Source organism: Nocardia higoensis NBRC 100133, assembly GCF_000308595.1.
Lineage (GTDB): Bacteria > Actinomycetota > Actinomycetes > Mycobacteriales > Mycobacteriaceae > Nocardia > Nocardia higoensis.
This window is the reverse complement of the sequence record NZ_BAGA01000182.1, coordinates 1-56,124: the sequence shown is the minus strand read 5'-3', so window position 1 is coordinate 56,124 and position 56,124 is coordinate 1. Positions and strand designations below refer to the sequence as shown.

At 68.6% G+C, this 56,124-nt stretch carries 59 protein-coding genes (1 of these 59 only partly in view); 31 read left to right on the top strand and 28 right to left on the bottom strand.

What is annotated here, in order from left to right; translation table 11 throughout:
- A protein-coding gene (locus ON26_RS29985; RefSeq protein WP_040801469.1) for a CaiB/BaiF CoA transferase family protein crosses the window boundary here: on the top strand, positions 1-918 show its 3' portion. It extends 132 nt beyond the left edge of the window; the window shows 918 of its 1,050 coding nt (coding positions 133-1,050); its start codon lies off the left edge, out of view; it ends in the stop codon at positions 916-918.
- Positions 919-1,073: 155 nt separating this feature from the next.
- Here the strand turns inward: ON26_RS29985 and ON26_RS29980 are convergent, their stop codons facing one another.
- Positions 1,074-2,111 carry a ferredoxin--NADP reductase gene (locus ON26_RS29980; protein WP_245546121.1) on the bottom strand — a complete coding sequence of 346 codons (1,038 nt, stop codon included), beginning with the start codon at positions 2,109-2,111 and terminating at the stop codon, positions 1,074-1,076.
- A gap of 75 nt (positions 2,112-2,186) precedes the next feature.
- Here ON26_RS29980 and ON26_RS29975 point away from each other — a divergent pair, with 75 nt between their 5' ends.
- The 4 genes from ON26_RS29975 to ON26_RS29960 are packed head-to-tail and all read left to right on the top strand — an operon-like array spanning position 2,187 to position 6,351.
- Positions 2,187-3,599, top strand: a complete 1,413-nt coding sequence (locus ON26_RS29975; RefSeq protein WP_040801464.1) for a class I adenylate-forming enzyme family protein — start codon at positions 2,187-2,189, stop codon at positions 3,597-3,599.
- A complete protein-coding gene (locus tag ON26_RS29970) occupies positions 3,577-4,479 on the top strand; it encodes an acyl-CoA dehydrogenase family protein (protein ID WP_040801462.1) in 903 nt (300 codons plus the stop codon). Before ON26_RS29975 ends, ON26_RS29970 begins: the two co-directional genes overlap by 23 nt.
- Positions 4,466-5,554 (top strand): acyl-CoA dehydrogenase family protein, encoded by a 1,089-nt coding sequence (locus ON26_RS29965; protein WP_040801460.1) that lies wholly within the window; start codon positions 4,466-4,468, stop codon positions 5,552-5,554. Before ON26_RS29970 ends, ON26_RS29965 begins: the two co-directional genes overlap by 14 nt.
- A 29-nt stretch (positions 5,555-5,583) precedes the next feature.
- Positions 5,584-6,351 carry an enoyl-CoA hydratase/isomerase family protein gene (locus tag ON26_RS29960; RefSeq protein ID WP_040801457.1) on the top strand — a complete coding sequence of 256 codons (768 nt, stop codon included), beginning with the start codon at positions 5,584-5,586 and terminating at the stop codon, positions 6,349-6,351.
- Between the two features lie 215 nt (positions 6,352-6,566).
- On the opposite strand, the gene ON26_RS29955 is transcribed toward ON26_RS29960, so the two are convergent.
- Complete coding sequence (locus ON26_RS29955; RefSeq protein WP_040801455.1) at positions 6,567-6,884, bottom strand: hypothetical protein; 318 nt, start codon at positions 6,882-6,884, stop codon at positions 6,567-6,569.
- A 21-nt stretch (positions 6,885-6,905) separates the two neighbouring features.
- The gene (locus ON26_RS29950; RefSeq protein WP_040801453.1) at positions 6,906-7,670 is read right to left on the bottom strand and encodes an SDR family NAD(P)-dependent oxidoreductase; all 765 of its coding nucleotides are present in this window, start codon (positions 7,668-7,670) and stop codon (positions 6,906-6,908) included.
- A gap of 75 nt (positions 7,671-7,745) precedes the next feature.
- Between ON26_RS29950 and ON26_RS29945 the strand changes: the two genes are divergently transcribed.
- The 3 genes from ON26_RS29945 (at position 7,746) to ON26_RS29935 (ending at position 10,351) form a co-directional block, all read left to right on the top strand.
- Positions 7,746-8,891, top strand: a complete 1,146-nt coding sequence (locus ON26_RS29945) for a thiolase family protein (protein WP_040801451.1) — start codon at positions 7,746-7,748, stop codon at positions 8,889-8,891.
- Positions 8,888-9,820 (top strand): methylmalonyl Co-A mutase-associated GTPase MeaB, encoded by a 933-nt coding sequence (gene meaB, locus ON26_RS29940; RefSeq protein ID WP_040801448.1) that lies wholly within the window; start codon positions 8,888-8,890, stop codon positions 9,818-9,820. The genes ON26_RS29945 and meaB overlap by 4 nt, the downstream gene beginning before the upstream one ends.
- Before the next feature lie 99 nt (positions 9,821-9,919).
- Positions 9,920-10,351 carry a group III truncated hemoglobin gene (locus tag ON26_RS29935; RefSeq protein WP_051027917.1) on the top strand — a complete coding sequence of 144 codons (432 nt, stop codon included), beginning with the start codon at positions 9,920-9,922 and terminating at the stop codon, positions 10,349-10,351.
- 59 nt (positions 10,352-10,410) lie between these two features.
- Here ON26_RS29935 and ON26_RS29930 read toward each other — a convergent pair whose 3' ends face one another.
- On the bottom strand, positions 10,411-11,232 hold the full coding sequence (locus ON26_RS29930; RefSeq protein ID WP_040801516.1) for an acyl-CoA thioesterase: 822 nt from the start codon (positions 11,230-11,232) through the stop codon (positions 10,411-10,413).
- A gap of 40 nt (positions 11,233-11,272) precedes the next feature.
- Complete coding sequence (locus ON26_RS29925) at positions 11,273-11,929, bottom strand: TetR/AcrR family transcriptional regulator (RefSeq protein WP_040801446.1); 657 nt, start codon at positions 11,927-11,929, stop codon at positions 11,273-11,275.
- Positions 11,930-12,104: 175 nt separating this feature from the next.
- On the opposite strand from ON26_RS29925, the gene ON26_RS29920 reads away from it, so the two are divergent.
- The 5 genes from ON26_RS29920 to ON26_RS29900 all read left to right on the top strand — a co-directional run bounded on the left by ON26_RS29920 (position 12,105) and on the right by ON26_RS29900 (position 16,823).
- Entirely contained in the window at positions 12,105-13,103 is a 999-nt protein-coding gene (locus tag ON26_RS29920) for an acyl-CoA dehydrogenase family protein (RefSeq protein WP_040801444.1), read from the top strand.
- Positions 13,087-14,265 carry an acyl-CoA dehydrogenase family protein gene (locus ON26_RS29915; RefSeq protein ID WP_040801442.1) on the top strand — a complete coding sequence of 393 codons (1,179 nt, stop codon included), beginning with the start codon at positions 13,087-13,089 and terminating at the stop codon, positions 14,263-14,265. The genes ON26_RS29920 and ON26_RS29915 overlap by 17 nt, the downstream gene beginning before the upstream one ends.
- A gap of 69 nt (positions 14,266-14,334) precedes the next feature.
- Positions 14,335-15,120 (top strand): enoyl-CoA hydratase, encoded by a 786-nt coding sequence (locus tag ON26_RS29910; RefSeq protein ID WP_040801440.1) that lies wholly within the window; start codon positions 14,335-14,337, stop codon positions 15,118-15,120.
- 49 nt (positions 15,121-15,169) lie between these two features.
- Positions 15,170-15,667 carry an MTB12 C-terminal domain-containing protein gene (locus ON26_RS29905; RefSeq protein WP_040801438.1) on the top strand — a complete coding sequence of 166 codons (498 nt, stop codon included), beginning with the start codon at positions 15,170-15,172 and terminating at the stop codon, positions 15,665-15,667.
- 229 nt (positions 15,668-15,896) lie between these two features.
- Entirely contained in the window at positions 15,897-16,823 is a 927-nt protein-coding gene (locus tag ON26_RS29900; protein WP_051027920.1) for an alpha/beta hydrolase, read from the top strand.
- A gap of 31 nt (positions 16,824-16,854) precedes the next feature.
- Here the strand turns inward: ON26_RS29900 and ON26_RS29895 are convergent, their stop codons facing one another.
- Positions 16,855-17,880 (bottom strand): LacI family DNA-binding transcriptional regulator, encoded by a 1,026-nt coding sequence (locus tag ON26_RS29895; protein WP_051027913.1) that lies wholly within the window; start codon positions 17,878-17,880, stop codon positions 16,855-16,857.
- Positions 17,881-18,015: 135 nt separating this feature from the next.
- Here ON26_RS29895 and hisD point away from each other — a divergent pair, with 135 nt between their 5' ends.
- From hisD to ON26_RS29880, 3 genes are all read left to right on the top strand, one after another.
- The gene (gene hisD / locus ON26_RS29890; protein WP_083884481.1) at positions 18,016-19,353 is read left to right on the top strand and encodes a histidinol dehydrogenase; all 1,338 of its coding nucleotides are present in this window, start codon (positions 18,016-18,018) and stop codon (positions 19,351-19,353) included.
- 80 nt (positions 19,354-19,433) lie between these two features.
- Entirely contained in the window at positions 19,434-20,180 is a 747-nt protein-coding gene (locus ON26_RS29885) for an SDR family NAD(P)-dependent oxidoreductase (RefSeq protein ID WP_040801508.1), read from the top strand.
- Between the two features lie 97 nt (positions 20,181-20,277).
- The gene (locus tag ON26_RS29880) at positions 20,278-21,048 is read left to right on the top strand and encodes an IclR family transcriptional regulator (RefSeq protein WP_169333797.1); all 771 of its coding nucleotides are present in this window, start codon (positions 20,278-20,280) and stop codon (positions 21,046-21,048) included.
- On the opposite strand, the gene ON26_RS29875 is transcribed toward ON26_RS29880, so the two are convergent.
- From ON26_RS29875 to ON26_RS29810, 14 genes are all read right to left on the bottom strand, one after another.
- Positions 21,045-21,929: an isocitrate lyase/PEP mutase family protein gene (locus tag ON26_RS29875; protein ID WP_040801434.1), complete on the bottom strand. Its 885-nt coding sequence runs from the start codon at positions 21,927-21,929 to the stop codon at positions 21,045-21,047. The genes ON26_RS29880 and ON26_RS29875 overlap by 4 nt on opposite strands.
- Before the next feature lie 76 nt (positions 21,930-22,005).
- Positions 22,006-22,866 (bottom strand): alpha/beta fold hydrolase, encoded by an 861-nt coding sequence (locus tag ON26_RS29870; RefSeq protein WP_040801433.1) that lies wholly within the window; start codon positions 22,864-22,866, stop codon positions 22,006-22,008.
- 79 nt (positions 22,867-22,945) lie between these two features.
- Entirely contained in the window at positions 22,946-23,584 is a 639-nt protein-coding gene (locus tag ON26_RS29865) for an isochorismatase family protein (RefSeq protein ID WP_040801430.1), read from the bottom strand.
- Positions 23,581-23,892 carry a Dabb family protein gene (locus tag ON26_RS29860; protein ID WP_040801428.1) on the bottom strand — a complete coding sequence of 104 codons (312 nt, stop codon included), beginning with the start codon at positions 23,890-23,892 and terminating at the stop codon, positions 23,581-23,583. Before ON26_RS29860 ends, ON26_RS29865 begins: the two co-directional genes overlap by 4 nt.
- 35 nt (positions 23,893-23,927) lie before the next feature.
- Positions 23,928-24,674, bottom strand: a complete 747-nt coding sequence (locus tag ON26_RS29855) for a maleate cis-trans isomerase family protein (RefSeq protein WP_040801426.1) — start codon at positions 24,672-24,674, stop codon at positions 23,928-23,930.
- Positions 24,675-24,732: 58 nt separating this feature from the next.
- Complete coding sequence (locus tag ON26_RS29850; protein ID WP_245546120.1) at positions 24,733-26,508, bottom strand: FAD-dependent oxidoreductase; 1,776 nt, start codon at positions 26,506-26,508, stop codon at positions 24,733-24,735.
- Between the two features lie 34 nt (positions 26,509-26,542).
- Positions 26,543-27,328 carry an SDR family NAD(P)-dependent oxidoreductase gene (locus ON26_RS29845; RefSeq protein WP_051027911.1) on the bottom strand — a complete coding sequence of 262 codons (786 nt, stop codon included), beginning with the start codon at positions 27,326-27,328 and terminating at the stop codon, positions 26,543-26,545.
- Complete coding sequence (locus tag ON26_RS29840) at positions 27,328-28,161, bottom strand: SDR family NAD(P)-dependent oxidoreductase (RefSeq protein ID WP_051027909.1); 834 nt, start codon at positions 28,159-28,161, stop codon at positions 27,328-27,330. The genes ON26_RS29845 and ON26_RS29840 overlap by 1 nt, the downstream gene beginning before the upstream one ends.
- Positions 28,161-29,300, bottom strand: a complete 1,140-nt coding sequence (locus ON26_RS29835; RefSeq protein WP_083884477.1) for an ABC transporter substrate-binding protein — start codon at positions 29,298-29,300, stop codon at positions 28,161-28,163. The genes ON26_RS29840 and ON26_RS29835 overlap by 1 nt, the downstream gene beginning before the upstream one ends.
- A gap of 46 nt (positions 29,301-29,346) precedes the next feature.
- On the bottom strand, positions 29,347-30,066 hold the full coding sequence (locus ON26_RS29830; protein ID WP_085999109.1) for an ABC transporter ATP-binding protein: 720 nt from the start codon (positions 30,064-30,066) through the stop codon (positions 29,347-29,349).
- Positions 30,063-30,833, bottom strand: a complete 771-nt coding sequence (locus ON26_RS29825; RefSeq protein ID WP_040801422.1) for an ABC transporter ATP-binding protein — start codon at positions 30,831-30,833, stop codon at positions 30,063-30,065. The genes ON26_RS29830 and ON26_RS29825 overlap by 4 nt, the downstream gene beginning before the upstream one ends.
- On the bottom strand, positions 30,830-31,903 hold the full coding sequence (locus ON26_RS29820; RefSeq protein WP_051027907.1) for a branched-chain amino acid ABC transporter permease: 1,074 nt from the start codon (positions 31,901-31,903) through the stop codon (positions 30,830-30,832). The genes ON26_RS29825 and ON26_RS29820 overlap by 4 nt, the downstream gene beginning before the upstream one ends.
- Positions 31,900-32,769 (bottom strand): branched-chain amino acid ABC transporter permease, encoded by an 870-nt coding sequence (locus tag ON26_RS29815; protein ID WP_040801420.1) that lies wholly within the window; start codon positions 32,767-32,769, stop codon positions 31,900-31,902. The genes ON26_RS29820 and ON26_RS29815 overlap by 4 nt, the downstream gene beginning before the upstream one ends.
- A gap of 79 nt (positions 32,770-32,848) precedes the next feature.
- A complete protein-coding gene (locus ON26_RS29810; protein WP_040801418.1) occupies positions 32,849-34,537 on the bottom strand; it encodes a carbon-nitrogen hydrolase family protein in 1,689 nt (562 codons plus the stop codon).
- Between the two features lie 294 nt (positions 34,538-34,831).
- Here ON26_RS29810 and leuC point away from each other — a divergent pair, with 294 nt between their 5' ends.
- Positions 34,832-36,241 carry a 3-isopropylmalate dehydratase large subunit gene (gene leuC / locus ON26_RS29805; protein ID WP_040801416.1) on the top strand — a complete coding sequence of 470 codons (1,410 nt, stop codon included), beginning with the start codon at positions 34,832-34,834 and terminating at the stop codon, positions 36,239-36,241.
- Between the two features lie 173 nt (positions 36,242-36,414).
- Entirely contained in the window at positions 36,415-36,756 is a 342-nt protein-coding gene (locus ON26_RS29800) for a hypothetical protein (RefSeq protein WP_157172077.1), read from the top strand.
- Positions 36,757-36,762: 6 nt separating this feature from the next.
- Here ON26_RS29800 and ON26_RS29795 read toward each other — a convergent pair whose 3' ends face one another.
- From ON26_RS29795 to ON26_RS29760, 8 genes are all read right to left on the bottom strand, one after another.
- On the bottom strand, positions 36,763-37,020 hold the full coding sequence (locus ON26_RS29795) for a hypothetical protein (RefSeq protein ID WP_040801412.1): 258 nt from the start codon (positions 37,018-37,020) through the stop codon (positions 36,763-36,765).
- 237 nt (positions 37,021-37,257) lie between these two features.
- Positions 37,258-38,139: an acyl-CoA dehydrogenase family protein gene (locus ON26_RS29790; RefSeq protein ID WP_040801410.1), complete on the bottom strand. Its 882-nt coding sequence runs from the start codon at positions 38,137-38,139 to the stop codon at positions 37,258-37,260.
- A gap of 4 nt (positions 38,140-38,143) precedes the next feature.
- Positions 38,144-39,250, bottom strand: a complete 1,107-nt coding sequence (locus ON26_RS29785) for an acyl-CoA dehydrogenase family protein (RefSeq protein ID WP_040801408.1) — start codon at positions 39,248-39,250, stop codon at positions 38,144-38,146.
- 3 nt (positions 39,251-39,253) lie between these two features.
- On the bottom strand, positions 39,254-39,670 hold the full coding sequence (locus ON26_RS29780; RefSeq protein ID WP_040801406.1) for a nuclear transport factor 2 family protein: 417 nt from the start codon (positions 39,668-39,670) through the stop codon (positions 39,254-39,256).
- Positions 39,657-40,874: a metal-dependent hydrolase family protein gene (locus tag ON26_RS29775; protein ID WP_040801404.1), complete on the bottom strand. Its 1,218-nt coding sequence runs from the start codon at positions 40,872-40,874 to the stop codon at positions 39,657-39,659. Before ON26_RS29775 ends, ON26_RS29780 begins: the two co-directional genes overlap by 14 nt.
- Before the next feature lie 3 nt (positions 40,875-40,877).
- Positions 40,878-41,240 (bottom strand): hypothetical protein, encoded by a 363-nt coding sequence (locus ON26_RS29770; RefSeq protein WP_051027904.1) that lies wholly within the window; start codon positions 41,238-41,240, stop codon positions 40,878-40,880.
- Complete coding sequence (locus tag ON26_RS29765; RefSeq protein WP_040801400.1) at positions 41,227-42,492, bottom strand: aromatic ring-hydroxylating oxygenase subunit alpha; 1,266 nt, start codon at positions 42,490-42,492, stop codon at positions 41,227-41,229. Before ON26_RS29765 ends, ON26_RS29770 begins: the two co-directional genes overlap by 14 nt.
- Positions 42,493-42,524: 32 nt before the next feature.
- Positions 42,525-43,043, bottom strand: coding sequence for a carboxymuconolactone decarboxylase family protein (locus ON26_RS29760; RefSeq protein WP_040801497.1), 519 nt, complete (start codon positions 43,041-43,043; stop codon positions 42,525-42,527).
- A gap of 250 nt (positions 43,044-43,293) precedes the next feature.
- Here ON26_RS29760 and ON26_RS29755 point away from each other — a divergent pair, with 250 nt between their 5' ends.
- The 13 genes from ON26_RS29755 to ON26_RS29695 all read left to right on the top strand — a co-directional run.
- Complete coding sequence (locus tag ON26_RS29755) at positions 43,294-44,667, top strand: ABC transporter substrate-binding protein (protein WP_245546119.1); 1,374 nt, start codon at positions 43,294-43,296, stop codon at positions 44,665-44,667.
- 16 nt (positions 44,668-44,683) lie between these two features.
- Positions 44,684-46,819, top strand: coding sequence for a branched-chain amino acid ABC transporter permease (locus ON26_RS29750; RefSeq protein ID WP_040801396.1), 2,136 nt, complete (start codon positions 44,684-44,686; stop codon positions 46,817-46,819).
- Positions 46,797-47,510 carry an ABC transporter ATP-binding protein gene (locus ON26_RS29745; protein WP_040801394.1) on the top strand — a complete coding sequence of 238 codons (714 nt, stop codon included), beginning with the start codon at positions 46,797-46,799 and terminating at the stop codon, positions 47,508-47,510. The genes ON26_RS29750 and ON26_RS29745 overlap by 23 nt, the downstream gene beginning before the upstream one ends.
- Entirely contained in the window at positions 47,507-48,265 is a 759-nt protein-coding gene (locus tag ON26_RS29740) for an ABC transporter ATP-binding protein (RefSeq protein ID WP_051027902.1), read from the top strand. The genes ON26_RS29745 and ON26_RS29740 overlap by 4 nt, the downstream gene beginning before the upstream one ends.
- On the top strand, positions 48,262-48,609 hold the full coding sequence (locus ON26_RS29735) for a YidH family protein (RefSeq protein ID WP_040801392.1): 348 nt from the start codon (positions 48,262-48,264) through the stop codon (positions 48,607-48,609). The genes ON26_RS29740 and ON26_RS29735 overlap by 4 nt, the downstream gene beginning before the upstream one ends.
- The gene (locus ON26_RS29730; protein WP_040801389.1) at positions 48,606-48,914 is read left to right on the top strand and encodes a hypothetical protein; all 309 of its coding nucleotides are present in this window, start codon (positions 48,606-48,608) and stop codon (positions 48,912-48,914) included. Before ON26_RS29735 ends, ON26_RS29730 begins: the two co-directional genes overlap by 4 nt.
- Positions 48,915-49,107: 193 nt before the next feature.
- Positions 49,108-50,274, top strand: a complete 1,167-nt coding sequence (locus tag ON26_RS29725) for an acyl-CoA dehydrogenase family protein (RefSeq protein WP_040801387.1) — start codon at positions 49,108-49,110, stop codon at positions 50,272-50,274.
- Entirely contained in the window at positions 50,274-51,035 is a 762-nt protein-coding gene (locus tag ON26_RS29720) for an SDR family NAD(P)-dependent oxidoreductase (protein WP_040801385.1), read from the top strand. The genes ON26_RS29725 and ON26_RS29720 overlap by 1 nt, the downstream gene beginning before the upstream one ends.
- On the top strand, positions 51,035-52,348 hold the full coding sequence (locus ON26_RS29715) for a CaiB/BaiF CoA transferase family protein (RefSeq protein ID WP_083884475.1): 1,314 nt from the start codon (positions 51,035-51,037) through the stop codon (positions 52,346-52,348). Before ON26_RS29720 ends, ON26_RS29715 begins: the two co-directional genes overlap by 1 nt.
- 128 nt (positions 52,349-52,476) lie before the next feature.
- Positions 52,477-53,283 (top strand): enoyl-CoA hydratase/isomerase family protein, encoded by an 807-nt coding sequence (locus ON26_RS29710; protein WP_040801491.1) that lies wholly within the window; start codon positions 52,477-52,479, stop codon positions 53,281-53,283.
- A gap of 4 nt (positions 53,284-53,287) precedes the next feature.
- A complete protein-coding gene (locus ON26_RS29705) occupies positions 53,288-54,430 on the top strand; it encodes a thiolase family protein (protein WP_040801383.1) in 1,143 nt (380 codons plus the stop codon).
- A 24-nt stretch (positions 54,431-54,454) separates the two neighbouring features.
- Positions 54,455-55,606, top strand: coding sequence for an acyl-CoA dehydrogenase family protein (locus tag ON26_RS29700; RefSeq protein WP_040801381.1), 1,152 nt, complete (start codon positions 54,455-54,457; stop codon positions 55,604-55,606).
- 121 nt (positions 55,607-55,727) lie between these two features.
- Positions 55,728-56,124, top strand: a 397-nt coding sequence (locus ON26_RS29695; RefSeq protein WP_040801379.1) for a hypothetical protein, incomplete at its 3' end; no start/stop codon positions are given.

Here is a 56,124-nt window from a genome sequence, read left to right as displayed (position 1 = left end):
GGGGATATCTCCCGTCAGGTGAGCGACAGCTACTTCGCCAGCCTGAACCGGGGTAAACGGAGCATCCGCCTCGAACTCGGCACCGAACGCGGCCAGGCGGAACTCGCCGAGTTGGCCGCCGAATCCCATGCGCTGCTGGTCAATCTGAAACCCTCCGCGATCCACCGCCTCGGCCTCACCTACGACAGCCTGCGCCGCTACAACGACCGGATCGTCTGCGTGGCCATCACCGGCTACGGCCTGCACGGCGGCGACGATCCCGCCTTCGACTACGTCATCCAGGCCGCCACCGGCATCGCCGCACTCACCGGCGACCCGGACGGTCCGCCGACGCTGCCCGGCTACTCCTCGGCCGACAATTCGACCGGCCTCACGGCGGCGCTGGGACTGTTGGCACAAATCGTCTCCGGCCGGGGCGGACAGATCGACGTCTCGCTCTACGAGGTCATGCTGTCGCAGCTGAACTACCACGCGGCGGCCTACCTCGGATCGGGGACGCGGCCGCAGCGCCGACCGTTCGGCGCACATTCGTATTACGTTCCCGCGCAGATTTTCCCGACTTCCGAAGGCCACCTGGCGCTCTTCGTCACCCACGACGGGTTCTGGAAGGCCTTTGCCCGGGAGGCCGGAATCGATGGCTACCCGACGATGGCCGAGCGAGTGACGCGGCGGGAGGAAGTGCTGGAAGCGGTAGCCGCCGCCTTGTCGACCGACACCGCGAAGGGCTGGGAGGCCCGGCTACGCCCGCTCGGCATCCCGGCCGCTGCCGTGCGCGAACTCCCCGAAGCGCTCGATGCCAGTCCCGAAGTGGTCGTCCGGGCGGGGGAGCACCGGCTCGTCGGCAGCCCGATTCGGATCGAGGGCTACCGGCCTCGATACCGCCCGCCACCGAGGCTGGGGGAGCACGGGGCGGTGTGATCTGCCCAGGTCGGCAGCGAGCCGGGGCGATCGAGGCCGGTGTGCGGCGCGCGCCGGCCCGGCGAAGAAGCGGTCGAACTCCGTGACCCGGTCGGCTGTTCGGTCGGGGTGGGAGGGTGCAGGTGGGCGGCGAACATCTTCGCCGCCTGCCGGTCTCACTCGTAGTCGACGGTAATCGAGTCGGTGTCGGGGATCGCCTGGCAGGTCAGGACGTAGCCTTCCTCCAGTTCATCGTCGGTGAGCGCCTCGTTGACACGTAGCGTCGCGTGCCCGTCGGTGACCTTCGCGATGCAGGTCGCGCAGTTTCCGGCCTCGCAGGAGAACGGCGGGACCAGGCCCGCGCGCCGGGCGCTCTCCAGCAAGGTCTCGCCGTCCCTGCGGGGGACCGACTTCTTCTTGCGGTTGAGCAGGATCGTCACCGTGCCGGTCTCGGACTGTGCCGTAACGGTATTCGTTGCCGACTGGGCGTCCGGTGCGACAACCGGTGGTGCCGGGGTGCCGAACCGCTCGCTGTAGATCGCCCCCGGACCCGGCAGGGCGTTCTCGACCATCTCCATGAACGCTTCCGGCCCGCATACATAGGCCTCCCCGTGCCCGTCCGGGCCGACGAAAGCGCGGATGGCGGCGGCGTCCAGGAATCCGCCTGCGCTGTCGAGATGGCGGTGCACCTCGAGCCGGTCGGGGTAGCGGGCGGCCAGCGCTGTCAGCGCCTCGCCGAAGATCACCGAATCCGCGTCGCGGTCGGCGCACAGCAGCCGAACGCGACGGTCGGTGGTGGCCAGCGCGGACTTGGTCAGCGACAGGATCGGGGTGATCCCGCTGCCACCGCTGAACCCGAGCACCGGCGCCTCGCTTTCGCGCAGGCAGAACTTCCCCGCCGGGGGGCCGAGCTCCACCTCGTCGCCCTCGGCGAGATTGTCGTGCATCCAGTTCGACACCGCCCCGCCCGGAACGCGTTTGACGGTGGTCATCAGTTCGGAGTCGGTCTCGGGTGCGCTCGACATCGAGTACGACCGGTAGAGCGTCTGCCCTCCGACTTCGACACGGAAGGTGCAGAACTGGCCGGCGCGGTAGGTGATCGGCTGCTCGTGCGGGCGCAGCACGAAGGTTCGCGCGTCCACGCTCTCCTTCACGATCCGGGTCACGGTCGCCTTCTGGAACCCGGCCCGCTGGTACATCGAGGGACTCGCCATCGACCGCCTCCTTTGGTATGCATATTCTAGTAGAATGAGAATTACATTCTCACCCACGAGACGGGATCATCTCAAATGTCTGCTGGGAGCGAATCCATCGCCCTCGTCTTCGAGGAGCGGTCCTACACCCGCGGCCGACTCGACGAGCTGGCCGCGGGACTGGCCGCCGACCTCGCCGCTCGCGGCCTGCGATCCGGTGACCGGGTGGCGCTGATGTCGTCGAACCGGCCCGAGTTCGTCGTCGCCACGCTGGCGATCTGGCGGCTGGGCGCGGCGGTCGTGCTCATCAGTCCGGCCTGGAAGGCCGCCGAGGTCGAGCACGCGCTGGCGGTAACCGGTCCGGTCCACGGCGTCGGTGACAACCCGGTGCTGGCCGAGTTGCTGCCCACCCGCCACCTCGACGACCCGATCACTCCGCTGGAAGCGGCTGTCGCGCAGGCCGATCCGGAGGCGGAAGCGGTGCTCGTGTTCAGCTCCGGTACCACCGGTATGCCGAAGGCCGTGCGGCACACACACGGTTCGCTGGCCGTCGCGGTGCACCAGTGGCGCGAGGTCCTCGGCCTCACCGCCGCCGACCGCATCCAAGTCGCCACGCCACCGTCGCATATCCTCGGCCTGCTCAATATCGTCACCGCACTCGACGCCGGGGCGTGGATGCGCCTGCACCGCCGCTTCGATCTCGACACCATGCTGTCCTGTATCCAGGACGACCGGATCACCATCGAGATGGCGGTGGCGCCGATCGCGCTGGCCATCGCCTCGCATCCGAAGCTCGAATCCTTCGATCTGAGTTCGCTGCGCTACATCATGTGGGGGGCCACCCCGGTGACGGCCAGCGTCGCCGAAACCGTCACCCGACGGACCGGAGTCGCGTGGCTACCGGCCTACGGCGCCAGCGAGCTGCCGGTCATCGCCTGCAACCCGCTCGAGGGTGCGCGGCTGGACAGTGTCGGCAAAGCGGCGCCGGGTGTCGAGGTGCGAGTGGTCGATCTGGATTCCGGGCAGGTTCTCGAGATCGGCGAGATCGGGGAGATCCAGTGTCGCGCGGACTCGTTGATGTCCGGCTACCTGCCGGAAGAAGCCACCGCCGGTGCCTTCGACGAGGGGTGGTACCGGACCGGGGACGTCGGCTATGTCGACACGGACGGCTGGATCAGGCTCACCGACCGGGCCAAGGAGATGATCAAGGTCCGCGGCTTCCAGGTCGCGCCCGCCGAGATCGAAGCCGTGCTGCACGGGCACCCGGGGGTAGTCGACTGCGCGGTGTTCGGCGTCCCCGACGAGGCCGACGGCGAAGCCGTGATCGCCGCCGTGCACGCCGACGAGCCGGTCACCGAAACAGAGCTCGTCGAGCTGATCGGCAGCCGGCTCGCGACCTACAAGAAGCCGCGCCGGATCGTCTTCGTCCCCGAGATCCCGCGCCTGCCGTCGGGCAAGGTGCTGCGCCGAGTGCTCAAGGAGCGTCATGGATGTCCGTCTGACCGCTGAACAGCGTCAATTGCGCGACGCCGCCGCACGATTGGCCGACGAACTCGGCCCCGGCTCGGTGGCCGACCTCGACGACGAACAGCGGGTCGCCCGATTGGACAAGGCCGTCGAAACCGCGGGCTGGCGTTTGCTGCGCTCCGACGGTGCGTCCGGCGTGGAGGTGGCCCTGGTCGCCGAGGAGTTCGGCAGAGGACTGGTGGATGTCGCGTTCCTCGGCCCGGTCCTTGCCGATGACCTGCTCGGCGCGGGCGGTGAACCCGGCGACTGGACCATCGCCGTGGACGGTCGTGCCGTCGACTGTCGTGGCCGGGATCGCGCCCTGGAATCAGCCGACGGCCTGCTGCGCTGTGCGCCCGTCGGCGATCGGTTGCCGGGCGCCGATCTCACTCGCCGAAATGCCGAACCGGCCACAGGTTTCGAGATCCTCGGCGAGATATCGGCCGAGCGCGGCGCCCGCTGGTATGCCCTGGCGATCACCGCCACCGCGGCCGATCAGCTCGGTGCGGCGCGCGGTGCGCAACGCCTGGCGGTGGAGTACGCGAAAGTCCGCGAACAGTACGGCCGTGCGATCGGCGGCTATCAAGCGGTCGCGCACCTGCTGGCCGAGAACCAGGCTCTGATCGAAGGCTCGATCAGCGTCGTGCGGCATGCCGCCTGGTCCGTGGACGAACTGGAGCCGGCCGGCGCCCTGCGCGCCGCCCGCATCGCGCACCTCTACATCACCCGCGCCGCCCGCACCGTGTGCGAGAACGCCATCCAGGTGCACGGCGGCATCGGCAATACCTGGGAGTGCCTGGCCCATGTCTTCCTGCGCCGAGCGCTCGCCTCGGCCGGGTGGTTCCCCGTTCGCTTGGAGGAGATCGACCTTGGACTATCGTGATTCACCCCGCGAGGCGCAGTTCCGCGCCCGTCTGCGCGCCTGGCTCGCCGACAACGCCGCCGACTATCCGAGCAGCGGCGACGAATACTGGGCCCGGCAGGGTGACTGGCACCGTGCCCTCTACGCGGCGGGCTTCTTCGGCCTCTCGTGGCCGGTGAAGTTCGGCGGTCAGGACCTGCCACCGGTCTACGACGTGATCCTCGACGAAGAGCTCGCCCTTGCCGGCGCCCCGCCGCGCCCCAGCCTCGGCTATCTCGTGCACGGCTTGGGCAGGCACGGCAGCGAAGGACTGCAGCACCGATTCCTGCCCGGCATGATCGACGGAACCGAGCGCTGGTGCCAGGGATTCAGCGAACCGGGCGCGGGCTCGGACCTCGCCTCCCTGCGCACCACAGCTGTGCGCGACGGGGACGACTACGTGATCCACGGCCACAAGATCTGGACCAGCTACTCCGATGTCGCCGACTGGTGCCTGCTGCTGGCCCGCACCGACCCTCGTGCGGCCCGGCACAAGGGCATTTCCGCATTCGTCATCTCGATGAAGCAGCCAGGGGTGCAGCAGCGACCGCTGCAGATGATCAGCGGCGTCACCCGCGAATTCGGCCAGGTGCTCTTCGACGGCGCCCGCGTGCCCGCCGATCAGATGGTCGGAGCGCCGGGGGAGGGATGGCAGCTGGCCATGACCGTCGTCGGCCACGAACGCGAGCCCGGCACTCTGGGCTACGCCGCCCGCTACGGAAAGTTGGTGCGCCAGTTGGCGGCTCGCTCCGGCGACACGCCGCCGGAGGAACTGCGCTGGGCCGCCGTGCAGGCCGAGATGCTGCGCCTGCACGTGCGCCGACGCCTGTCCGAGCAACTCGACGGCCTCACCCACGGCCCCGACGGCTCCCTCGACAAACTTCTCATGACCTGGGTCGATCAATCCGTCGGGCACGCCGCCCTCGCCGTCGGCGGCACCGATGACGAGGAACTGCTCGGCGCCTACTTCTACAGCCGCGCGCAGAGCGTCATGGGCGGTACCTCGCAGATCCAGAAGAACATCATCGCCTCGCGCATCCTCGAACTCGGCGCTTGACCCGAGTTCCGCCAGTCAGGAGCCCCGCCATGTACGACCTTCCCGATGTCATCGACGTCCGCGCCGACGGCCCCATCCGCATCATCACCCTCAACCGACCCGACGCCCTCAATGCGGTGAACGACGAGCTGCACACCGCGCTGGCCCAGCTCTGGCCGCGCCTCGAAGAGGACCGTGAGGTGCGCGCGGCGGTGCTCACCGGGGCGGGCAAGGCATTCAGCGCGGGCGGCGACTTCGCCTATCTCGCCGAACTGGCAGGCGACGCGGAGCTGCGCGCCAAGACCATCGCCCACGGTCGTGCCATCGTGCTCGGTATGGCCCGCCTGCGGATTCCGGTGGTCGCGGCGGTGAACGGCCCGGCCGTCGGATTGGGTTGCAGCCTGGTCGCTCTCAGCGACATCGCCTACATCGCCGAGAGCGCCTACCTCAAGGATCCGCATGTCCAGGTCGGTCTGGTCGCCGCCGACGGCGGCCCCTTGACCTGGCCTCTGCACACCAGTCTCATGCTGGCCAAGGAATACGCCCTCACCGGCGCGAAGATCACCGCCGAACGTGCCCGCGAGATGGGCTTGGTCAACCACATCGTCGCCGATCCCCTCGCGGAGGCGCTGGCCTGCGCCAAACGGGTGGCGGAGTTGCCCCGCCAGGCCGTGGAGAGCACCAAACGTCTGCTGAACCTGCACCTCGAACGGGCGGTGCTCGCCACCCTGGACTACGCCAACACCGCGGAGGATCTGTCGTTCCGGACCGCCGATTTCCAGGCGACCATAGCCCGGCTCACGGCGAAGCGTGAATGAGCCGCAGCCCTGCCGAGCTGGACCAATCTCTTGCGGGCGAGACGATCGCACATGTATATCCCCTCTGGATGGAGCGATCGTCTCGGCGTCTGCGTGATAGATCTGTCCGGGGCAGTGCCCGCTGTGTCGGCAGGCGCCGGCCGGCCGCGCAAGTGGGCGCGGCCTGGACGGCATCGTGCATGACGATTCCGTGCGACTTCGGCGATGCGCCATGCTCAGCCGTCGACGTCGCATGATTTCCAGCGGCCCTCCGAACTGGTCATCTGCAGGAACTGACGCAGGGTCGCCTCGATCTGCGCCGCGTCGGACTCTCGCGTCCCACTGTCGGCCAGGCGTACCAGGGCGGTCGCCGAAACGGTGACCGCGACGGCCAGCGCGACGCCGGCCGCGATCGCACCGGCGATGAGGCCGGTCCGCTTCTTCGGCGGTGGCGGAGGATCGCCGGCGTGCTGCAGCGGAAGCTGCGGGAAGGAGGTCCAGCCGTCGATGTGTACCGGCTCGGGCTCTCGATCTGCCGTCTCGCGATTCTCCACGCACCGCCATTGGGGCGCAGTCTATTTCGGGCCGAAGCGCAGCGCGCCGTCGAGGCGGATCACCTCGCCGTTGAGGTAGTCGTTCTCGATGATCGACTGGGCGAGCTGGGCGTATTCGGTGGACCGGCCCATGCGCTTGGGGAAGGGCACCTGTGGTCCCCAGTACTGCTCGAGCTGATCGGCGGCCTTGCCGTAGGCGGGGGTGTTCACGGTGCCGGGCGCGATGGTGACCACGCGGATGCCCAGAGGCGACAGGTCGCGGGCGGCGACCAGGGTCATGCCGACCACGCCGCCCTTGGCCGCCGCGTAGGGCAGCTGGCCGATCTGGCCTTCGAAGGCGGCGATGGACGCGGTGTTGACGATGACTCCGCGGCCGCCTTCCTCGAGCGGCTCGGATTCGGCGATGGCGGCCGCCGACAGGCGCAGGACGTTGAAGACCGCGGTGAGGTAGTACTCGATGGTCGTCCGGAAACCCGCCAGCGCCAGCGGTTTTCCGTCCTTGCCGACCAGCCTGCCGCCCTGGGCGGGGCCGCCGTGGGTATCGACCGAGATGCGCAGCGGGCCGAGAACTCGTGCTTCGGCGATGGCGGCGTTCACCGAGTTCTCGTCGGTGGCGTCGGTGTGCACGTAGCGGATGCCGAGTTCTTTCTCCAACTCGCGGCCCTTCTCGTCGGCCACATCCGCGACCACGACCTTCGCGCCCGCGGCGACCAGCCTGCGCGTGGTGGCTTCGCCGAGGCCCCCCGTGCCGCCGACCACCAGGGCTGAACTTCCACTGATCTGCATGTCGCGACCCTCTCTCTTGAAACTGAACTCTCGTGTTGAGAGAATCATATTCTCATACGTGATTGGAGTGTCACCATGCCTGAGGCCGTCATCGTGTCCGCGACGCGGACCCCGATCGGAACCGCCAGGAAAGGAACGCTGCGCGATACCGACGCTTTCGAACTGGCCCGTCATATCGTGGGAGCCGCCGCCGATGGGCTCGATCCGGACCTGATCGACGATGTGGTGCTGGGCGAAGGCCGCTACGGCGGCGGCGTGCTCGCCCGCCACGGTGCGATCACCGCGGGACTGACCACCGTGCCCGGGCTGGCGCAGAACCGGCACTGCGCGGCGGGGATGTCGGCCGTGCAGACCGCGGCTGCCTCGATCCGCGCCGGTATGGACGAACTCGTCATCGCCGGTGGCGTGAACTCCGATTCGACCGCGCCTCGCGCTCGTTTCAAGACCGGTGAGGACACGTGGGCCGACCCGTGGGTCTCGCCGAGCCACCCGGACCGCCCGGACGCGCCCGCCATGGACATGTCGATCACTGTCGGCTGGAACGCCGCGGTCAAGGCGGGCATCTCCCGCGAGGAGATGGACGCCTGGGCGCTTCGCTCGCATCGCAATGCGATCGCCGCCATCGACGAGGGGCGCTTCAAGGAAGAGATCGTCCCGATCCGGACCCGGCACGGCCTGTTCGACACCGATGAGCATCCCCGGCGCGACACCAGCCTCGAGCGACTGGCCTCGCTGAAGGTGCTGCACCCCGAGATCGAAGGCTTTTCCATCACCGCGGGCAATGCCTCCGGCGCCAACGACGGCGCGGCGGCACTGGCTATCGCCAGTGACCGCCTCGGGTTGCCCGCCCTCGGCGTCATTCGCGGCTGGGCCAGTGTCGGCGTCGATCCGCACGACACCGGCCTGGCCCCGATCGAGGCCATCGCCAAAGCCGTTCGGAGAGCGGGGGTCTCGCTCTCGGATGTCTCGCTGATCGAGATCAACGAGGCGTTCGCGTCGGTCCCGCTGGCGACCGTCGCGGCGCTCGACCTCGACGCCGATCGGGTCAATGTCAGCGGCAGCGGGTGCTCGCTGGGCCATCCCGTCGCGGCCACCGGCGCCCGCATGATCGTCACCCTGGTGCACGAATTGCGCCGTCGCGGCGGCGGTTTGGGTGTCGCGGCGCTGTGCGCGGGCGGTGGCATGGGGTCGGCCACGGTCATCGAGGTCCCCGCGCCGTGAGCGAGCCGGACGGCGACGGAGTCGCTGATCTGCTTGCGCGGGCCAGGGCGGGATCGCCGCGTGCGCTGGGGCGGCTACTCACCGGGGTCGAAGGCCCGGCCAGGGCGTCGGTGCGCGCCGCGCTGCGCGGCGAGTCCGCCTCGGCGCTGGTCATCGGCGTCACGGGACCACCGGGAGCGGGAAAGTCGACCACCATCTCGGCATTGGTGAGCGCATACCGGGAACAGGCTCTGCGCGTGGCCGTGCTGGCCGTTGACCCGTCCTCGCCCTACAGTGGGGGCGCCCTGCTGGGGGACCGCATCAGGATGGATCGGCACATCGACGATCCGGGCGTCTTCATCCGTTCTCTGGCCGCCCGCGGTCACCTCGGTGGACTTTCCGAAGCGGTGCCCGCGGCCCTCGATCTGCTCGCCGCGGTGGGCTACGAGGTGGTGCTGCTCGAGACCGTCGGCGTCGGCCAATCCGAGATCGAGATCGCGGCCGTCGCCGATCCCACGCTGGTCGTCCTGAATCCCGGTGCGGGAGACGCCGTTCAGGCAGCCAAGGCCGGTCTGCTCGAGGTCGCCGACATCCTCGTGGTCAACAAGGCCGACCGCGACGGCGCCCAGCAGACGGTCCGCGACCTGCGCGCGGAAGCGTCCGTCCCGATCCTCACCCTGATCGCCGACCGGGGCGTCGGCATCCCCGAGCTGATCACCGCCATCGATGCCCACCGCCGCGCCGAGACCCGCGATCGGCGCACGGCCCGCGCCCGCGTCCAGATCCTCTCGCTCGCCCAGAGCCGGCTGCGCGGGCACAGCGCCCTCGACCGTCTGGCCGATGCGGTCGGCGCCGGGGCCCTGGATGCCTATTCCGCTGCCGACACGCTGCTGTCGACACCGGCTCACCGTAGTCTCGATACGGCAACCAACCCGCCGCCGAGCAGGTGAGCGTGGTGTCGAAGTGGTCTCGGACTACCATCGGTAGTAGGTCCACCGCGCCGGCACCGTGACCCTGGGCCACGCACTCGGCGGGTCGAGGAGGAGCTCATGACAGTGCAGGCGGAGCGCGGCGATCTCACCACCCGCGCCGACATCGAAGCACTGTTGCGCGCTTTCTACTCCCGGGCGCTGATCGATGAAGAACTGGTCGAGCCGTTCACCGAGCTTCGCGAGAAGGGACTGGAGTCCCACCTGCCGGTGATGTGCGATTTCTGGGAAACGGTGTTGTTCGGCACCAAGACCTACCGTGGCAGCGCGCTCGCCGTCCACACCCGCCTGCACCAGCGGCATCCGCTCACCGTCGCGCACTTCCAGCGCTGGCTGGCCCTGTGGACCGAGGTCGTCGACGAGCGATATGCCGGACCGTTCGCCGCCCGCGCGGTACTCCAGGCGTCGCGCATGGCGCGGGCGATGAGCCGCCAGATCACCAAGGATCGGAGCTGGGCACTGGGCGGTCCGGCCGAACCTCGCGGTAGCTGAGGCGCGAGCCGTTTCGAGACGCTCGGTACCGCCAGATTTCCCCTTGACGACCCCGCAGGTCACGGCAGGCGGACCAGCGCCTCCTGGGCGTAGGACGCGACGAGGTCGCCGGCTTCGGTGAGGATATCGCCGCGCCCGAAACTGCGCCCGTGAGCGAGAATCGGGCTGTGCTGACGCAGCAGCAGCCAGTCGTCGGTGCGGAATTCGCGGTGGAACCACAGCGTGTGCGAGGTGACCGCGGAGAGGAAGGCGGTGCCGTTGCCGCTCTGGGAGAAGCCCTCCTGGGGAAGCAGTGCGGTGCCGATGAGGGTGAGGTCGGTGGCGTAGGACGCGAGGGCCTGTGCGAGTGCCGGGACGACGGTGGGGGTGCGCATCCAGAACTCGAATTCCGGTGCACTGCTGCCTTTCTCGTCGATCTCGCGGGTGGCGCGGATCTCCCACGGCAGCAGGTCCCAGTCGGCCTTGTGCTCGGCCCCGGGCAGGGTGGGCACCGGCTCGGTGGTCTGGCGCTGCGGCCCGTCCTCGGGGGCGTGCAGAGAGATGGACGCGGTGGCGATCACGCCGGAGGCCTGCTCGGCGACGATGGCGGCCGAGGCGAAGGTGCGGCCGGCGTGGTGGCGGCGCACTCGGTAGCGGATCGGCTCGTCGGAGCGACCTTCACGCGGGAAGAGCGCGTGCAGCGACTTCACCTGCTTGTCGGGAAAGCTCGCCGACGCCGCGCGGACGAACTGGCCGAGGATCTGGCCGCCGAACACGCGGTGATAGGTGAGTTGTTGATTGCGTCCCTCGAACACTGTCTCGACGTCGTCGCCGGACTTGTCGGGGGAGGCGATTCGCGTGATGTCGAGGCACTCGACGAGATCACTCCACAGGTCGGACATGATCCGAGTGTAGGTCATATTCTCGCACACGAGAATGCTATTACCGATCCGGTGTGAACCCGTGCGCGCAGAAGTTCCAGACCTCGGTGGCGGTGATGGGATTCTGGGTCTCTTCGTCGGGATTGCCGTTGGACTGAGCGGTGAACATGACCGTCTGCATGACCATCGCGGCCATCCGGCGGGTGTTCACGCCTTTGCGCAACTGCCCGGCCGCGGCGGCCTCGTCCATGAGTTCGGTGAAAAGCGCCAGCATCGGCGCGTGGCCGAGCTTCACCTGTGCGGGATGGGAGACCAGCAATCGGGGGGCGAACTCGGTGAACAGCGGGCGCTGGGCCGCCGGATCCGGTCGGCACAGCTCGAAGAGTAGTTCCACGACGACCTGGAGCTTGTGCAGCGGATCGGTCCTGCCCTCGGTGGCGGCCCGCAACTGTTCGGACGTGCGGGCCAGGGTGTCCTCGAACAGGGCGAGCAGCAGTTCGTGTTTGCCGTCGAACTGCAGATAGAAGCTGCGCAGCGACTGGCGCGACCGGTCCACCACCTCCTGCACGGTGAAGTCGGTGGTGCCCTTCTCCGCGATGATCGCCTGGGCGGCGTCGAGGAACCGTTGCACGCGCTCTTCGGCTCGCAACTTCGCGGTTCGCAGCGAGCGCTCGACGGCGCGCTGCTTCCATGCGGGCTCTTCGCCGGGGCTGCTCACGGGTGCCTCACTCCTGGGTCGGCGGAAGAGAACATGAACGCACTGTACCGGAGGAACGTTCGTTTTCGGTCGTTCTGAGCACTAGGCTTCCCTATTGCGAATGCTTCACTTTCTTCAGGCGAGAATGCTATTCTCGCACGATCGTGTGGCGGACCAGGCGAGGAGGTGAGTCCGGATGCTCTTGGAGTTCGACGCCGATCAGCGCCTGTGGCAGCACACTGTCCGCGAGGTGCTCACCCGGCACTGTCCGGCCGCACTGATCCGAGAAGTCGCGGACAAGGGCGCCTCGACCGAAGCGTTGTGGCGGGTCTACGCCGAGCAGGGATGGGGGGAGCTGACCGATCCCGCCGCGGCGGTGGAGTTGGGGATCGTGCTCGAGGAATTGGGCAGGCATACCGATCCCACGCCCTTTCTCGCGACAGCGACGCAGTTCGCTCCGCTGGCAGCGGGATTCGAGTCGGCCGGCGCCGCGGGGGCGGCGATCTACGAGGGTGTCGGGGTGCATCACGACGGCAACAGCTGGGTGCTCACCGGTACCGCGCGCCACGTGCTCGACGGTGATCGCGCCGACTGGCTGGCGGTGGTGACCGCGTCGGGAGTGTTCGTCGTCCCCGCCGCGTCGGCGATCATCCGGCGCGAGCAGGTGTTCGACCCGCTGCTGCACCTTGCCGAAGTGACCTTCGCGGCGGTGCCGGTGCGCGACGACGCCAAGGTCGACGCCGATCCGGAGAAGGCGCGTCACGTGGCGCTGGCGGGTCTGGCGATGACCACGGTGGGCGCGTGCGCGCGGGTCCTGGAGCTGGTGCTCGGCCACGTGCGGGGACGAACGCAGTTCGGGGTGCCGATCGGAAGCTTCCAGGCCGTCAAACACAAAGCCGTCGATATGCACGTCGCCATCGAAAGAGCGCGCGCGCTGGCGTATTTCGCGGCCATGACCATCGCCGCCGACGACCCGCGCCGCCGCATCGCCGCCTCGATGGCGAAAGCCGCTGCGGGGGAGTGCCAATCGCTGGTGTTCGCGCACGGCATGCAGTTGTTCGGCGCGATGAGCTTCACCTGGGAGAACGACCTGCAGTTCGCGCTCAAGCGGGCCAAGGCCGGCGAACTGCTGCTCGGTGGTGCCGCACACCATCGTGCCCTGATCGCCGAGGAGTACCGTGCGACTGACTTTTGACCCGGCGGTCGAGGAATTCCGCGCCGAGTTCGTGGCCTTCCTCGCCGAGCACGCACCCGACGAGGACGCCGCGCTCGCGCACCGACCGGTCTCCAGTGCGGATGTGCCGGAATGGGCGCGACAGTGGCAGCGCACGCAATTCGACTACGGCTGGCTGCTGCCCGGTAATCCACCGGAGTTCGGCGGGCGCAATGCCACCATCTTGGAGCAGTACGTCCACCTCGAGGAATTGTCGCGGCGGCGGATGTACCACAGCTTCAATCCGCAGGGGCTCGGCATCATCGCGGCCTCGCTGCTGTCGTTCGGCACGGAGGAGCAGAAGCGGGACTGGGCGGTGCGGATCCTGCGCGCCGAGATCACCGCCGCGCTCGGAATGAGCGAGCCCGGCGCCGGTTCCGACCTGGCCGGTCTGCGGACCCGCGCCGTGCTCGACGGCGACCACTTCGTGGTGAACGGCCAGAAGGTCTGGACTTCCGGTGCCCACGACGCCGACGTGCTGCTCACCTTCGTGCGCACCGATCCGGACGCGCCCAAGCACAAGGGCATCAGCGTCCTGCTCATCCCGACCGACACCCCGGGCGTGACCCGCAGGCCGTTCGCCTCCCTGTGCGACCCGGCGGACCTCGACTTCAACGAGGTCTTCTTCGAGGACGCGCGAGTACCCGCGGCCAACCTCGTCGGTCCGCTCGACGGCGGCTGGCAGGTGGCCAACGGTTCGCTCGGACACGAGCGCACGCTGCTGTGGCTGAGCTTCGCCGACCGGTTACAAGATCTGGTCACCGACTTCCGCCCGGTCACCCCGCTCGACCGCGACAACTACGCGCGCCTGGTGATGGACAACCTGTCGTTGCGGCTGCTCGGCTCCGCGGCGCTGGCGGACGCGGCGCGCGGCGAACAGGATGTGGCCGGTCTGTCGGTGCTCAAGTTGCTCGGCTCCGAAGCGGTGCAACGCGGGGCCGAATACGCACTCGACTCCGCGGGCGCGGAAGCGCTGATCCATCCCGCGCTCACCGCCCCGCTGCAGCCGCTGAACTACGACAACTTCGTGCGCGGCTGGTTCGAGCGCTACGCCCGCAGTTTCGCCGGAACCATCGCGGGCGGCACATCGGAGATCCAGCGCAACATCGTCGCCGAACGCGTGCTGGGACTACCACGCGGCTGAGCGCGCCCTCGGCCGGGCGACGAGCCGTATCCGAACCACCGAACAGAACCGAGTCAGCTGAGGAATCCGATGTACATCCGCTACGAGGTGAGCGAACGCATCGCCACCATCACCCTCGACCGCCCCGAGGCCGCCAATGCCCAGAACGGCGAGCTGCTCGACGAACTCGACGCCGCCTGGGTGCGCGCCGCCGCCGCCGACGAGGTCTCGGTGATCGTGCTGCGCGCCGAGGGTAAGCATTTCTCGGCTGGTCACGACCTCAACGACAAGTCCTGGCCGGACCCGAGCAACATCACCCTGGACACCATCTACAATCTCGAGTCCCGCCGGTACCTGGAGTATTCGCTGCGCTGGCGCAATATCCCCAAGCCGTCCATCGCGGCGGTGCAGGGGCGGTGCATCGCCGGCGGGTTGCTGCTGTGCTGGCCGTGCGACCTGATCGTCGCCGCGGACGACGCCAAGTTCTCCGATCCGGTGGTGATGATGGGCATCGGCGGCGTCGAATACCACGGCCACACCTGGGAACTCGGCGCCCGGCTGGCCAAGGAGATCCTGTTCACCGGCCGCCCGGTCACCGCCGCGGAAGCCGAGCGGGTTGGCATGGTCAACAAGGTCGTGCCGAGGGCCGAACTCGACTCCGCGACCAGGGAACTGGCTGCCCAGATCGCGAAGATGCCGCCGTTCGGCCTGCGTCAGGCCAAACGCGCGGTCAATCAGACGCTCGACGTGCAGGGCTTCTACGCCGCCATCCAATCGGTGTTCGACGTCCACCAGACCGGCCACGGCAATGCGCTGAGTGTCAACGGCTACCCGATTCTGCTGAAGCTCGACGAGATGAAAGCCGCCATCGAGTAGCGCCGTTCCCTTCCCCCACCCGACAGCCCTTTCAGAGATGAGGAACCCCATGCGTCATTCCCTGCACCGCACCGCCGCGGCTTGTTTCGGTCTCGCGCTCGCCGCGTCGGTCGTACTGACCGGCTGCTCCGACGACGAGAGCACCGAAGCGACAGAGACCACGACCACCTCGGCCGCCGCCACCACCTCCGCGGCCGCCGACCCGGCCACGATCGAGGCGATCAAGGCCACCTACGCGACTTTCTTCGACTCCACCAAGACCCCCGAGGAGCGGGCCGCGAAGGTGCAACAGAGCGACGCCTTCCTCCCGGTCCTGCAAGCCCAGGCAGCCAATCCGCAGTCGGCGGGCCTCGGTGTCGAGGTCTCGAAGGTCGAACTGGTCGACGAGAGCAACGCCGCGGTCACCTACACGCTGGTCATGGGTGGCAACCCGGTCCTGGCCGATCAGGCGGGGGAAGCGGTGAAAGAAGGCGGCCAGTGGCTGGTCGCCGCCACCACCTTCTGCACCCTGATGGCGCTGCAGGGCGGAACTTCGCCGGCCTGCTGACCGGGCGGGGCGCGACAGCGGGGCCCGATGCGAACACGATTCGCATCGGGCCTCGTCGTTTCCGCCTGCTCGCGATTCTCAGCGTGTGCTGCCGGGAGATGGCCACGGATTTCGATAGCGTACGCAGCGCATATGCACTATTCGAGCCTGATACGGGATTGGAGTGCGAGTGGCGAATCGGCGTGCGGTGAAGGGGAGGTTCGACAGGATCGGCGCGGTGGCCGCGGCGATGACGGTACTGACGTCGATCGTCTGGAGCTTCGGGGCGATCGCCGGTGCCGCGCCGATCACGGCCGCGAAACTCCGGGCTCCGGCCGGCGGGTTCCAAGAGCTCTTCGTGCCGTCCGGCATGGGGCCGATCAAGATTCAGGTGCAGTGGGCCGCGCGCGGCGGTGATTCGGCGCTCTATGTGCTCGATGGTCTGCGGGCGCCGGACGATCACAGTCAGTGGACCAGTGACACCGACGTGCTGCGGCGGTTCGCGGGCGACAATGTCACGCTGGTGTTCCCGGTCGGTGGACACTCCAGCTTCTACACCGACTGGTATCGGCCGAGCAGCACCAACGGCCAGGTCACCACCTACAAGTGGGAAACCTTCCTCACCCAGGAGTTGCCCGCCTTTCTGCAGGGATACGGAGTATCGCGTAGCCGCAACGCCATCGTCGGCGCCTCCATGGGCGGTGGCGCAGCCCTGACACTGGCCGCGCACCACCGCGACCAGTTCACGTTCGCCGGCTCCTTCTCCGGATTCCTCAATCCCACCTTCCCGATGTGGAACGAGGCGATCCGCGCGGCGTTGTGGGACGAGGGCCAGTTCAATGTGGACGATATGTGGGGCCCGGTGGGCGACCCCAGCTGGAGCCGCAACGATCCCACGGTTCAGGCCGAGCTGCTGCGCGGTCTGCCGATGTACGTATCGGCCGGCGCCGGCCTGCCCGGGCCTCCCGATGTGCCGTACGGGGTGGGCAACACGGTGAACGCGATGGGGTTGGAGGCGATCGCGTTGGTTTCCGTGCGCATCTTCGGTGATCGACTTGCGGCGCTGGGCATCCCGGCTCGTGTCGAGATCGTCGGCGGAACCCACACCTGGCCCTACTGGGAGCAGGCGATCGCGACCGCGCGCCCGATGATCCTCGACGCGCTCGGCGCCCACTGACGACCGTCGGAGATTCGCCAGGCGAGGCGATTCACCATGGTTGCGCACTCCTGCTGCGGTTCGATCGCCAAATCTGTTGCGGTGACGGCGCCGAGGATCGGTGGACGAGTTCGGGGGCGAGTTCGATCCGGCGGTGTGGCGCGTCGGGGTGCTCGAGGCGGGCGAGCAGGAGTTCGGCGGCGCAACGGGCCAGTTCGCCGACGTCCTGGCGGACCGTGGTGAGTGCGTACGCGGGCCATGCCGCCATATCGACGTCGTCGTAGCCGCAGACCCACAGATCCTCCGGTACCCGGACGCCGCGCTCGCGGGCGGCGTCCAGGGCGCCGAAGGCGAGGAGGTCGTTGGTGCAGAACACCGCGTCGGGTGGTTCGGGCCGATCGAGCAGGGCGGTCATCGCGGCGTGGCCGGAGGTGTGGGTGTAGCTGCCGTGCACGGTTTGCGGTGCCGGCTGGTGGCGTTCGGCGAGGCGTTGGGCGAATCCGGTGCTGCGCTCGTGGGTGGTGGTGATGTCGGCGCGTCCGCCGATCACGGCGCACCTGCGACGGCCACCGTCGATGAATGCGTCGGCGACGAGTGCGCCGCCTGCCCGGTTGGCGGAACCGACCTGGTCGCAATCCAGGTCGGGGAAGGTGCGGTTGACGAGGACGATCGGGGCGGCGCGGTCGAGTGCGCCGCGGAGTTCGGCGGAGTCGTGGGTGGCGGTGGTGAACAGGACGCCGTCGACGCTGCGTTCGGAGATGGCTTGCAGGGCAGCCTCGTTGAGCGGGCCGTCGGCGATCCAGACGGTGATCCGGTGCTCGGTGAACGCCCTGCCCAGCGCCTCGAGCAGCTGGGGATAGAACGGGTTGGTGAGGTCGGCGACGACGACGCCGATGGTGCCCGCGCGGCCCGTCTTCATCGCGCGCGCCGAGAGGTTGGGGACGTAGCCCACCGCGTGCATGGCGGCGACGACTCTGTCCTTGGTGGCGGGGCTGACGGTGGTGGCGCCCGCAAGGACCCTCGAGACGGTCGCCTGGGAGACTCCCGCGGCCGCGGCGACATCACGGCTGGTGACCATGGTGCTCCTCTGTGCGCTTCGTACGGTGTGACCGGAACAGTCTATGTCGATGTATACGTATTCAGAATCCGTTGCGCAAAGCGGATGAATACGTATACATTCTGCTCGTCGAACCACCGAGATGAGGAAGATCGCATGGCTACCGCCTTCACCACAGACCCGCGCACTCCGTCCCGCGCCCTCAAGAACCGCATCGGCTCGGCCGCAGCCACCGCCGGTTCCGCCGACGTCCGAGGCATCGTCGAAGGGGTCATCGCCGATATCAGGGACAACGGCGACGCCGCGGTCCGCAAGTACTCGGAGAAGTTCGACCGCTGGTCCCCGCCGAGCCTGCGACTGTCCGAGGAGCAACTGCAGGAAGTGATGCGGCGGGTCCCGGCGCAGGTGATCGACGACATTCGGTTCGTGCAGGATCAGGTGCGCGCGATGGCCGAACGCCAGCTCGCCTCGCTCGGGGAATTCGAGTTCGAAACCTTCCCCGGCGTGCGGCTCGGGCAGCGCAACGTGCCGATCTCCGCGGCGGGCGCCTACGTGCCGGGCGGGCGTTACCCGCTGCTGGCCAGCGCCCATATGACGATCGTGACGGCGAAGGTCGCGGGCGTGGAGCGGGTCGTCGCGTGCACGCCGCCGATCGACGGCGAGATCCCCGACGCCACGGTGGCGGCGATGGTGCTGGCCGGCGCCGACGAGATCTACATCATGGGCGGCGTCCAGGCGGTCGCCGCGCTCGCACTCGGCACCGAAACGATCGGCCGGGTGGACATGATCGCCGGCCCGGGCAACGCCTTCGTGGCCGAGGCGAAGCGGCAGCTGTTCGGCGAGGTCGGCATCGATCTGTTCGCGGGCCCGACCGAGGTGCTCATCGTGGCCGACGAGACGGCGGATCCGTTCATCGTGGCGGTCGATCTGCTCTCCCAGGCCGAGCACGGACCCGATTCGCCCGCCGTGCTGATCACAACCTCCGAGGAGGTGGGCGCGGCGGTGCTCGACCACATCGCGGCGATCCTGCCCGATATGCCGACCAATGATTTCGCGGGGAAGTCCTGGCGCGATTTCGGCGAGGTGCGCGTCGTCGATTCGCTCGCCGACGCCTACGCGCTCGCCGACGAGTACGCGGCCGAGCATGTGCAGATCCTCACGGCGAATCCGCGCGAGGCCCTGAACACGATGCGGCACTACGGCGCGCTGTTCCTCGGCGAGGGCACCTGCGTGTCCTACGGCGACAAGACCATCGGCACCAATCATGTGCTGCCGACGCGCGGTGCCGCGCGGTACACCGGCGGACTGTGGGTGGGCAAGTACCTTCGCACGGTGACCTACCAGGAGGTGACCGATCGGCAGAGCAGCGCGCTGCTCGGCGAGATCACCGGCCGTGCGGCCCGGGTCGAGCGGTTCGAGGGTCACGCCCGGTCCGGTGATGTGCGCGTGGCCAAGTACCGCGGCACGCAGTTCGACTGGATTCCGAAGAACTGATTTTCCGTGCGCCGGGGCACGCGGCATCGAAGTGCGAACGCGCGGCCCGGCGCCCTCCCCCATCGATGAAGGAGTACGACATGCCCGACTTCCGTCTGGACGGCCGGACGGCACTGGTCACCGGAGCCAGCCGGGGGCTCGGCCGTGCGGTGGCCGATGGGCTGCGCGCGCTCGGCGCTACGGTCTACGGCACCTCGCGGCACGCCGACGAGGCGGCGGTGATCGCCGAGCGGTACGGCACCGAGCCGGTGGTGCTCGATGTGGCCGATATCGAGGCGACCGCGGAGACGATCCGCGGACTGCAGGCGCGCGGCGCCGCGATCGATCTGCTGGTGAACAACGCGGGGATGAACGCTCCGCAACCGGCACTACAGGTCACATCGGAATCCTGGGACGCGGTGTACGAGGTGAACGTGCGTGGCCTGTTCTTCGCGTCCCAGGCGTTCGCGCAGACCTGTGTCGATGCCGCAAGGCCCGGGGCCATCGTCAATATCGGCTCGCAGGCCGGTCTGGTAGCCATCGAGGAGCGCGCGGCATACGGGTCGAGCAAAGGCGCGGTGGCGCAGTTGACGCGCAATCTCGCACTCGAATGGGCGCAGTACGGTATCCGGGTCAACGGTGTCGCGCCGACATTCGTGCGGACCGAGCTGACCGAATCGACGTTGTCGAGGCCGGGATTCGCCGAGCAACTGCTGGGCCGAATTCCCGCGAATCGCTTCGGAGAGCCGGAAGACGTTGTCGGGCCTGTCTGTTTCCTGCTGTCACCCGCGGCGGCATTGATCACCGGTCATACGCTGGTGGTCGACGGCGGCTACACCATTCATTGAGCAAACCTTCCGGCACCATGTTTCCGGACAGTTGAAAACTCGTCCCATGTTTCCCATGATGTGCGAATCGAGCTTTCACATACTAAGGTTTGTGTGTATGAAACCGACTCGTTCGGAGCAGCGCGGGGGTGCGCGCGTAGCCGGTGCGGAAAGCGGACGACGGCTGCTCAGTGTCCTTCTCGCGTTCAGCGAATCCAGGCCGATGTGGACAGCGGCCGAACTGTCCGCCGAGCTCGACCTCACCCAGTCCGCGGTCTACCGCTATGTGGCCCTGCTGCGTGAGGTCGGGCTCGTCGAACAGATGCCGGGCAACAAGTATCGGCTCTCCGAACAGATCGCCGCCATGGCCGCGGCAGCGGCGGCGGCTCGCGCTCCGTTGGGGGAGGTCGCCATGCCGGTACTGCAGCGCCTGCGCGACACCATCGACGAGACCGTGCTGGTCGCCCGCCGCAGTGGCTGGCACGTCTACTACGTGGCCAGTGCCGAGTCCCGGAAACCGGTTCGCCTGCAATTCGAGCCGGGCCAGGCGATGGTCTTGCACCAGGGGTCCATGCCCCGGGTGTTGCTGGCGGCCATGCCCGTTGCCGAACAGGAGCGGTACCTGGCCTCCCTCGACGAAGAACAACGCCGCGCGCCCTTGCTCAGCCCGGCCGAACGGCAGAAGGTGCGCCGTGAGGGCGTCGCGGAATCGTTCGAGGAGATCGACGAGAGCATCTGGGGAGTGGCCGCCGCGATCACCGTGCGCGGCGAGGTGGTGGGCGCGCTCGGCTGCGCCGCCCCCATCTTCCGCACCGACGTGGACAAGCGCCGGATGATCCGTGAGCTGATCATCGCGGGCGCGGGCGAAGTGGCCGCCCTGCTGTCCTAAGCGTCGAGCACCGAGCTGTCGAACGCCAGATACGCGTCGTTGCCGAGGATCTCGTACATGTCCGTCGCCGGCTGCATCGCCGCCATCTCGCCGTGCTGGTCTCCCACGGTCCGCAGCCCGCGCAGCGTGCGATCCGCGGCCCCCATCGCCGAACGCATCAGCGTCATCGGATAGATGCAGATGTCCACGCCCAGATCCTGTGCCTCGCGCTGGGACAGCGGTGTGCCGCGCCCGAATTCGTTCAGATTCACCAGCAGCGGACCTGGCACCGCGGCCCGGAACTGCCGCAGTTCCCCGGGATCGAGCGCATCCGGGAAGATCACATCCGCCCCCGCGTCCAGATAGGCCAGGGCGCGCTCGATCGCCGCGTCCAAGCCCAGCGGCGCTCGCGCGTCCGTGCGGGCGATCAGGACGAACGAGTCGTCTCGTCGCGCCGCGACCGCAGCCCTGATCCGGCGCACCGCGGCATCGGCGTCTACCACCTCGACTCCGTCGGTGTGGCCGCAGCGCTTCGGATTCACCTGGTCCTCGATATGACAGCCCGCCAGTCCCGCGTCCTCGAGTGTCTGCACCGTGCGCGCCACGTTCAGCGGCTCGCCGAAACCGGTATCGGCGTCCACTACCGCGGGCAGGTCGGTCATCCGCGCGATCTGCTGCGCACGGGTGGCGACCTCCGTCGCGGTGGTCATTCCGAGGTCCGGCAGTCCAAGATCCGCGGCGATCATGTGGCCCGAGATGTAGACCCCGCCGAAACCGCGCCGCTCGATCATCCGGGCTGCCAGCGCGTTGAAAGCGCCTGGGAGAACGGTTATCTCGGGGTCGGCGATCTGATCGCGCAGGGCCTGGCGCTTCTGGGTCGGGGTCAGCGATGAATACAGCACGGTGCTCTCCTGGGAAGAATGAGGCCGCCGGCCGAGCGGAGTCCGCTCGGCCGGCAGCAGGATGGTTTGCCGGAGCTCAGTGGTGGGCCGGGTCGACTCCGGCGACCTCGACCACGAACTTGCGGACGAGTTCGGTCACCTGTTCCTCGAAACCGTGATACCAGTGGTCGGAGTCGACCATGCGGGCGTTGAACTTCGGCATGGTCAGCCGCTCGTAGATGCCGCTCCACAGACCGTCCCTGGATTCGGTGGCGCCCCAACCCATCAACACCGGCGAGGTCTGCGCGTTCACGCGCTCCAGCCAGAACTCACTGTCGGGTTGGGCGGCCCGCTCCAGCAGGGAACGGGCGCTGATGGCCCAGTACCACTGGTCGATGGGGATGAGTTCGTCCGGCCTGCCCGCTTCGACCAGGTCACGGGCGCGGGCGAGGACGGAATCCAGTTCGCCCTCACCCGGATACCACCAGCCGAGCGCGACCTTGTTGTCGGTGAGCGGGGACAGCACGATCCGGCCGACGATGTCCTCACCCTCCGGGGTGTAGACACCGGCGTAGTATCCGCCCGACGAGTGCCCGGACATGATGATCTTGCGGTATCCCTCGGCCCGCAGGAACTCCACCGCCGCCGCGATGTCGACCTCACCGTCGGTGAGCGATTCGTACATGCCGCCCGCGACCGGCACATCGTCGCGGTCGGTGTTGTAGGCGAGTGCGTGGCAGCGCATGTTCAGCGCGAAATGCGCGACGCCGGGCAGTTGATCGGGCAGCCAGCGGGCGTGGATGTCGAGCATGGTCGCGCCCTTGCCGTGGAGGTGCAGCAGGACGGTGTCCGCGCCCGCCGGATCGCTCGCCGGATAGAGCAGTGCGTCGAGGTCCCAGCCGTCACTCGTTCGGAGCGTGACGATTTCGGCCGATCGGCGCCGGATCGTGTTGTCCATGTTCTCCTGTCTTTCTCGGTGCCTTCCGCGCCCGTGGCGGCAGGCGCCACGGGCGCGGAAGGCGCCGTTCGTGGTCGTTCTATGGCCGCCGGTCGGGCACCGAGTCGAAGTAGGACTTGATCCGTTCCGAGTCGACGACCTCGCCGATCTTGGCGCGGATATCGAACAGGTTGGCCTCGTGCGGGCCGGGCAGCCGGTCGCCGACCGCGTCCTCGACCACCACCGGGATGAACCCGCTCTGCATCGCGTCGGTGGCGGTGGCCCGGATGCAGCCGGAAGTGGTGAGGCCGATGATGACCGCGGTGTCGGCGCCCAGTGCGCGCAGCGTCGCCGCCAGGTGGGTGTTGGCGAAGGCCGACGGGTACTGCTTGACGATCTCGACATCGCCCTCGATCGGCTCCAATCCCTCGATGTAGGCGCTGAACGGGCTCTCCGGGGCGAAATTCCGCAGTGCGGGCACCTTCCGGGTGAAGATGCCGCCGGTCCGGCCGGTCGGGTCGTGTTCGACCCGGGTGATGACCACCGGAATGCCGCCCGCCCTGGCCCAGCCCAGGACCAGGCGCATGACGGCTACCGGTTCTTCCACACCGGCGTACAGCGAGCATTCCGGATCGGTGTACGCGCGGGCGGGGTCCACCAGGACCAGGGCGGGGCTCGCGCCCAGCGGCAGTGAACCCTGCAGACCCGCGGCGGTGTAATCGTCGGTCGAGTCGGTCACCGCGATACCTCGGTGAACCCGCCGACCTGGGCGAAGGTCTTCGCGACGAGCACCGGCGCGATCGTGTCCGCGATCAGCGCCTTGTGCGCGGGATGGTCCGCATAGGACTCCCAGGCCTCGACCGAGGAGAAGGTGAGATGGAAAACGACATCCGCGGTGCCGGCCCGCAGACCGAGCCCGGTCGCGGTCGCGACGGATTGCAGCCCGTCCACCACTTCCACGAGTGCCGCCAGACCGTCGGTGATGGCCTGCCTGTCCTGTTCGGTGGCGGACTCCTGCAGGGTCAGAACTCCGATATGAGTGAGCACGCGGGGGCTCCTTTCCGTGGTGGTCGGGTGTGCGATCAGTGCTCGAGCAGCAGCGAGCCGAAGCCCTCGATCTTGTCGTCGATTCCGTTGGTGCGGTAGGCGTGCCACGCGGTGACGGTGTTGATCGACAGCACCGGCTTGTGCAGCTCGGCTTCCAGTTCGCCGGCCAGGCGGGCGCCGGCCAGGTTGGTGCCGCACTGCAGCAGCAGCTCGACATCGGGCCCGTCCACCTCGGCGAAGGCGGCGCGCAGTTCCTCGGGGGTCACATCGCCGATGGCGGTGGCGGTCGGGCACTTCAGGCCGTGCACACCGGCGACCTCGAAGCCCATCTCCTCGAAGAACTGCTGGACCGCGGCGTCGCCCACCGGCTGGTACGGGGTGATCACGCCGATCCGCTTGACGTTGTAGGCCTCGATCGCGTCCTTGCAGGCGAGCGCACCCGTGGTGACGCCCAGACCCTGAGAGAGTTCGTTCATGAGGCCCATGAACTGCTCGGCGCCTTCTTTGCCACCCCAGAAGGTCTCGGCGCTCATGCCCATCACGAGGTAGTCGACCTCGGCGGTGACGACATCGCGGACCGCGCGGCCGATCTCCACCCGCAGTCCTTCGAGGAACCGCACGAAGCCCTCGTCGTCGGTGAAGTTGGGGTCCGGGATGAAGATCCGGCCGGTGTGCCAGGAGACGCCTTCGGGGCGCATCCAGTTGAACTCGGCCTCGACGACGGTGTTGGTCGACGGGACGATCAAGCCGAATTCGGCGCGGGGCGCGGTGATTCCGGTCATGGTTGTGATGACTCCTTGTCGTTCTTCGTTGGTTCGCTGCTCGCAGCGGCGAGCAGTGTCAGACCGATTGGGTCGCGAGGGTCTCGCGGTCGAGGACCAGTCCGACGCCGGCGAGGCAGAGGGTGGTCCGGTCGGGCAGGCTCTGGCCGGTCACCGCGAGCGGGACCGCCTTCTCGCCGAGGTGGATCTTGCCGACCAGCCCGGCATCGGCGGTCTGGGTGAGCGCCACGACGTCGGCGCCCGCGGCAACCAGTGCCGACACCTCGTCGGTGAGGGCCTGGATGTCGCCGCTCGAGGCGTCGACCGTCGCCATGACCAGGGCGTCGCGTCGTGCGGCGACCGCGGCCGCGACATCCTCGGTGCCGGTGACCTCCACCGCCGCCACCCCGGCTCGTTCACAGCGGGCGACCAGTTCGGCGACTTCACCGTGCTCGGGGAGCGCGGCCACCACCGGCACGGGGGAGGAGGCGACGGCTGCGACCAGTTCGTCTGTGCCCGCGGCCACCGGCGGCAGGACCGCCGCGGTCAGCAGACCCTCGGGCGTACCCGGAAGGGTCCACTCGCGCAGGGCATCGGACATGAGCTGTCCAGCCGGTCGCGGCGCCGGCCCGGCCAGCGGGGTCAGGCCCCGCCGCATCCGGCGGCACGACGTCTCGAACGAGGCCAGCATCGAGGCCACCCGCAGGTAGGCGCGGGAGCGCGCCGGGTCGGCGGCGATACCCACCATTTCCTGGAACCGCTCGGTGCGCCTGCCGGTATCGGTCTGGCGCATCTCCTCGTAGTTCTTCTGGGTGTTCTTCTGCACGTCCAGCTGCGCGGCATCCTTGCGGACCCGGGCGTAGGTGGCTACCGCGCGTTCCGGGTCGCCGCCGGCGAGTGCGTAGGTGACGGCCTCGACTGCGGCGTGGGCGTCGTGGATGCCGCTGTTCATGCCCATCCCGCCGAGCGGGTTGTTGATGTGGGCGGCATCGCCGAGCAGCAGCACCCGGCCGAGACCGAATGTCGCCGCCAGCCGCTGGTGCACCGAGTAGATGGTGGAATGGACCACCGGGTACGGCTCGGGCTGCGGGACCACGCCCTGCAGCCTGCGCTGGATGTGCTCGGGATCGAGTGCTTCGGCGTCGGATTGGTCGCCGACGATGGGGAACAGCACGCGCCAGTGCGAAGGGGTGCGCAGTAGCACGCCCCAGTCGTCGGGATCGTAGACATACGAGACCGGCGCCAGTCCCGGCATGTCGGCGGCGAAATCGTGGGTGGTCGAGGCCACCAGGAACCGCTCGGGGTAGGTCACGCCTTCGAAAGCGATGCCGAGCGTGCGCCGCACCGCCGAATTGGAGCCGTCGGCGGCCAGCACCCAGTCCGCGGTGATGGACGGCTCGAAGGTATCGCCGGGCAGAAACAGCCGGGCACACCCGGTGCCGATCTCCGCCCGCTGCACGGGCGCGTCGAAACGGAGGGTGACATTGGGGAGCTGCTCGAGATGGCGCCGGATGATCCGGGTCAGCTTGCTCTGCTCGCACTGCACCCGGAAGGGGAACGGCGTGTCCTCCGCCAGCACCGACATGTCCAGGTGGGCGACGAGTTCCCTGGAGTGGCCACGATATTGGAAGCCCGGCGCCTGCAGACCGAGCTCGAGCAGTTCGTCGACGACGCCGAGTTCGGCGAGGACCTGCAGGCTGGGCGGATGGAAGGTGGAGGCACGTGATTCGGTGGCCAGGTCGGAACCCGCCTCGAGCACGGTGACTTCGACGCCTCGGCGGGCCAGGCTCAGGGCCGCCGTCATACCGACGGGGCCCATCCCGACCACGACAACGGTGGCTGTAGGGGCGTTCACGGGAATTGCCTTTCGGAAAGAAGCGAATTACCGGTCAGCGGACCGGACGCGCCGGGCGGATGATCGGATCGGGGAAGCCGCTCACCGGCTGGCCCGCCACACTGAGCTGCCCCGCGTCGACGGGCAGCACCTGTCCGGTGACCATGGACGCGTCGGGGGAGAGCAGGAAGGCGACCGCGTCGGCGACGTCCTCGGGATCGGCCATGATGCGCAACGGAACTCGCGCGGTGAGCGTGTCCTCGCCCTGCGTCTCGCGCATGAACTCGGTCAGCGGTGTCCGGACCAGCCCCGGCGCGACGGCGTTGACCCGGATGCCGTACTGCCCGAGCTCGCCGGCCAGTGCCTTGGTCATCGCCGAGATCGCGCCCTTGGAGGCGTGGTAGTGCGCGCCGAGTCCGGCCGTGTGCCCGGAGGCCACTGTGGACGAGATGGTGACGATCGCGCCGCCGCGGCCCTGTTCGGCCAGCACCCGGGCCACCGACCGGCAGGCCAGTGCCGTGCCGAGCACGTTGATCGACAGCGTGTTCACCCAGTTGTCGACCGAGCTGTCCAGGAAGGATTCCTTGACCGAGATGCCCGCGCAGGCAACCAGACCGGTGAGGTCGGCGATCGCGAGGCCGGTCATCGCCGCCTCGAGTGCTGTGGCGTCCGCGGCATCGGCGACGGCCCACGAGCCACGGACGGCCTCGGGCAGGGCATCCCACCAGTCGGTGGGTTCGGCGCGATCCAGGATCGACACCTTGGTGCCGCGCGCGGCCAGTTCCCGCGCGACCCCCGCGCCGATGCCGGATGCCCCGCCGGTGACGATGACGTGTCCCATCAGCCGACCTCCTCGTATGCCTGGTCGGCCGCGATGTCGGGCCGAGGATGGTCGATCGCGCGGGTATCGGCGATCGGTGCGGGGAATCCCCCGCCGGGCGCGCCACTGATCGCGGTCTGCCCGCCTTCGACCGGCAGCACATGGCCGGTGGTCAGACTGGCGCGCGGCGAGAGCAGCCACACGATGGCGGCCGCGACCTCGTCGGCTTCGGCCAGTCGCCCGCCCGGGGTGCGTGCGGCCAGCGGCTGCTCGCCGATGCTGCCGCGCTGCCCGACGGTCATCGGGGTGCGCACCACGCCGGGTGCGACGCAGTTGACCCTGATTCCGTACGGGGCCAGATCGCCCGCCGCCGATTTGGTGATGCCGACGACCGCCGACTTCGAGGCGTGGTAGCCGATTCCGAGGCCGGACACGTAGCCGATGCCCGCGGTCGAGGCCAGCGTGACGATGCTGCCCGGCCTGCCTGCGGCGACCAGTTGGAGGGCCACCGCGCGGAGCGTGGTGAAGGTGCCGCGCAGATTGATGTCGAGGGTGCGGTCGAACTCCTCGGCGGTTGTCTCCAGCAGCGAGGCCCTGGTGGCGATGCCCGCGCACGCCACCAGGCCGTCGAGTGGTTCACCCAGGTCTGCGACGGCCGCCTCTACCGCCTCGGCGTCGGTGACGTCGACGCTGTGCCACGCCCCGCGCAACCGGGCGGGGATCTGCGACCATGCTTGCGAATCGGTGGACTCGGCGCGGTCGAGGACCGACACCCGGTGTCCGGCCGCGGCCAGGCGGGCAGACACCGCGGCGCCGATGCCGGACGCGCCACCGGTGATCAGATAGTGGCTCATCACGGCACCAGCGACAGCTGCTGGTCGACGACGTAGGCACCGTTGTCGTAGTGGCCGATGGTCACGCCGAACGACAGCGCACCGGTCTCACTGCCCTTGTGCACACCGCACACGCCTTGGCTCTCGGGCAGCGCGCTCAACGCCGCGGCGACGTCCGAGGGATCGGTGGAACCCGCGGCGGTGATGGCGTCGGCGACCAGGTGAACACCGTCGTAGGCGATGGCGGCGTACTCGGTGGGATCGGTCGAGTACTTCTCCTTGTAGGACGCCGACCAGGTGGCCAGGGCGTCACCGTCTTTCGCCGCCGACGGAATGCACTGATTGCGGTTGTAGATGGTGGCGAAGCCGTCGTAGTTGAGCTGCTTGTAGGTGCCCGGCTGCAGGCCCGCGATGAACGTCGGCAGCTTCACCCCCGCCGTGGCCAGGGCATTGGCGACCACGATGTAGTCGGCCTGCTGCCCGTAGGTGAAGAGCATGTCCGCGCCCGCGCCGCGGATCGCGTTGGCCTGGGTGGACAGATCGACGTCACCGGTCTGGAAGATCTGCTCGGTGACGATCTCGAACCCGAGATCCTTCGCGGCAGCGGTGAGCATCTGCGACGCGCCGGAGCCGAGCTCACCGGATTCGCGCAGTAGCGCGACTTTGCGGACGCCCAGTGACTTCGCCGCGAACTCGGCGGCCGCCCGGGTGGTGATCTCGTCGGAAGAGGTCATGTTGAAGACCCATTCGCTGCTCTTGGCCAGTTTGGGATTGGTGCCGGACATGATCACCGGGATGCCGCTGCGGTCCACCTGCGTGGTGACCGCGAAACCCTGTGTGGAGACCGGGAACCCGATGACCGCGGTGGGCTTGTCGCTGACCGCCCGGTTGAAGGCGTTGAGCGCGTCGGTGTCGTCGGCGCCGAGGTCGACGCTGTTGATCTTGATCTGGTTGCCGTCGATGCCGCCGGCCGCGTTGATCTCCTCCACCGCCATTTCGATGCCGTGCTTCATCGGTTCGCCCAGGACGGCGGAACCGCCGGTGGTGGGCAGGGCGATGCTGAGGGTGACACCCTCGGAATCACCGCCGCCGGAGCAGCCGGCCAGGGCCAGTGCCGCGGCGCCGATGACGGCGGCGGCACGCACATGCTTGACAGACATCGAGATACCTCGTCTTTCTCTGATGGGAGAGGTCGTGGGTGTTGTTTCAGCGGCCGAGATAGGCACGGCGCACCTCGGGATCGTCGAGAAGTTCGGTGGCCGCCCCGCGGGCCACGATTTCGCCGTGCTCGAGGACGTAGCCCCGGTCCGAGGCGCCGAGCGCGAGCTTGGCGTTCTGCTCCACGAGCAGCACCGACAGTCCGTGTTCGCGGGAGTAGCGGCTCATCAGGCCCACCACCTCGGCGGCGAGCTTGGGCGACAGGCCGAGGGAGGGTTCGTCGAGCAGCAGCACCCGGGGGCGGGCGATGATCGCCCGGCCCATGGCCAGCATCTGTTGCTCGCCGCCGGACAGGGTCCACGACAGGCTCTCGCGGCGCTCGCGCAGCCGGGGGAAGACGTCGTACACCTCGTCGATCGCCGCTTTCAGCGCCGAACCGCGCAGGCGTCCGGCGACCGAGGCGACGTCCAGGTTCTCCGCGACGGTCAACCCGGGGAAGACGCGGCGGCCCTCGGGGACGAGGTTGAGTCCGTTGCGGGCCAGCCAGTCGGTGGGCTTGCCGGTGATGTCTCTGCCGTCCAGCCGGATCCGGCCGCGCTGGGGTTTCAGCAGACCGACCAGGCCGTTGAGGGTGGTGGTCTTGCCCGCGCCGTTGGCGCCGATGAGGGTGACGACTTCGCCCTGGCCGACCGTGAGATCCACGCCGCGCACCGCGCGGGCCGCACCGTAACTGAGTACGAGGTCCTCGACCTCGAGGATGGCGTTCATACTTCCTCGCTCGTGCCGAGATAGGCCTCGAGGACCTGCGGATGTTCGCGGACCTCGCGCGGTGTGCCCTCGGCGATCACGTGTCCGTTGTCGAGCACGGTGACCTGGGAGGCGACCGAGGCGATGAAGTCCATGTTGTGTTCGACGACCACCATGGACAGCCCGGTCGCGCCGATCTGCTGCACGATCCCGGCCAGCCGGATGGTCTCGGATTCGTTCATGCCCGCCGCCGGTTCGTCCAGCAGCAGCAGTGTCGGATCCAGCGCCATGGCCCTGGCGATCTCCACCAGACGCCGATGTCCGTAGGGGAGGGTGCCCGCGACGCGTCCGGCGTCGTCGGCGACGCCGACGAGTTCGAGTAGTTCGTGTGCGCGGTTCCGCATCCCGGCCTCGGCCCGTCGGTATCCGCCGGTGAGAGCGATCGCCGAGAGCAGACCGAAACCCCGGGTGTGGTGCATGGCGACCATGACGTTCTCCAGGACCGTCATGTCGTCGAAGAGCCGCAGGGTCTGGAAGGTGCGGGCGATTCCCCTGCGGGACAGGGTGGTCGAGTCGCAGCCGGTCACCTCGGCGCCGTCGAGCTCGATGCGGCCCGCATCGGGCCGGTCGACGCCGGAGATGCAGTTGATCATGGTCGATTTGCCGGACCCGTTCGGTCCGATGAGTGCGCGGGTCTGGCCTGCCTCGACAGTGAGGTCCACTTCGTCGAGGGCCACCACGCCGCCGAATCGGCGGACCAGTCCGCGGACGGTGAGCGCGCCGGTCATGGGACAACTCCTTCTTCCTCGGCCTCGGCCGCACGGTCACCGGTGCCCCGCGATCCCCGTAGCCGGGCGAATGCCGACTGCGCCACGCCCCAGATGCCCTGCGGCACGAAGGCGACCATCACCAGCAGCAGCACGCCGTAGAACAGCAGGTAGTAGTCCTGGAAATCGCGCAGCAGTTCGGGCAGGAAAGTCAGCAGGAAAGCTCCGGCGACCGCGCCCCAGGGGCTCTTCGCGCCGCCGACCACGACCATCGACAGCATGGTCACCGACAGCGACATGGTGTAGGTGCCCGGGCTGATGTAGGTCACGAAGCCCGCGTTGAGCGCGCCCGCCAACCCGGCGAACGCCGCGCCGATGGTGAAGGCGAGGACCTTCACCCGGGAGAGCGAAACCCCCATAGCCGCCGCGGCGGAGTCGTTGTCGCGCACGGCGCGCATCACCCGGCCGTAGGAGGAGTGATGGATGCGATGCACGATGTACACCGACGCCACTGCCAGCAGGCCGACGAACACCGCCCAGTGCGGCACGGTCTCGAGTTCGAGCGAACCGATCAGCGGGCTGATGATGCCGCGGACGCCGGTGGCGCCGCCGGTCAGCCAGGTCCAGTTGATGAGGATCAGCGCGATGATCTGACCGAACCCCAGGGTGACCAATGCCAGGTAGTGGCCCTTGAGCCGTAGGGCGGGAACTCCCAGCGCCAGCCCGACCAGGGCCGCCAGCGCGACGCCGGCGATCATGGCGAACAGGAACGGCGTATCGAAGTGGCTGATCAGCAGCCCGGTGCCGTAGCCGCCGAGTGCGTAGAAGCCGGCCTGGCCCAGCGAGACCTGTCCGGCGAGGCCGAAGGTCACATACAGTCCGACCGCGGCGATCACCATGATCTCGGCGTTGATGACGATCTGCAGCCAGTAGTTGTCGGTGATGCCGAAGGCGAGCACCACAGCCGCCACGATCAGGGCGGGCCACAGGATCAGCGACGCTCGCGAGGTGCCGGTGACTTCACGCAGCAGCCCGGGGGCGAGTTCCCGCTTCGGAGGATCGCTCTTGTTCAGTTGCGTCAGGGTCTTCACAGCTTCTCACCCACTCGAGATCCGAAGATTCCTTCCGGCCGCACGAGCAGGAACGCGATCATCAGCGCGAAGACGATGAGCTCCTTGCTGTCCGAGCCGATGTACGTGCCTGCCAGGTTCTCGACGACCCCGAGCGCGAATGCCGCGACCGCTGCGCCGGGCAGATTGCCGAATCCTCCGATCACGCAGGCGGCGAACGCCTTGAGCGCGATCAGGAAGCCGAGCGTGCCGGTGACCGAGAACATCGGAGCCACGAGGACGCCGGCCGCGCCGGTGAGACCGGTGCTGATGGCGAAGGCGATGATGACCATCCGTTCGGTGCGGATGCCCATGAGTTTCGCGGTGGGGGCATCCACGGCGGTGGCCTGCATCTGACGGCCCAGCCGGGTCCGCGAGAGCAGCAGGGTGACTCCGACGATCAGGGCCACCGAGACCACCGCGATGAACACCGACACCGTGGAGATCCGGGCGCCGAAGATTTCCAGCGAGCGGTTGGGCACCAGCGAGGCGAGGGTCCGCGGTTCCGGTCCCCACACCAGGTGGGCGATCTGCTGTAGCACGAGACCGACCGCGACGGTGGAGATGATCAGGGAAGCGTGCGATTTGCCGTGCAGTGGTTTGTAGGTCACGCGCTCCATCAGCACACCGGCGAAAGCCGCCGCACCGATACCCAGCAGGGCGGCGGCCACCAGGGGCACACCGGCCGAACCCGCGACCGCGGAGGCGATGAACGCGGCGAGCATGACGAACTCACCCTGGGCGAAGTTGAGCACGCCTGAGACCCGGTAGGTGAGCAGGAACGCGACGGCGAGCAAGGCGTAGATGCCGCCGATCGCGATCCCACTTGCGAGGGACTGGGCGATCATGAGAATGGACCTCTGACTTTCGGTATGAGAGGCGCCGGCCCGACAACCTTGTGCCGTAGCCGGTTCGGGTGGACAGGGGTCAATCGGTCGAGGCGAACAGCCCTGTGAACGACTCGTACAGCGCGGGCTGACGGGTCGCGAGCGGATCCAGGTGATAGCCCTGGACTTTGGAATGGGAGTCGACGAGGTCGATGGTCTGGATGATGTCCTCCTCGAACCCGGTCCGCGACCAGATCGCGGTGGGGAAACGCATCAGGGCGACCGGCTGTCCGGGCAGGAACCGGTCGGCGAGCACGATCTGGCTGCCGAATCCCGCGGGATTGTCGGTGCGGGCGCAGGAGATCAGGTGGGTGCGGTTCTCCTCGGTCCGTTCCACCGCGGCCTGGGTGGCGGCTTCGAGGCGATCCCAGGAGACGGGGTGCGCGATGACTTCGGCGCCGCGCAGCGTGAGGATGCGCGCCACTTCGGGCAGCCACACCTCGTCGCCGATCATGAGACCGAGCCGGCCGAAGGGGGTTTCGGCGACGACGAGATCGTCTCCGGCGCTCGCCCATCCCCGCTCCTCGGCATTCAGATGCGCTTTGCGGTAGGTCGCGGCGATCTGTCCGGCGTCGTCCACCAGGTATGCGGTATGGAAGTACCGGCCCGCGTCGTGCTCGACCAGACTCGCCACCACCCAGACTCCGTGCGCGGCGGCGGCCGTGCGGAGCACATCGAGAGCCTGCGCCGAGAGTGCCGCCGCGGCAGCGGGATTCGCCGCGACCTCGCCCGGCCGATGGATGAACAGTTCGGGGAACACGCCGAGGCGCACGCCGCGTGCGGCGGCGTACTCCACCTGCGTGCGCACCCGGGTGAGGGTCCACGAGGTGGCGTGGTACCAGGAGGTCTGCAGGGTGGCGACGGTCAGCGGGCGCGCGGGCGTCCCCGCTTCGACCGGTCCGTACATCGCGGCGGCGGCGTGGGATTCGATGGGGGCCAGGAGTTCGCCGTAGAGGTCGGGGCGCCGGAAGTCGTCGAGCGCGCCGATCCCCGCGAGCACCTTGGGGTGCGCGGTGGCGGGGGTGATGTCCGCCCACACCATGCCCTCGGCGGTTTCTCCCGCGTTGGCCAGGATCTCCCCGGTGGGGCTCACGATCTGCGAACCACCGGTCCAGGGGTAGCCGTCCGCCGGGCCGCCGACGGTGTTGGCCGCGATGTGCCAGACGTGGTTCTCGATGGCGCGCAACGGTTCGTGCACCCGCATCTCGTCGGGGCCGCGGGAGTTCAGCGAGTTGACCAGGATCTGCGCACCGCTCAGGGCGAGTACCCGGGGCACCTCGGGAACGATGCCGTCGGCGCAGGACAGCTGCCCGATACGGCCGAGCCGCGTCGAAACGACCTCCAACGGCTTGGAACCCGGTGTGAACAGCGTGTATTCGTAGTCCCAGAAGACCGTCTTGTGGTGGACGTGCAGGATCTCGCCGGTGGAATCCACCAGGATCTGACCGATGTGCACATCGGGGGCCTGCGCACCGCGCAGATCCACACCGACGGCGACCATCACGCCGAACTCGCGTGCCGCGGACCGGATTCCGCTGACGAACTCGCCGTCGAGCGTTTCGCACTGTGCCCAGGCCTGTTCCCGGTCGACGTAGGTCCGCACCCGGTTGGAGTTCTCCGGGGTGACGAGCAGTTCGACACCCGCGCGGGCGGCCTGCTCGATGTAGTCGACGACCGTCGCGAGATTCGCGGAAACGTCCTCACCGGAGAAGAACTGCGCTGCAGCCACACGAATCGTGGTCGGCGTTCCCTGAGGATGAAGTCGAGCCGTTATCACAAGGACTCCGTTACTACTATGTGCAAAAGACTCTTTCGTCTTGTGCAATCGAGGTGAGCCTATGGTGTGATAGGTCACGAGTCAACGGGGCAATTCGTTGTTATCACGGCGGAAACATTCGGGTGGCCAGTTAACATTCGGTAACCGGCCGGCAAGGTCTGGCGACCTGGTTGCGTAATGTCGAATCCTCCTATTGCATAGTGCAAAAATCTGGCCGCCAGAACCGCTATCCGACTCGAGGTGCAAATGACCCCCCCACGCACGCTGGCCGAGAAGATCTGGGACGAGCACGTCGTCGCCGCAGGGAACGGCGGCGGGCCCGACCTCCTCTACGTGGATCTGCATCTGGTGCACGAGGTGTCGAGCGCTCAGGCCTTCGAGGGACTGCGGCAGAGCGGTCTGCCCGTCCGCCGCCCCGACCTGACCCTCGCGACCGAAGACCACAATGTCCCCACCACCGGACCGGACCGGCCGATCGAGGACCCGATCAGCCGTCTCCAGATCGAGCAGTTGCGGCGCAACTGCGCCGAGTTCGGCATCCGGCACATGCCGCTCGGTGACTCCGGCCAGGGGATCGTCCACGTGGTGGGACCGGAGATGGGCCTGACCATGCCCGGCCTCACCCTCGCCTGCGGGGATTCGCACACCTCCACCCACGGCGCCTTCGGCGCACTCGCGATCGGCATCGGCACCAGCGAGGTCGAGCACGTGCTTGCCACCCAGACTCTTTCGCTGGCCAGGCCGCGCACGATGGCTGTGACGGTCGAGGGCGAACTCGCCCCGGGAGTCACCGCCAAGGACGTCATCCTGGGAATCGTCGCCAGGATCGGAGTCACCGGTGCGCAGGGGCACATCCTCGAATACCGAGGCTCGGCCATCCGGTCACTGTCGATGGAAGGCCGGATGACCGTCTGCAATATGTCCGCCGAGACCGGCGCCCGCGCGGGCCTGATCGCACCGGACGAGAAGACCTTCGCCTATGTCGAAGGCAGGCCGCACGCCCCGGCCGGCGCCGACTGGGACGCGGCCGTCACCTACTGGCGGACACTGCACAGCGATCCCGGCGCCCGGTTCGACACCGAAGTCCATATCGACGCGGCCGAGCTGGCCCCGCTGGTGACCTGGGGAACCAACCCCGGCCAGAGCATCCCGATCCACGACCGGGTCCCCGCGCCCACCGACTTCCCCGACTCCGGCGCCCGCGCCGCCGCACACCGCGCTCTCGAATACATGGACCTGACTCCCGGCACCCCGCTCCGGGACATCCCGGTCGACGTCGTGTTCATCGGTTCCTGCACCAACTCTCGCATCGAGGACCTCCGTGCGGCGGCCGCCGTCATGCGGGGTCGGCATAAGGCCGACAGTGTCGAGGTGATGATCGTGCCGGGATCGGCGCGGGTGCGTCGGGAAGCCGAGGCCGAGGGGCTGGGGGAGGTGTTCGAACGGTTCGGCGCCCAGTGGCGTCATGCGGGCTGCTCGATGTGCCTGGGCATGAACCCGGACAAGATGGCAGGCGCCCAGCGCTGCGCCTCCACCTCGAACCGCAACTTCGAAGGCAGGCAGGGGCCGGGCGCGCGCACCCATCTGGTGTCCCCGGCCGTCGCCGCCGCGACCGCGGTGCGCGGCCGGTTCAGTGCGCCGGACGATCTCGACTGATCTCGGCGCCCGTAGTCATCTTCCGTCGCGGACGGTGTCGTGATCGATTCCCTGTCGGAGCCATCCGAAGTGGCGCTGTCCGTCGAACAGATATCAGCGTCGACGTGGACGGCTCCTTCGAGAACAACGTCTCTGGAATCAGCGTCTCCGAAAGAACTCTGGAAGGAATCTCCGTGCGAGTACCTATTGCGCTCCTTGCCGCCCCCGCATCGATCGGGCTGCTCCTGCTCGGCAGCGGGCAGGCCGCGGCGCTCTCGGTGACACCATCGGCCGGTGCTGTGAGCATCGAGTTGACCCCGGCCGAAGCCCAGACGATCACCACTATGAATCTCGGCCCGCTGCTGGGTGCGCTGCCGCCGAACTACACACCGCAAGCCAAAGCGCTGCTCGGCGAGGCCATTTCTCGTGCCGCCGCCGCGGCGGCGCGCACACCCGGCTCCACGCTGACCATCGTCGTCGACGAGCCGCTCCTCACTCCGCCCGGTGTGAGCGTGATGGTCACTCCGGGACGATGAGCGGCACTATCCGGGTGTCTCGGCTATGAGGGCGTCGAGCACGTCGAAGCTGTCGTGCGCGGTCACGCCGGCGACGGCGCGCTCGACGCCCACCCGGGAGACGTCACGGGGCTGCATCCGGTCTCCGGCCTCGGCCGTGCATACCGCGGCGAGCAGGAGTTCGGTGATGGCGGCGCGATACAGCATCCAGGTGCGTTCGAAGTCGGCGTCGATGCCCGCGGCGGCGAGGCGGTCGGTACGGAACCGTTCGATCCAAGCCGGCACGGGCCGCTTCCTTCGCTACAGAGCACATTCCCAGTGCCGTGTGCAGTGCTTGCGTTGCCACAGTGAACCTTTCGCCGCCGACCGTGGGTTCCGGATCGATTCCACCGTCGAATGCATTGAATCACCGCGGCTCCGAACTCGTCTCGATCGTCGGAGGGAATGTTCCGAGCAGCTCGAGATGTGGATTCCATAGTCCTCGGACGGTTCTCGGATGGTCCTGAGCTCCCGCGGCGAAAGTCAGAGGTTCGCCCCGCGTGGTGCTTCCCCCCGGTTGCGCACCTCGTTTCCGATCTCGCGGACGAGCTCGCGCGTGCTGCCGAGCAGACCGTCGAGGACGAGCGCCCGCCGCACATGCCGGTGCAACTCGTGTTCGGCGGTGAAGCCGATTCCGCCGAGTACCTGCTGACAGTGGCGTGCCGCGGTGGTCGCCGCGCGGCCGGTGGCTGCTTTGGCGAGCAGAGCGCCGAATTCGTCGTCGGCGTGGGCGAGCGCGGCTTCGGCGCCGTCGAGGGCCACCAGGGTCTCGGCAAGGCGGTGACGCACGGCCTGGAAGGAGGCGAGCGGGCGGCCGAACTGGACGCGTTCGAGGGCGTGGGTGCGCGCGAGCGACAGCATGGCGTGTCCGGAGCCGAGCAGCCACCAGCCGAGCGCACGTCGACCGGCTGCCGAAGATGTCGCGCTGATCCGGCCGAGGTGTTCGCCGTCGGGTCCGCCCAGGCGGATCGGGCGTAGCGGAAGTTCCTCGTCGAGGAGAGCGGCACGGTGGGCCGCGCGCGAGGCGGGTTGCGACGGCCTCTCCGGCCCGGTTACGGAACGATCCCAGATCACCCACCGGCCACCCGCGAAGGGCAACGGCACGTCCGGTGGGAGGGTGGGATCGGCGGTGCGTAGGACGTCTACGAGCACCGACGCGTGCGCACCGGTCTCGCCGAGAAGCCGGAAGACGGTGGGAATCGCGACTTCCGGGCTGTCGGCCAACATCTCGGCCCAGCCGAGATCGGCCAGCGCGCGATCGAGTTCGTTGCCGCTCGCGGCGGTCATGGCCGTGCGGATGGCGTCGGCGAGCAGTCGCAGTTCGGCGGCATCGAGAAGGGAACCGCTCTGGGCGGGGTCGGCCATAGGGTCACTCCTTGCCGAGGTCGAGCAGGCGGCGGGCGATGATATTGCGCTGGATCTCGGCGGTGCCGCCGTAGATGGTCGCCGCGCGGGAATAGAGGAACTCGGTGCGCCAGGGGGAGTCGTCGAGTTCGACCACCCCGGGCAGTACGTCGCGGGCGGTGTCGAAGAGGCGTTGTTCGGCTTCGGCGAGCAGCACCTTGTCGACGGAGGTCTCCGGGCCCAGGCGTTCGCCCGCGCCCAGCCGTCGCTGGGTGGCGTGGGAGCGGCAGCGCACGGTGTGCAGGGCCAGGTATGCCACGCCGAGTTCGGCATCGGAGGCGTCGGTGGTGGCCGCGAGCAGTTGGTCGAACCGGGTGAACAGGTAGGCGATGCGATGCCAGAAGCAGGTGGAGCGCTCGTAGGGGAGCAGATCCATCGCCAGGCGCCAGCCGTCGCCGGGATTGCCGAGCATGCGGTCGGCGGGAACGACGACGTCGTCGAAGAAGACCTCGGCGAACTCGTCCACGCCGTGCATGGTGCGCAACGGGCGCACGATGATGCCGGGGGAATCCATGTCGACGAAGAAGGCGGTGATGCCGTCGTGACCGGGGCCGGTGCGGGTCAGCAATACGCAGCGGGCGGCATACTGGGCCAGGCTGGTCCACACCTTCTGGCCGGAGATCAGCCAATCCGCGCCGTGCGGAGTGGCTTTCGTGCGCAGTGAGGCCAGGTCGCTGCCGGAGCCGGGTTCGGAGAAGCCCTGGCACCACTGCTCACTGCCGGAGAGCAGCCGGGGGACCATATCGGCGGCGAGTTCGGGGCGGGCGTAGGCGATCATGGTCGGGGCGAGTACCTCGATCATGGACCAGATGCCGGGCTCGGCGAGGTCGCGGGAGGCGATCTCCTCACCGAGAACGGCGCGCAGAGCGGCAGGCCCGCCCAGGCCGCCGACCTGTGCGGGCCAGCCGTAGCGCATCCAGTCGGCGTCGAAGAGTGCGCGCCGGACCCGGAGCAGTTGTTCGACCTGGCCGTCCAGAGAGTGGTCCGGGCCGGGGGAGAGGTCGTGCTCGTCGAGCCAGGCGCACAGCTTCGACCGGAAGGCGGCGATATCTCCGACGGTGCGAGCGGTCACGGCTCACGCCTCGGAGCGCTCGAAGGCGTGCGGGATGCCCGAATCGTGGTCGCCGTTGCGGCGGATGAAAGTCATCCGGCGGGTCTTCAGCCGCCAGCCGTCGGGAGTGCGCTCGAGGGTGTCGGTGTAGTAGCCGATACGCATGTCGTGGGTGCTGTGCTCGACGAAGCACAGCGGCTGGGTGCCGGTGGCGGTGTCGCCGTCGATCTCCAGTACCGGGATGCCGGTGAGGAACAGCCCTTTCGGGGCGGCGGCGACCAGATCGGGGAAGACGTCGAGGGTGTAGGTGTCGCCGAAGGCGCTGTAGGTGCCGTCGGGGGTGAACACCGCGATCAGGCCCTTGATGTCGCCCTGGGTGATGGTCACCGCGTAGCGGGCCAGCACCTGCTGGATCTCGAGCAGGTCGTCACTTCTGGACATGGATTTTTCCGCCTTTCATCACGAAGCGCACATCCCTGGTCACCGTGATGTCGTCGAGCGGGTCACCGGGGACGGCGATGACATCGGCGAGCTGACCTTCGGCCAGGCGGCCGCGGTCGGTGACGCCGATGAGTTCCGCGCCGCGAATCGTGGCCGCGCGCAACACGTCCACCGGCGGCAATCCGCGTTCGACCAGCGCGACGAGTTCGTCGGCATTGCGGCCGTGCGGGATGGCGGGCGCGTCGGTGCCGACGGCGATCTTCACGCCCGCTTTGTACGCGGCGAGCACGGAGGTGCGAGCCTTGGGGAACATGAGGGCCGCCTTGGCCTGCAGGGCCGGATCGGCTTTGGAGACGTCCATCGCGTCGGCCAGCCGGGTGGTCGGCACCAGCCAGGTGCCGTTCTCGACCATCAGGTCGATGGCGGCGTCGTCGATGAGGAAGCCGTGCTCGATGCAGTCGATGCCGGCCGCGACGGCGTGCGCGACGGCTTCGGCGCCGTGGGTGTGGGCGGCGACCTTGAGCCCGCGCCGGTGCGCCTCGTCGACGATGGCGCGCAGTTCCTCGTCCGAATAATGTTGTGCGCCCGGCGCTCCCGTGAGGGACATGACACCGCCGGAGACGCAGATCTTGATCAGCTGAGCGCCGTGCTTGATCTGGTAGCGCACGGCTTTGCGGACCTCGTCCACGCCGTTGGCGATGCCCTCCTCGAGGGTCAGCTTCAGCACGTCGGGCGCGAAGGCCGAGAACATGGTCGGGTCCAGGTGCCCGCCGGTGGGCGTGATGGCGTGGCCGGCGGGCACGATGCGCGGACCCTCGATCCACCCGGCGTCGATGGCCTTGCCGAGCGCCACGTCGAGCAGGTAGCCACCCGTCTTCACGAACAGGCCGAGGTTGCGCACAGTGGTGAATCCGGCGCGCAGCGTGCGGCGGGCATTGCCGACCGCGCGCAGCACCCGCAGCGCCGGATCATCGGTCACGCTGGAGGCGAGCCCGGTCTCCCCGCGCCCGCCCATCAGGAGGTTGACCTCCATGTCCATCAGCCCCGGCAGCAGGACCACATCGCCCAGATCGACGACTTCCCCCTCCACCGGGCCGCCGACGCCGACGATGCGGTCGCCGTCGATCCGCAGGACGCCCGGCCGCTCGATCTCGCCGGAGTCGACATCGAGCAGCCCGGCCGCCCGCAGCGTCAGCGCCGACATCGCTCAGACCACCGGTTCGCGAACGACATCGAGATATGCCGCGCCGGAATCGGGTACCCGCGCCTGTTTCCACACCTCGATCGGGAAGGACACCATCACCAGCGACTGGAGCAGGTGGAACAGGTGACGGCCCTCGTCGGGCAGATCGTTCCAGTCGTACTTGCTGTCGATGAAGTCCAGCGCCGCCTGCAACCGCGGGAAGACCGTGTCGTACAACTCCTGCATCTCGTCCATCGACGAGGCCAGCCGCTTGGCGTAGCGCTCGGGCTCGGTGGCCAGGATCCAGCCGGCGAACTTCTGCAGATCGGCGAACTCGGCCGGCAACGGCTTGGACTGGTCGGGCCGGGACTGGTCAGTTGTTGCCATCGCGGTACTCCTCGACGATCTTCTGGGCGGTCTTGTGCAGGTGGCGGAGCAGGATCTCCTGATCGTTGAGCGGGAAGTCGGTGATCTCCCGGGTCGCGATCATGGTCTGGGTTGCCTCGAGGGTGTTCGCGTCCTGGAGCGCGTACTCCTTGAAGGTCACCGCGGCCAGTTCCTGGGCGAGCCGCTCGCGGGCAGTGCGCGCGGGCACGAAGTACAGGTTCGCCTCGAAGATGTGGCGGTCCACGGCCGTCGGCCAGTAGTGGTAGGTCAGGAACCAGCCGGGCGCCCAGAACAGCAGCGAGAAGTTCGGGAAGATCTCGAATTCGTCCACGCCCCAGGCCTTGTGGCCCGCGGGATTGAGGCCGGGCGGCAGTGGGTCGAGCCCTTCGATGTCGGGACGGTCCCACGGGCCGAACAGGCCACTGCGCAGCTCGCGCTCGAGCGGCTTGACCATCATCGGGTCCCTCGGCGGGGCCATACCGCCCCAGGAGGACACCATCGAATGCGGTGCGGCGATCTCGTAGTGCAGCGCCTCGAAGCCGTAACCGGCGAGTTTGTCGGCCTCGTCCTTGACCGCCTGCTTCTGGTGCAGCACCGGCGCGTGATAGAACTCGGCGAAGGCGTCGATGAACAGCTTCCAGTTCGAGCCGATCTCGGCCCGGTAGCTGTAGACCTCGCTCATCTCGGCGAAGGGATAGCCCTCGAGGCCCTTCATCATCGGACCCAGGTACTCGGTCAGCGGCTTGGCGTTGTCGTCGAGGTTGACGAAGATGAAGCCTTCCCAGAGCTCACAGCGCACCGGCTTGAGACCGAACTTGCTCTTGTCCAGGTCGAAGAACTCACCCTCCTGCTGGACGAAGGTCAGGTCGCCTTCCAGGCCGTAGCGCCAGGCGTGGTACTTGCAGGTGAACTGCCTGCAGGTACCCGCGGTCTCCTCGTTGGGGAAGTCGTCCCAGACGAGCTTGTTGCCGCGGTGACGGCAGATGTTGTGGAAGGCGCGGACCACGCCTGCCTTGTCTTTGACGATGATGAGCGAGGTGCCCACGCAGGCCAGCTCTTTGGTGAAGTAGCTGCCGGTCTTGGGCAGCTTGTTCACCCGGCCGACATTGAGCCAGCTCTTGCGGAAGATCGCGTTGCGTTCGTCCTCGTAGAAGGCCGGGTCGATGGAATCGGTGTAGTCGACCGGATCGGTGCCCAGTTCCGGGTAGTTCTGCGTCCAGCTACCCGCGGCTGGTTTGGCGAAGTGGGGCAAGGCAGTACCTTTCGTGCTGAGTGGCCTGCGGCCTAGGGCTTGACGCCGAAGGTGTTGAAGGCCATGGCCATGGTGGTGTAGCCGCCGACGGTGAAGACGAAGTCCATCGCCTGCCGCTCGTCGAGGTGTTCGCGCAACGCGGCCCAGGTGGCATCGGTCAAGGTGGTGTGTTCGGCGAGTTCGTCGACGGCGGTGAGCACCGTCTGATCGAAGGGGTCCGTGCTGCGGCCGAGCCGGATGGCGGTGATGTCGTCGGCGTCGAGCCCGGATTGCTCGGCGATCTCGAGATGGTGCTCCCACTCGTAGGCGCAGTGTGCGCGATGGGCCACCCGCAGCACCGCCAGTTCGCGCAGCCGGGCCGGCAGGGTCGAGCGGAACAGCAGATACACACCGAATTGCAGGAACGCCTCGACGAGATCGGGGTGCCGCACCATCGTCGACATCGCCGGGCCCGCGCCCTCGGGATTCTGGCGGGCGCGCGGCAGCAGTGCGCGCAGGGCTTGGCGACTGCGGTCGTCCCATTCGTCGGCAGGCAGCGGTGGCAGCCGCATCGACACCTCCTAGGAGAATCTGATTCTCATAAACTGAACAATAGATTTTCACGCCTGGCGGCGAGTGTCAACGTGAGAACGACGTGGGCGGATGCGCGCGGACGCCGGCTACCGGTGGCCACGCCGGTGGCCTCGGACCTTCGATGCGTGGACACATTGCTCTACGAAAGTGGGCTATTGATTCTCCGAATCTGAGAGGATAGTTTCCGTGAAGCGGTGGCGTCGGGCGCGGGCCGCGGAGGAGGAACAGGTGAGATCTCAGCGAATACTCGTCGCGCTGATGGCTGCCGCGCTGGTCGTGGCAGGCTGCGGGCGGGAGGGCGGCTCGACCGAGGCCGAAGCGGGGCCCGCCGCGACGGTCTCCGGCGATTTCGGTGACCTGTCCGGCATCTGCGGGCCGGGCGATGCGAAGGGCGCGACCGCGCAGGGCGTCACCGACACCCGGATCCAGGTCGGCGTCTTCTCCGACATGGGCTTCACCAAGAATCCCGAATTCGATGCCGCGGCCAAGGTGTTCACCTCCTGGTGCAACGAGGCGGGCGGTATCAACGGGCGCACCCTGACCTACGAGATCCGCGACTCGAAGCTCACCGAGGTCCGTCAGCGCATGCTCGACGCCTGTCGCGAGGACTTCTTCCTGGTCGGCGGCGGTTCGGCGCTCGACGGGCTCGGGGTCAAGGACCGGCTGTCGTGCCTGCTGCCGGAATTCCCCGGTCAGGTCGCGCAGATCGCCAATATCGGCTCGGACCTGCAGCTGGCGGTCGGCGCCTCGGCGGCCGAGAACGTCAACCCGTACACGGGTTTCCAGCAGTGGCTGATAACGGACGCACACCCGGACTCCGCCCAGGCCATCGGCATCATCAACGGTGACTCGCCGGTGACCAAGGCGATGGGTCCCAAGATGGTCGAGTCGCTGCGGGCCGCCGGCGCGCAGATCGTCTACGACGAGCTCTATCCCGCCTCCGGCGTCGCCGACTGGACTCCCTACGCGCAGGCGATCAAGTCCAAGAACGTGCGCGGCCTGATCTTCTTCGGTGACTTCCGCAGTCTGGCCAAGCTCGAAGAAGTCCTCACCGGGATGAACTACGAGCTGGACTGGATCGATGCCAACGCCAACGCCTACAACCCCGAGTTCATCGAGCTGGCCGCGAGTTCGCTGAACGCGCAGAACAACTACGCCGATCTCAGCGGCATCGCTCCCCTCGACGCCGCCGACCGGGTGCCCGCCGTGCAGCAGGTGCTCGATCTCTACGAGCGCTACGCCCCCGACGCCGCGATCACCTTCCCCGCGCTCAAGGCATTCCAGGCGTGGGTGCTGTTCGCCGAGTCGGCCACCGCCTGCGGTGATCAGCTGACCCGCGCGTGCGTGTTCGAGAACGCGCGGAAGGAGACGGCGTGGACCGGCGGCGGCCTGCTCGCGCCGGTGGATCTGTCCAAGCCCCTGTCGGATCAGCCGCGCTGCTTCAACGTGCAGAAGGCGACCCCGGAGGGCTGGCGGGCGGTGGACTTCGGCGCCACCGACGGCGTGTTCCGCTGCGGGGTGACTCCGTACCGCTACGCCACCGAGGTCGGCGCGCCGCTCACGCTGGCCGACGTCGGCAAGACCATCGACGACCTGGAATGACGGGGCGGGCGCGCTGATGGAGCAGTTCCTCGCCTTCGGGATCGTCGGCCTGAGCACCGCCGCGATCTACGCCGTGATCGGCAGCGGTCTGGTGCTGACGTACACGACCACCGGTGTGTTCAACTTCGCGCACGGCGCGGCGGGCATGGTCTCGGCGTTCGTGTACTGGCAGTTCACCATCGGGTGGGGCTGGCCGGTGCTGCCCGCGCTGGCGGTGGTCCTGCTGGTCTTCGCGCCCGTGTTCGGCGTGCTGTTCGCCAAGGCGCTCGCCCCGACCCAGCAGATGGGCGATGCCGAGAAGCTCGTCATGACCGTCGCGATACTGAGCGGCCTGATCGTGATGGCGCGCTGGATCTGGGATCCCAACAAGGCGCGCGCGCTGCCGAAGTTCTTCGCCGATTCCGCGCCGATCGATCTGGGACCGGTGACCATCACCGGACACCAGGCACTCACCATGGCGGTGGCGGTGGCCGTGGCCATCGGACTGCGAATCCTGTTGTACCGCACGCGCTCCGGTGTGGAGATGCGCGCGACCGTCGACGATCAGGCGCTGGTCGGGCTCACCGGCGCCGATCCGCGCCGGGCCGACACGGTGGCCTGGATCCTGGGTATCGAGCTGGCCACGATCGGCGGCATCCTCATCGCCCCGATGGTGGCTCTGGACGCCGCCCAGCTCTCGCTGCTCATCGTCAGCGCCTACACCGCGGCGATCTTCGGCCGGCTGAAGAACCTGCCGATGGTGTTCGTCGGGGCGATCGTGGTGGGCTGCCTGGAGAGTTACCTGACCGGTTATCTCCCGCAGAACGACTACCTGCCCGGTCTGCGGCTGGCCGCGCCCGCGCTGCTGCTGTTCCTCGCGCTGCTGATCTTCCCGCACGGCCGGCTGCGCCGCCGCGACACCAAGGTGAACCCGGTGCCGTTGCCCACGCGCGGCGGATCGCTGGCCTTCGCGGCGGTGATCGTGGTGGTCGGCCTGATGCTGGCGAGCATGCTCAGCGAATCGGACCTGATCACCTACGGCGCCATGTTCGCCTGGGGTGTGATCGGCTTGTCCTTCGTGCCGCTGGTGGGCTTGGCAGGTCAGATCTCGCTGTGCCAGTTGAGCATCGCGGGCGTCGGCGCGGTGGCCTACGGCCATCTCGGGCCGGACGGCCAATGGTGGGCGATACCGGTGGCCATGTTGATCGCCGGCGCGGTCGGCGCGGTGATCGCCGTGCCCGCCCTGCGCCTGTCCGGTGTGTACATGGCGCTGGCGACGGCGGCGTTCGCGGTCGTGCTCGATCGCTGGATCTTCACCCTGCCCTCCTTCGAGATCCTGGGTGTCCGCATCTCGTTGTTCGAGCAGGGCTCGGTCTCGCTCGTCGGGCCCGACCTGTTCGGCCGGCAGCTCGACAGCACCGCCGAGGTGACGGTCTTCGCCTCGGTGTGCCTGGCGCTGGCCGGTCTCGCCGTGGTGTGGTTGCGACGCAGCCGGTTCGGGCGTCGCCTGATCGCCCTGCGCGACAGCGAGGCCGCGTACGCGACACTCGGCGGCAATCCGATGGCAGGCCGGGTGCTGGTGTTCGCGCTGTCGGCGGCCATCGCCGGACTGGGTGGCGCGCTCTACGGCATGCAACTGCAGGCCGTGACCGCCGAGCAGTTCAACTTCGTCGCAGGACTGCCGATCTTCCTCATCGTCGTCATCGCCGGTGTGGGTTCGGTCGGCGCGGGCATGTTCACCGGCGCGGTCTTCGCCGGTCCGCTGAACGTCATTCCGGCGCTGTGGCCCGCCTTGCACAACCTGGCGCAGGTGCTTCCGGCGGCCGGCGGTATCGCGTTCGGTGGCGGCGTACTGCGCACCGGCGCATTGCATTCGCTGCGGGAGGGCTGGGTGCCGATGTTGCGGGACCGGGTGGTCGCGCCCGTGCTGATCGTGGTGACCCTGGCGCTGTGGGGGCTGCGGCTGCTCGACGTGATCGACGGCTGGGGGTTCTGCCTCGGCCTGGTGATCGCCGCGGTGGCCGGGCGGATCGGGCACGGGCGACGGTCGAGAGCGCAGTCGGCGGAGGTGACCGCGGACGAGCCAGTGCCGGTGGAGTGGCTTGGCGTGCGCACCCCGTGGCGTCCCGAGGACGAGGAGGTGCTCGATCGTGGGCTCACTGCTACACGTTGACGACGTCACCGTCGTATTCGGCGGCAACCGGGCACTCGACGGCGCGGGTCTGCACGCCGAACGCGGGGCGGTGACCGGACTCATCGGGCCCAACGGCGCGGGGAAATCGACGCTGTTCGACGTGGTCAGCGGACTGCGCAAGCCGACAACCGGCCGGGTTGTGCTCGACGGCCGCGACGTGACCCGTCTCAACCCGACCAAGCGTGCCAAGCGTGGGCTCGCCCGCACCTTCCAGCGGCTCGAACTCTTCGGCCGGTTGAGCGTGCGCGACAACCTGCGCGTCGCCGCCGAACTCGGCCCGCAGCGTCGCCGCGCGGACGCGATCGTCGCCGACATCATCGACCGCCTCGACCTGCACGCCGTCGCCGATTCCACCACCGACACCCTGCCCACCGGTCTGGCCCGGCTGGTCGAGGTGGCCCGCGCCATCGCCGCGCGCCCCGGGCTGTTGCTGCTCGACGAGCCCGCCGCAGGCCAGGACCACACCGAGACAGCGCGTTTCGCCGAGTTGCTGCGTTCCCTGGCGCACGAGGGCACCGCGGTGCTGCTCGTCGAACACGACATGGACCTGGTGATGAACGTCTGCGACGAGGTGTTCGTGCTCGACCTGGGCAAGGTCATCGCGTCCGGCCCGCCCTCGGTGATCCGTACCGACGAGACGGTGCTCGCGGCCTACTTGGGAGAAGTATGAGAGCTCAGACGATCACCGGGAACGCAGCCGTGGCGACGCCTTCCACGCCGGCGGCACCGCTGCTCCGATTGCGCGAGGTGAGAGCGGGCTATGGCGCGATCACCGTATTGCACGGTGTGGACCTCGAAGTCGGGGCCGGTCGAGTGGTGGCGCTGCTCGGCCCGAACGGCGCCGGCAAGACCACGACCCTGCGCGTGGTGTCGGCGACCCACCCGGTGAGCTCCGGTGCGCTGGAACTGGGCGGGCGTGATGTGACCGGCGCGTCGGCACGCGATCTGGCCCGTGCCGGCGTGTGCCTGATCCCGGAGGGGCGCGGCATCTTCGCCAACCTCACCGTCCGCGAGAACCTCTGGATGATGACCTTCACCGGTCGTTCCCGCGCGGAGATCGAGGCCATCGCCTTCGATCGGTTCCCGATACTCGGCAAACGCGCGAGCCAGGTCGCGGGCACCATGTCCGGCGGCGAACAGCAGATGCTGGCGCTGGCCCGGGGTCTGGCCACCGACCCCGCGGTGCTGCTGCTCGACGAACTGTCGATGGGCCTGGCCCCGCTGGTGGTCACCGAACTCTACGAGGCGGTGGCCGATATCGCCCGTCAGGGCGTGGCGGTGCTGGTGGTCGAGCAGTTCGCCGCGGCTGTGCTCGACATCGCCGACCACGCCGCCGTGCTGGTGCGGGGTCGTGTCGTGCGCAGCGGACGCCCCGACGAGATCCGCAACGATTTGGCAGCCCTCTACCTAGGAAGTGCGACATGACCGAGACCCGTGCGGAGCGTTTCGTCCGCGAACTGCAGACCATGAAGATCCCCGACCCGGCCGCCGGGCGTTCCGGGCTCTGGTTGCGCACCGGCATCGCGCTCATGGTCGCCGGGCCGGTGCTGGCCCTGCTGGCCTACTTCATGTCACACGGCACCACCGATCCGCTGGCCCAGCGCGACGCCATCGTGCTCGCGCTGCTCGGCATCGCGCTGGCGGTGGTGGGCGCGGCGCTGTTCCTGCGCTACTCGCTGACCAACTTTCTGCGGTTCTGGCTCGCCAGACAGTCCTACGACATCGATCGGCTCGCCGATCGGGTCACCGGAGAGGAGATCGGGGTATGACCACATCACTACGCACGGGCGAACAGTTCGCCAGCACGGTGTGCGAGACGAGAGTGATCGTCGTGCGCGCGCCCGCGGGGGAAACTCCCGAACTCACCTGCGGTGGCGCGCCGATGGTTCCGGTCGCCCAGGCCCCGGCGGCCAAGCCCGCCGCCGACGGCGCGGTGACCTTGATCGGCAAGCGCTATGTCGACGAAGCCGAGACGGTGGAACTGCTGTGCACTCACTCCGGCGCCGGTGAACTACGCCTCGGTGACGAGCGATTGAGCGTGAAATCGGCCAAGGCGCTGCCCGCTTCGGACTGAAGCGGCGGCTACGGACCCCCGGTGGCACGGCCACACCGGGGACGGCCGGCGCCACGACTCGACACCGTTCGCCGACCGGAAGCCGCCGGGCGCGAAAGGCGACGACCGGACAGTTCCGGACGTCGTCCCTTCGCGCCCGGCGCGCACAGCCGTGAACGCGTGCCGGGTGACGGACATGGAGAGGTAGGGGCGGATGAATTTCGAGCTGACCGAGGATCAGGAGCTGATCCGCAAATCGGTGGCCGAACTGTGCCGCAGATTCGACGACCAGTACTGGCTGGAGAAGGACCAGGCGCACGAATTCCCCACGGAATTCTACGAAGCCATCGCGAGCGGCGGCTGGCTGGGCATCACCATCCCCGAGGAATACGGCGGGCACGGGCTCGGCATCACCGAGGCGACCCTGCTGGCCGAGGAGGTGTCGCGCTCGGGCGGCGGGATGAACGCCGCCAGCTCCATCCACATGTCCATCTTCGGCATGCATCCGGTGGTCATGTACGGCTCCGAAGAACTCAAGCGGCGCACCCTGCCGCGCATCGCCGCAGGCGACCTGCACGTCTGCTTCGGCGTCACCGAACCCGGTGCCGGCCTGGACACTCCGCGCATCTCCACCTTCGCCCGCCGCGACGGCGACCACTATGTCGTCAACGGCCGCAAGGTGTGGATCTCCAAGGCGCTGGAGTCGGAGAAGATCCTGCTGCTCACCCGGACCAGCACCTATGACGAGGTCGAGAAGAAGACCGACGGCATGACGCTGTTCCTCACCGACCTCGATCGCGCGCACATCGACATCCGCCCCATTCGCAAGATGGGCCGCAATGCGGTCACCTCCAACGAACTGTTCATCGACGACCTGCGCATCCCGGCCGAGGACCGGGTCGGCGAGGAGGGGCAGGGCTTCCGCTACCTGCTCGACGGACTCAACCCCGAACGCATGCTGATCGCCGCCGAGGCGCTCGGCCTGGGCCGGGTCGCCCTGGATCGTGCCGTCCGCTACGCGAACGAGCGCATCGTGTTCGACCGCCCGATCGGTTCGAATCAGGGCATCCAGTTCCCGCTGGCCGATTCGCTCGCCCGCCTCGACGCCGCCGAACTCGTGCTGCGCAAGGCCACCTGGCGTTACGACAACGGCAAATCCGCCGGGCGCGAAGCGAATACGGCCAAATACCTGTGCGCCGACGCGGGCTTCACCGCCGCCGACCGTGCGCTGCAGACCCACGGCGGCATGGGGTACGCCGAGGAGTACCACGTCGCCCGCTACTTCCGGGAGGCGCGCGTGATGAAGATCGCGCCCGTCAGCCAGGAAATGATCCTGAACTACCTGGGGTCACACACCCTGGGACTGCCGAGGAGCTACTGATGGCCAACGACCTGTTCGATCTCACCGGCCGCTCGGCCCTGGTCACCGGCGCGGCCGGCGGCATCGGCTCGGCGGTCGCCCGGGCGCTGGCCACCGCGGGCGCCTCGGTGCTGGTCACCGACCGGGACGGGGATGCCGCCGCGGCCGTCGCCGAGAAGATCACCGGCGACGGCGGCATCGCCGAGAGCTTCGCCTTCGACGTCACCGACCGGGCGGCCGCGGGGGAGGCAGCCGAACGCACGGCCGCGCTCACCGGCGGCACGGTGCACATCGTGGTCAACAACGCCGGCGTCACCGCGCCGGCCATGTTCGCCGACACCACCGCCGAATCCGTGCGGAAGCTCTTCGACATCCACGTCATGGGCACCATCAACTGCTCGCAGGCCGCGCTGCCACACCTGGCCACCGACGGGCGCGGCCGGATCATCAATGTCACCTCCGCCGCGGGCCTGGTCGGCACGCTCGGCCAGGTGAACTACTCCGCCGCCAAGGCCGCGATCCTGGGCGTCACCAAGTCGCTGGCCAAGGAGTTGGCGCGCAAGAACATCCTCGTCAACGCGCTGGCCCCGCTGGCCGCCACACCGATGACCGAGACCATCCGCACGAACGAGCGTTTCTCCGAACAGATGCTGAATCGAATCCTGTTGCGCCGCTGGGCCGAGCCCGAGGAGGTGGCCGGTGCTTTCGTGTTCCTGGCCTCGGATGCGGCCTCGTTCGTCACCGGGCAGGTGCTGCCGGTGGACGGCGGCACGGTGATCTGATGGACCGCGTTCCCGGCGGACCGCTGTCCGGCATCACGGTGATCGCCCTGGAACAGGCGGTGTCGGCGCCGATGTGCACCCGCACGCTGGCCGACTTCGGCGCCCGGGTCATCAAGATCGAGCACCCCGACGGCGGCGACTTCGCCCGGCACTACGACGACGTGGTCCACGGCCAGGCCGCGCACTTCGTCTGGGTGAATCGCGGCAAGGAATCCGTGGCGGTGGATGTGAAATCCGCCGAGGGCGCGGAACTGCTGCACAGGCTGTTGCTCGACGCCGACGTGCTGGTATCCAATCTGGCGCCCGGTGCGACCGCGCGCCTCGGCCTGTCGGGACCGGAACTCGAGCGGGATCACCCGCACCTGATCACGGTGGAGATCGACGGCTTCGGCCGGGGCGGTCCGCTCTCGCACAAACGCGCCTATGACCTGCTGGTGCAAGCGGAGTCCGGAGTGTGCGCGGTGACCGGCACCGCCGAGGCTCCCGCCAAGCCCGGCCCGCCGATGGCCGACGTGACCACCGGCCTGTACGCGGCGCTGGCCATCGTGACAGCGCTCTACGGCCGCGATGCGCGCAAGAAGCCTGCGCAGGAATCGCGTTCGCGGATGGAACCGGAGGGCAGGCGGGGCACCGAGATCGCGGTGAGCCTGTTCGACACGATGGCCGAGATGATGGGCTACCACCTGACCTACGCCCGCCACCGCGGCATCGACCAGCAGCCGCTCGGCATGAGTTCGCCCGCCGTGGCGCCCTACGGCGCCTACCGCACCGCCGACGGCGGGACCGTCGTCCTCGGCACCACCAACGACCGCGAGTGGCAGCGCCTGGCGACCGGCATCCTCGGGCGCCCCGACCTCGCCGCCGACGAGCGCTTCCGTACCAACCCCGGCCGCACCCGCCACCGCGCCGAGCTCGACGCGGCCATCGCCGCCTGGTGCGCCCGCCACGATCTCGCCGAGATCCAGCGCGTCGCCGACGCGGCGGGCATCGGCAACTCCCGCTTCAATCGCCCCAGCGAAGTCCTGACCCACCCGCAGCTCGTCGAACGCGACCGCTGGCGCGAGATCGACACCCCGGCCGGGCCGATCCCGTCACTTCTACCGCCCGCGGTGATCAGCGGCTACGACCCGCCGATGGGGCCGGTGCCCGGACTCGGTGAGCACACCGACGCCGTCCTGACCGAGTTCGGTTGCACGGCAGATGAAATCGATACGCTGCGCGCGGCGTCGATCGTCGGCGGCCCGGCATCGACGTCGGCTACCAGGTCCGCCTCATCGGGGATCTCGTTCACCTCGCCCGGAGCCGCCTCATGAGCGCCGGCGCCGAATCCGGAGGTTCCGACGCCGGAATACCCGGCTCTGGCGATGGATCCGCATCAGGTCGAGCGCAAACGACTCGCCCACCCGGTAGTCCGGACACGACCCCGGCGGCCGGCCCGACCCTGCTCACCGCCGACCGCGAGGGCGTGCGGACGGTGACGCTGAACCGCCCGCACCGCCGCAACGCGATCGACGCGGAACTCTGGATCGTGCTGGCCGAAGCCCTGCGTTCCGCGGCGGCCGATCGATCGGTGCGGGCGCTCGTCCTCACCGGCGCGGGCGGCGCCTTCTGCTCGGGCGCCGACATCTCGGTCCCCGACAACTCCCACCCGATCCACCGCATGCGCCCGCTCACCGACGTGGCGACCCTGCTGCACGAACTACCGCTGCCGACGATCGCGAAGGTGACCGGACCGGCGTTCGGCGCGGGCTGGAATCTGGCCCTCGGCTGCGACCTGGTCGTCGCCACCCCGGAATCGACCTTCTCCCAGGTGTTCACCAAGCGGGGGCTGACCATGGACCTCGGCGGTTCCTGGCTGCTGCCCCGGCTGGTCGGCATGCAACAGGCCAAACGCCTCACCATGCTCGCGGAGACCATCGATGCCGCGCACGCGTACGGCCTCGGCCTGGTCACCTGGGTGGTCCCGGCCGACGAGATCGACGCCTTCACCGACGAACTCGGTGCGCGCTTGGCCGCCGGGCCGCCGGTCGCGCTGGCCCAGACCAAGGCGCTCCTGCACGAGGGCGCCGACGCCACGATGTGCCAGGCGCTGGCCGCCGAAGCCCGTGCACAGGGACTCAACCTGGCCACCGCGGACGCGCCGGAAGCCTATCTGGCCTTCGCCGAACATCGTGAGCCGCGCTTCACCGGCCGCTGGACCGTGCACCGCCCGCCGATCCGCCCCGCCACATCCGAGAACGGGAGATAACACCATGCCCGAGGTAGTCATCGCCGCAGCGGTGCGCACCGCCGTCGGCAAGCGCAACGGCGGACTCGCCGGGGTGCATCCGGCCGATCTGTCCGCGCACGTGCTCGTCGCGCTGGCCGAGCGGACCGGCCTGGATCCGGCCGTGGTGGACGATGTGATCTGGGGTTGCGTCTCCCAGGTCGGCGACCAGTCCAGCAATATCGGCCGCTACTCGGTACTCGCGGCAGGCTGGCCGGAGAGCATCCCCGGCACCACCGTGAACCGCGCGTGCGGATCCAGTCAGCAGGCGATCGATTTCGCGGCGCAGGCGGTGCTGTCCGGACAGCAGGACGTGGTGATCGCGGGCGGCGTCGAGACGATGAGCCGGGTGCCGCTGGGGTCGGCGCGGGCGAGCGGCACACCCTACGGTCCGCGAGCGCTCGCCCGATACGACGGGTTCTCCTTCAACCAGGGCTTGTCCGCCGAACTCATCGCCCAGAAGTGGGGCTTCGACCGCACCCGTCTCGACGAGTACTCCGCGCGCTCCCACACTCTCGCCGCCGCGGCCCAGGACGCCGGCGCGTTCACCGAGGAGATCGTGCCCGTCGACACCGGCGCGGGCATCGTCGTCGCCGACGAGGGCGTCCGGCGCGGCACGACCGTCGACAAGCTGGCCGGCCTGAAACCGGCGTTCCGCGAGGACGGCGTGATCCACGCGGGCAATTCCTCCCAGATCTCCGACGGCGCGGCCGCACTCCTGCTCACCACCCCGGAGAAGGCCGGCGAACTCGGCCTGGCCCCGTTGGCCCGGTACCGCGCCGGAGCCGTGGCAGGAGCGGACCCCGTCCTCATGCTCACCGGGCCCATTCCGGCCACCGAAAAGGTTCTGCGCAAGGCAGGCTTGACGCTCGGCGACATCGGCGTCTTCGAGGTGAACGAGGCTTTCGCCCCGGTACCGCTGGCCTGGCTCGCCGAAACCGGCGCCGACCCCGCACGGCTCAACCCGCTCGGCGGCGCGATCGCCCTCGGTCACCCGCTGGGCGCGTCCGGCGCGGTCCTCATGACCCGAATGATCCACCACATGCGCGCCAACCACATCCGTTATGGACTGCAGACCATGTGCGAGGGCGGCGGCACCGCCAACGCGACGGTCGTCGAACTCCTCTGAAACCCCGCCGATCGGAGAAACCCCGTGCGCCGCGATCTGTTCACCCCCGATCACGAAGCCTTCCGCGAACTGGTCCGAGACTTCGTCGAGAAGCAGATCGTGCCCGACTATCCCAGCTGGGAGAAGGCCGGGCAGATGCCGCGCGAGGTCTTCACCGCCATGGGCGATCTCGGCATGCTGGGGATCGCCCTGCCCGAGGAGCACGGGGGAGCGGGCATCCGCGACTACCGCTACAACGTGATCCTCCAGGAGGAGGCCGCCCGCGCCCTGGTCACCCTCGGCACCGTTCGCACTCAGCTCGACGTCATCCTCCCGTACTTCCTCGAATACGCCGACGCCGCGCAACGCGAACGCTGGTTTCCCGGCTTGGCCGCCGGCCGCCTGCTCACCGCCGTGGCCATGACCGAACCCGGTACCGGCTCCGACCTGGCGGGCATCCGCACCACCGCCGTCCGCGACGGCGACCACTATGTCCTGAACGGCGCCAAGACCTTCATCACCGGCGGTCTGCTCGCCGACCTGGTCATCGTCGTCGCCCGCACCGGCACCGACCCGGCCGACCGCCGCGCCGGGCTCACCCTGCTCGTCGTGGAGGACGGTATGCCCGGCTTCGAGCGCGGTCGCATGCTGGACAAGATGGGTTGCAGGGTGCAGGACACCATGGAACTGTCCTTCACCGACGTGCGGGTCCCGTCGGCCAACCGCCTCGGCGACGAGGGCGCCGCCTTCGGCTATCTCGGCCACAACCTCCCGCAGGAACGCCTCACCGTCGCCGTGGGCTCCGTTGCCCAGGCCCGCGCCGCCATCACCGCCACCATCGACTACACCAAGCAGCGCAAGGCCTTCGGCACCCCGGTCTCCTCGTTCCAGAACACCAAATTCGAACTCGCCGCCATGTCCGCGGAGGTCGAGGCCGCCCAGACCATGATCGACCGCGCGGTACTGGACCTGATCGACGGCGTCCTGTCCGCGCCCGACGCCGCCCGCGTCAAACTCTTCTGCACCGAGACCCAGGCCCGGGTCGTGGACCGCTGCCTGCAGCTGTTCGGCGGCTACGGCTACATGATGGAGTATCCGATCGCCCGGCTCTACACCGATGCGCGGGTGGCGCGCATCTACGCGGGCACCAGCGAGGTCATGAAGATGATCATCGCCCGGGACCTCGGCGTCTCATAGGCATTGTCCTGGTTGACATTACGGGCCGGTTCATCCGGCCGGGACTGGACTATCCGAAGCTGTGCACGCCATCTATCCTGATCCCTTCATCGGGTAGTTCGACTCAGTTGGGGAATATTTGATGGCCGAGAACGTCGGATCCGTCTTGATCACCGATGTGCCGACGGCTCGGATCGCGATGGCGGTTCATCGGGCGGTGCGCGAAAAGCCCACGTGGATGGATCGGAAGTTCAAGTACGCCGTGCTGGCCGGTCTGGGCGAACGGTGGTCGAGCGAACGACTCGCCCCGGGTGACGCGCGACGCCAGGATTACGACAACCCCGCCCTCTGGTACGACCTCGTCGACACGACGAACGGACGGACGATCCACATCGTCTACCGCGAAGCCGGGAACGAGACCCGGGCGGTCTTCTTCGGCCTCGGTTTCGACACGTACTCGGAGGGGCGTACCTGGGCGGAGAAGTTCGCACACCGGGTGGTCGAGTTCCTCGTCGAGTCGGGCGGCAAGGCGCGGGTCG

Excerpts from the sequence above, each read along its gene's own strand:
- ON26_RS29980 (WP_245546121.1), bottom strand. The coding sequence starts at position 2,111 with ATGGCGAGTCCCTCGATGTACCAGCGGGCCGGGTTCCAGAAGGCGACC.
- ON26_RS29770 (WP_051027904.1), bottom strand. The coding sequence starts at position 41,240 with ATGGCAACAACTGACCAGTCCCGGCCCGACCAGTCCAAGCCGTTGCCG.
- ON26_RS29895 (WP_051027913.1), bottom strand. The coding sequence starts at position 17,880 with ATGGTCACCAGCCGTGATGTCGCCGCGGCCGCGGGAGTCTCCCAGGCG.
- ON26_RS29720 (WP_040801385.1), top strand. The coding sequence starts at position 50,274 with ATGGCCAACGACCTGTTCGATCTCACCGGCCGCTCGGCCCTGGTCACC.
- ON26_RS29750 (WP_040801396.1), top strand. The coding sequence starts at position 44,684 with ATGGAGCAGTTCCTCGCCTTCGGGATCGTCGGCCTGAGCACCGCCGCG.
- ON26_RS29715 (WP_083884475.1), top strand. The coding sequence starts at position 51,035 with ATGGACCGCGTTCCCGGCGGACCGCTGTCCGGCATCACGGTGATCGCC.
- ON26_RS29740 (WP_051027902.1), top strand. The coding sequence starts at position 47,507 with ATGAGAGCTCAGACGATCACCGGGAACGCAGCCGTGGCGACGCCTTCC.
- ON26_RS29775 (WP_040801404.1), bottom strand. The coding sequence starts at position 40,874 with ATGTCGGCGCTGACGCTGCGGGCGGCCGGGCTGCTCGATGTCGACTCC.
- ON26_RS29835 (WP_083884477.1), bottom strand. The coding sequence starts at position 29,300 with ATGTCTGTCAAGCATGTGCGTGCCGCCGCCGTCATCGGCGCCGCGGCA.
- ON26_RS29935 (WP_051027917.1), top strand. The coding sequence starts at position 9,920 with ATGACAGTGCAGGCGGAGCGCGGCGATCTCACCACCCGCGCCGACATC.
- ON26_RS29725 (WP_040801387.1), top strand. The coding sequence starts at position 49,108 with ATGAATTTCGAGCTGACCGAGGATCAGGAGCTGATCCGCAAATCGGTG.
- ON26_RS29870 (WP_040801433.1), bottom strand. The coding sequence starts at position 22,866 with ATGGACAACACGATCCGGCGCCGATCGGCCGAAATCGTCACGCTCCGA.
- ON26_RS29705 (WP_040801383.1), top strand. The coding sequence starts at position 53,288 with ATGCCCGAGGTAGTCATCGCCGCAGCGGTGCGCACCGCCGTCGGCAAG.
- ON26_RS29790 (WP_040801410.1), bottom strand. The coding sequence starts at position 38,139 with ATGGCCGACCCCGCCCAGAGCGGTTCCCTTCTCGATGCCGCCGAACTG.
- ON26_RS29885 (WP_040801508.1), top strand. The coding sequence starts at position 19,434 with ATGCCCGACTTCCGTCTGGACGGCCGGACGGCACTGGTCACCGGAGCC.
- ON26_RS29950 (WP_040801453.1), bottom strand. The coding sequence starts at position 7,670 with ATGCAGATCAGTGGAAGTTCAGCCCTGGTGGTCGGCGGCACGGGGGGC.
- ON26_RS29900 (WP_051027920.1), top strand. The coding sequence starts at position 15,897 with ATGACGGTACTGACGTCGATCGTCTGGAGCTTCGGGGCGATCGCCGGT.
- ON26_RS29855 (WP_040801426.1), bottom strand. The coding sequence starts at position 24,674 with ATGACCGGAATCACCGCGCCCCGCGCCGAATTCGGCTTGATCGTCCCG.
- leuC (WP_040801416.1), top strand. The coding sequence starts at position 34,832 with ATGACCCCCCCACGCACGCTGGCCGAGAAGATCTGGGACGAGCACGTC.
- ON26_RS29840 (WP_051027909.1), bottom strand. The coding sequence starts at position 28,161 with ATGAGCCACTATCTGATCACCGGTGGCGCGTCCGGCATCGGCGCCGCG.
- ON26_RS29735 (WP_040801392.1), top strand. The coding sequence starts at position 48,262 with ATGACCGAGACCCGTGCGGAGCGTTTCGTCCGCGAACTGCAGACCATG.
- ON26_RS29760 (WP_040801497.1), bottom strand. The coding sequence starts at position 43,043 with ATGCGGCTGCCACCGCTGCCTGCCGACGAATGGGACGACCGCAGTCGC.
- ON26_RS29815 (WP_040801420.1), bottom strand. The coding sequence starts at position 32,769 with ATGATCGCCCAGTCCCTCGCAAGTGGGATCGCGATCGGCGGCATCTAC.
- ON26_RS29945 (WP_040801451.1), top strand. The coding sequence starts at position 7,746 with ATGCCTGAGGCCGTCATCGTGTCCGCGACGCGGACCCCGATCGGAACC.
- ON26_RS29730 (WP_040801389.1), top strand. The coding sequence starts at position 48,606 with ATGACCACATCACTACGCACGGGCGAACAGTTCGCCAGCACGGTGTGC.
- hisD (WP_083884481.1), top strand. The coding sequence starts at position 18,016 with ATGGCTACCGCCTTCACCACAGACCCGCGCACTCCGTCCCGCGCCCTC.
- ON26_RS29845 (WP_051027911.1), bottom strand. The coding sequence starts at position 27,328 with ATGGGACACGTCATCGTCACCGGCGGGGCATCCGGCATCGGCGCGGGG.
- ON26_RS29920 (WP_040801444.1), top strand. The coding sequence starts at position 12,105 with ATGCTCTTGGAGTTCGACGCCGATCAGCGCCTGTGGCAGCACACTGTC.
- ON26_RS29910 (WP_040801440.1), top strand. The coding sequence starts at position 14,335 with ATGTACATCCGCTACGAGGTGAGCGAACGCATCGCCACCATCACCCTC.
- ON26_RS29905 (WP_040801438.1), top strand. The coding sequence starts at position 15,170 with ATGCGTCATTCCCTGCACCGCACCGCCGCGGCTTGTTTCGGTCTCGCG.
- ON26_RS29825 (WP_040801422.1), bottom strand. The coding sequence starts at position 30,833 with ATGACCGGCGCGCTCACCGTCCGCGGACTGGTCCGCCGATTCGGCGGC.
- ON26_RS29960 (WP_040801457.1), top strand. The coding sequence starts at position 5,584 with ATGTACGACCTTCCCGATGTCATCGACGTCCGCGCCGACGGCCCCATC.
- ON26_RS29880 (WP_169333797.1), top strand. The coding sequence starts at position 20,278 with ATGAAACCGACTCGTTCGGAGCAGCGCGGGGGTGCGCGCGTAGCCGGT.
- ON26_RS29830 (WP_085999109.1), bottom strand. The coding sequence starts at position 30,066 with ATGAACGCCATCCTCGAGGTCGAGGACCTCGTACTCAGTTACGGTGCG.
- ON26_RS29780 (WP_040801406.1), bottom strand. The coding sequence starts at position 39,670 with ATGTCCAGAAGTGACGACCTGCTCGAGATCCAGCAGGTGCTGGCCCGC.
- ON26_RS29975 (WP_040801464.1), top strand. The coding sequence starts at position 2,187 with ATGTCTGCTGGGAGCGAATCCATCGCCCTCGTCTTCGAGGAGCGGTCC.
- ON26_RS29930 (WP_040801516.1), bottom strand. The coding sequence starts at position 11,232 with ATGTCCGACCTGTGGAGTGATCTCGTCGAGTGCCTCGACATCACGCGA.
- ON26_RS29970 (WP_040801462.1), top strand. The coding sequence starts at position 3,577 with ATGGATGTCCGTCTGACCGCTGAACAGCGTCAATTGCGCGACGCCGCC.